The organism is Nitrosopumilaceae archaeon AB1(1) (assembly GCA_033471095.1).
Classification (GTDB): Archaea; Thermoproteota; Nitrososphaeria; order Nitrososphaerales; family Nitrosopumilaceae; genus Nitrosoabyssus; species Nitrosoabyssus spongiisocia.
This window is the reverse complement of record CP136752.1, coordinates 1,268,774-1,326,444: the sequence shown is the minus strand read 5'-3', so window position 1 is coordinate 1,326,444 and position 57,671 is coordinate 1,268,774. Positions and strand designations below refer to the sequence as shown.

Sequence of the window (57,671 nt, the reverse complement as noted above, 5' to 3'; positions counted from 1 at the left end):
ACAAGAAAAGACACATGGATTTATGGCGTTTATACCGTGGAGTTTTGAGCCAAATAATACCCCTATGCAACAAGTTGATCCTGATATTACTAGTAGCGGTGGTACAATTTTACTTAAAATGATTGCAGTGTCAAGAATAATGTTTGATGGTCTAATACCTCATATCCAATCTTCATGGCTTACAAATGGAATTGGTATGGCACAGATGGCCTTGAGGTATGGGGCAAATGATTTTGGCGGCACATTGATTGGTGAGGAAGTGGTATCTTGTACCGGCGCACGTTCAACTGAACTGTCCTCACAAAAAATAATACACTCTATAAATCAAATTGGTTATACTGTACAGGAACGAGATAATCTTTACAATGTGGTATAATTTAGACTTGTCATTTATGATATGTTATACTCTGACCATCTAGAATCCACTAGTTTTTTTGTTTTCTCATCTATTTCGACTTCTTTTTGTATCTCTCTTTGCATGCCTTCCTCAGATGTCTTTTGTGTTGCATCGATTCCAAGTTTTGAGCCGTGATTTACCCGTGGTGATGCAGGATCTAGTGTATCTGTTGGTGTATTATCAATAATTATGACATCTCTTGCAGCATCACAACGTGTTGTAATTGCCCATATGACATCATTGATATCGTGTACATTTACACTGTCATCAACTACTACAAACATTTTTGTTAATGCTAATTGTCCCATACCCCATAATCCCATCATTACTTTTTTTGCCTGTCCTGGATATCTTTTTTTTATCGATATGATGGCCATACCTTGGAACCAACCTGCCGGCGGCATTGAATAATCTACTACTTCGGGATGAAACATTTTGATTAATGGAAGAAATGATCTCTCTATTACTTTGCCAATAAATGCATCTTCTAGAATTGGTTTTCCTACAACTGTGGTATGATATATTGGTTTTTTACGTTGCATCATTCCTGTTATGGTAAATGTGGGAAATGGTTCTTTAGGTGTATAATATCCTGTATGATCTCCGAATGGACCTTCATCTTGTAAATCATTAGGATCTACATGCCCCTCAATTACAATCTCAGCATTTGCTGGAACATCTAGATTAATTGTCTTGCACTTTACTGTCTTGATTCCTGTTCTCTGAACAATTCCTGCAAACAGATACTTGTCCAATCCTTCTGGCACTGGTGCTACTCCTGAAAATATTGTCGCCGGCTCACCCCCAATAATTATGGCTGCCTCTATCTTTCCACCCTTGTCCTTTATCAAATCATGATGTAGTGCACCGCGTTTGTGTTTCTGCCAATGCATCAATGCTTGTGTGTCATTAATGATCTGAATTCTGTACACTCCAAGATTTCGAACCCCTGTCTCAGGATGTTTTGTGGCCACAAGACCAAACGTTATGAATTTTCCTGCATCCTCTGGCCATGATTTTATAATAGGCATAGAGCTGAATGTTGGATTCTTAATAATCTCTTCTGTTACTGGGCCACTATTCACTGATTTTGGAAATGATTCTGTCATTTTGGATAGCTCTGGCAGTTTTTTAATTTTGTCTAATAGATTTGTAGGCATGTCCATTCTAGTCATATCTGCTATTCTATTTCCAATCTCTGTAAAGTCACTAGTCTCAAGTCCAATCTCAAGACGTCTCATGGATCCGAATACATTACCCAAAACTGGCATATCATATCCCTTGACGTTCTCAAATAATATGGCAGGACCGTTTTGATAAACTACCCTGCGTAAAATCTCTGCAATCTCTAAATCTGTATCTACTTGAGTTGAAATTTTTTTAATTTCATTATTCTCTTCGAGTTTTTTAATGAATTGGTGTAAATCCACTATTGTCATGAGATATTAACAATTTATTTCAAGTATAAGCCTAACTATAATTCGTGAATAATTATTTAAAACTCTATAAGTAGTATTAATTGTGATTTATCGTGGCTGATGAGACATGCCCAATTTGTGATGGCAAGGGTGTAATTTTACTAATTAACACACCTTGTACTTTTTGTAATGAGACTGGTGAGTATACAAAGGCTGCCGAACAATACATGCTTAATCATACGTGTCAGTGTATTCTTTTAGACAGGAAGCGTTGTCCTTTGTGTAAAAAAACATGTCATCATGATACTACCAATAGACCATCACTTACTATAGATCCTATGTGATTTATTCAATTGGTGGCAGTTCTGTTTTACGATCAAAACCACCCGATCCAAATTTGCAGTAAAAACAAATCTCTGATTGCATATATGTTAAATGTTCAATCCGTATGGCTCCAATCTTCAAAGCAATTTTTGTAAGAATTTTATATTTTAAAGGCATACTTGGAATGACTTCTTCCATGTATACACGATAGTGATCTGGACAAAATTTTAATGTAACTCGTGCATCATTACCCTCACTTCCCATTTGTTTTGCAAAATTAATCTGCTCTCTGACGTATTCGTGTTTTGGACATGGACAGTTTTTTCCTAATGGGTGTTTGTATGCAGGTATGTTCTTCCAATCAAAATCTGGGTATTCTTTTTCAAAATCATCCATAACATTGAGTCTTATTGTCTATCTTATAACATTATCTTGTATCTACTAGTGATTATATTATTACATGGGGGGTGATTTAACAAAACTCAAAGTATGACTAGATGAGTATTATTTTTCTTGTAAATTTTTCTCACTATACCTGATTGTGATGTGTGTTTTTTACTTATTAATTATAAACATATGATCAGAATAATCTGATTTATATAATAAAATGATGATAATATGTGTATTCGATGGGTAATTTGACACGTTTTTCCTCAAATTTGTTGATAATATTGCCCTGTAAACCAAAATCTAATAAATAACTAGTTTTTAGAAAAGATATATGGCTACAAAAAAAGCGACGACAAAGAAAGATTTGGAAAAAAAACTTGCAAATCTTGAAGCCCAGTTGGCAAAATTAACTAGTGAACTTGATGAGAAAATCGGTACACAAACTACAACATCTGCGGCAAAACCTAAAGGTACATTACCAAAAGGTATGACTGCATCAAAACCTGCACCTCCACCTCCAGCAGAAACTAAAGGTACACTGCCAAAAGGCACATTACCAAAAGGTACTACTGCATCAAAACCTACACCTTCACCTCCAGCAGAAACTAAAGGTACACTGCCAAAAGGTACATTACCAAAAGGTACTACTGCATCAAAACCTGCACCTCCACCTCCAGCAGAAACTAAACCTACACTGCCTAAAGGTACATTACCAAAAGGTATGACTGCATCAAAACCTGCACCTCCACCTCCAGCAGAAACTAAAGGTACACTGCCAAAAGGTACATTACCAAAAGGTATGACTCCACCTCCAGCAGAAACCAAACCTAAACTTTCTGATGAAAATACCACATCTAATCTTGGTTCACAACAAGATGCATGGAAAAATGTTCCAATGAAAGATTGGAATGAGTATAAAAAACATACTACTGGATATGTACCAGAAAATAATCGAGCATGGGCAAACCGACATGCACTACGTGGTACATCCAAATCTGGTGATTGGAATATGCAAAAAGTCAATGTTACAGGTTTTACAGCTGCATCAAATCAATACTTTGCAACACGACAACGTATGGCGTTTCATCCAGTTGGTAAAAACTTCAATGGTTATAATATAACAATTCCAGAAGGCGATGCTCAAACACAAGTACAAGAAATGCCACCACCAAAAGCTAAACGCGGTACACTTCCAAAAGGTTTCTAGATTTTTACTATTTTTTTTATTTTCCATTCATTTAACACCTGCTCTATGTGTTCTGATACTTTTACCTTTGGGTATGCTTTGAATATTAGTCCGTCCTCGGCTATTAGAAATGTTGTTCGCATCATACCTGTGTATTCGACTCCCATGAATTTCTTTTTACCCCATACCCCAAAACTCTTTGCGAGAGTCGCATCAGGATCTGAGAGCAGTGTATATGGTATATTCTTTTTATCTGAGAATTTTTTATGCATACTGGCACTATCTTTGCTCACCCCTATGATGTCAACATTTAATTTTTCAAATTCTGGATATTTAGATGAGAATCCATCTGCCTCCTTTGTACATCCAGGGGTAAAATCTTTGGGGTAAAAATAAATGACAAGTCTTTTCCCCATGTAATCTTCTGAGGATATAATTTTATCATCTGCGTTCTTTAGTTTGAACTTTGGAATTTTATCTCCCTCTTTAAGCATGATTAGTAATATGATTGGGGTATAATTAATATAATGTTAGTTTATATTGTGACTATTTTTGAATTATATAATGGTGAATTTACGAGCGTGGCTAGCTGAATTTATAGTGACATTCGGTCTTGCATTCTTTGGAATTGCTTCCGTTGTGTTATCTGTTGGCGTATATGCTCTAGGATTAACAATTGAATCTATATTATTTATTGCACTTGCTCATGGAGGTATAGTTGCTGTTATGGTATATGCATTTGGACACATATCTGGAGCTCACATCAATCCTGCTGTTACTATTCCAATGCTTATTGCAAGAAAAATAAGTGTTAAAGATGCTATTGGATATATTGGTGCACAATTAGCAGGAGCCACATTTGGAGCTGCGGCAATTGCAGCTATACTGCCAGACTTTGCCAAAGATGTTGGATATGGAATTCATGGTGGTCCAAGTGATTTAATTAATAAAAGTGTGTTGGCAGGAATTGCTGTAGAGATTATTCTGACCTTCTTTCTAGTATTGACCATATTCATGGTGGTCGTACATAAAAAAGCCACACCTGGTTGGGCAGGTTTTGCCATTGGTGCTGCTGTATTGGCTGTTCATTTAATAGGCGTTCCTCTAACTGGGGCTTCTGTAAACCCTGCACGCTCTTTCGGACCTGCACTGATATCTGGTCTATGGGAGTATCAGTGGATGTATTGGCTTGCACCAATCACTGGAGGTGTACTTGGTGGTCTTGTTGGCTATTTCTTATTTACTCGTGAAAAATAATCTTTATAATTCCCTTGTAAACACTTTTAAAAATTTATAATCATGTCTTTTTGGACTCGTTGCACAGCATGGATAGTGCGAACGCTTGCGGAGCGTTAGGTCACCGGTTCGAATCCGGTCGGGCCCGTTTTAACTATGGGTTTGAGTCCACTCAAAGTTTAGATTAAACTTGTAAACACATTACATCTGTTTTGTTCTAACTGGATGTCGTAGTACATCTTTACCATTTACAAATATTCCTACAAATTCCCAAACTTGATTGATAAGTAGTTCATCTTGTTGGTCATCTACTACGCGTTGACTTGCATCTTACCAGTATTCTGCTCTCTGAGTGCTTTTAGCATTGTATCAGGTTCTTCTGGTGTTGCGTTTTCAATAACTTGTTGTGCTTGTTCTTTCTGCTCTAATATTGGGTCGATTTGTTCATTCTCCGAGTCTATGTGTACTTCAGAGCGTGTAAATGATTCACGCATTTCTTTTACTATATCTTCGGCAAGTATTCCTTTGTTTGTCGTGTACCTCTAGGTGACTTTATTTGTTATGTTGCTCTTGTATTTTTACTTTTTTTAAAGGTGTGATTTTGAATCATTATTACCATCCAAACATGATAAATATTTTAATTTAAACATTACCCTGTATGGATAGTATGGGAATATATCATAAAACAATAAACGGTGAAAATGATATTTACATCTTGGCAGACAAAATCAGTTTTTCATAGGTCAAAAAGATAATCTAGAAAACATCAATTTAGAAAATCTGTCCAAGGCAATAAATGAGTTTGACAAGACATATGACAAACAGACAAAACACTATGTAGAAAATATCCTGAGTTGTACAAAGTTTATGAGCACAAAGGATACTACAAAATATCTATCAAAAAGAAGAATAAAGATTAATGAGAACTTAGCCAAACTCAAGTAAATTTGTGGTGTCCTTGTTATGACTAGAAATATTTACTAACAGCAATCTATATGATAAAACTATGTCATTTGAACATTGTTGGCTCAGAATTTGTCAAAATGAGAGAGAACATTTTCAAACTAAGAGTGGTCTTGATTTTACATACTCTATCTTAAAAAACTCTTTAATAACAAACAGAACAGATCAAAATATTCCAAAATCACAAATTAAAAAAGTGTTTGAGATGGGTTTAGTTGGTGGTCCTGGAAAAATTAGTAATGAAATACGTGGTTCGTCATATATATGGGCCATATTAAATGATTCAAGAATCAAATACTTTCCTAAAAAAAGCCAAATTAAAATTGGTATGCAAGTAGAAATTGTAACCAAAGAAAATCAAGGAACGGAAAAACTCACAATTGGAACTGTGAAAAATTTTTTGACATCCTCTGAAACCCATCCACATGGAATAAAAGTTATGCTTGAAAACGGCGAAATTGGAAGAGTTAAAACATTATCAAAAACTAATAAAAATAAAAAATCAACGACAACATCAAATTATGAATTTATTGATCTAGAAACAAAAGAAATACCAAAAACCGAAGATCAGATTCATGAGTTTAAAGAATTTTATCATTATCAATTACAGATAGAGAATTATTTAACTGGATCAAACAAAGATCTCGAAATTGTAAAGAATTTGCAAAAATCTGCCATAAAGTTTGTGGCCACAGCTATATCTGCATTTGGTAACTCCAATGGGGGTTTTCTATTTCTTGGTATAAATTCTTCAGGTATAATATGTGGATTGGAAAAAGATCTTAAATTTGGAGGGTTTACTGATTATTCTGATTCCTTTGCAAATAATATGAGAGATCAATTTGCTAATTTCATTAAAGATAAAATATTTTTAGATCGAAAAATGAAGATACACTTTCGTAAAATTAACGATAAAACTATTTGTTTGATACAGATTCTCCCTTCTAACAAACCCTTGTATTTGAGCACGTCAAAAGGAAAATTATTTTATATACGAAGCTCGACTCCTAGAGCCGAAAGTCTAGATGTAGAAGAACAATATAGATACATCAAAGATTGGTTTCCAAACTTTGAATAAAGAGAAAGTTTGACTCCAACACAATCCAAGATAAATATGATAATCTAAGTAGTCTCATTCTGTGGAAGTCCTCACCATTCTGCCTAACCTTAAATTTCAACTTTGAGTAAACATCTGTAATTACAGAAGTCATATGCATAGTAAATTAATAAATTGTATTTAAAATATGGAAGTTCGTATTTGCAAACTATCTCATGCATATTACCATGAAAAATAAAGATCTGAATAAATGATTAAATGATTAAATGTATACTATGAAAATAAAATTCATATAATGTATGATTTTACCTCTATGGAGTTTACACTAAAACTAATTATGATGGTTAGTTAAGAAAAAATTATTGAAACTTAGTGATTTAGTTAACGGTGCATATGAGTGGGCTTCTGCTACTTTTAGCTATGCCGATTGGAAAAAATTTGGTTATGATATGAATTGTATTTTTGATATTGAAAATCACCCACGATTATTACGTAGTCTGTCTTGGGGTGATCCTGATTATGGTGATTGTGTGTATAGTATATTTGAAATACTTGTTAAGGACTCTGATTTGGCAAATCGTATAAAAAATCACTCTGAACTTAAAAAATGGTTGAAAGTTGATCACAAGAAAATCGAAGAATTATGAAGGGTGTGAATATGTCTGAATTATTGTTAAATATATAATGGCAACACCCTATGATGTAACAGAACCACAAATCAAAACTTCTATTAATGATGTGTTTTATAATTATATGTGGTAAAAGAAATAATTGGAAATCGTCCAGTCAACATCACAAAAGAAGGTAGCGAAGTCAAAATAGTTTTTCATCCTATGGCCAAAGGTGCATTACATCCAGAAGCTGCAGTTTTCTCAATAAAACTGAATAAAAAGGATCTAGACATTATTAAAAAAGAATTCTAAATGATATGTGTCTATACTTAATAAATATACTGCCAATGTCATATAACATACTGCAATAGATTGTTTTATAAATCTAAATAGGTAATTGATTATGATGAATGAATCGATCTCTGAAACATATGGTTTTGATGCAATACGTGGAATTCAGGCCAATCGTGAGTATTATGTAGTAATATGTCCTATGAAGATAATTCCGAAACTTTTCATATTCAACGAGCATGGAATCCCTCCAAAATTAAGGGCTCAACGAATTCTTAGATCCTCTAGAATCCCTGATCTGAAAAATTATATTTTAAGTAATCCTGATGAATATATTTTTTCATCACTCGCTGCTTCAGTTGATGGTAACATGAACTTTATCCCTGTACCCCATTTGGGTCCAAATGGAAAATTGGGAAGATTGTATATAGATATGTCATCAAAGCTTTTGATAAACGACGGACAACATAGGCGTAAAGCTATTGAACATGCGTTAATGGAGAAACCAGAATTGGGTAATGAGACTATATCTGTTGTCTTTTTTGATGATCAGGGGTTGAAACGATCTCAACAAATGTTTGCTGATCTCAACAAAAATGCTGTAAAACCATCAAAATCACTTAATATCTTGTATGATAAACGTGACAAGTACTCTCAATTTATTGTGGATCTTGCCGAGACACTTGAAATATTTCAAGATCGAGTGGAATTGGAAAAAACAACTATTGGGAAACATGCAAAAGAAGTATTTACACTTGGAGGAATCTCTGATGCAACCAAAAAAATATTTGGTAAACAATCCATACACGTCCTAAACAAAACACAAAAAGATACCATACATAAATTTTGGAACTATATTGCTAAAACTCTTCCTGAATGGCAACTTTTGATCAATGGTAACATATTGCCTGATGAACTACGTGAAAATTATGTACATGGTCATACAAATTGCTTAAACTCGCTAGGAATCACAGGCAGAGTTGCAATCAAACGACATCCAACCACTTGGAAGAAAAAGCTACTTGCCCTATCTAATTTGGATTGGTCTAGAAACAACTCTGTATGGGAAGGTAATCTTATACTAGGCAGAAAGATGGTTAGAACAACCATCGGTATTATGTTGGGATCTTGTGTGATGTTGGAACATTGTAAAATCAAGATTCCTGAAGATTTAAAGAGGTATCAAAAATGACCGAATCTGTATTTAGCAAACGTACAGTCAAGAGTATTTACAAAGAAATTCAAACTGTTTATCTAAATGACTCTCGTCCATGGATTCTTGGGTATAGTGGAGGCAAAGACTCTACATGTATGGTTCAACTTGTGTGGAATGCATTATCAAAACTACCTGTTGAAAAACTTGATAAAAAAATATACATTGTATCTTCTGATACACTAGTTGAATCTCCACAGATAGTTAAGCGTATAACTTTTTCATTAGATAAGATGGAAAAAGCATCTAAAAAATCTCATATTCCGATATCTACCAACCTTTTGAGACCTCCTATTTCAGACACTTTTTGGGTTAGAATATTAGGTCTGGGATATCCTGCACCTACTTCTATGTTTAGGTGGTGTACAGATTTATTAAAAATTGCAAATGCAGACAGATTCATAAAAGAACGAGTATCTGAATATGGCGAAGTGATTGTTTTACTAGGCACTCGTAAAAGTGAGAGTTCGACTAGACAACAATCTATGAATATGTTAGAGATAGAAAATAGTGTTTTGAGTCACCATAAAAAATTTGCTCAAACTTATGTTTATACACCACTTGTTGATTTTGAGACAGATGACGTATGGAACTATCTATTGCAGGTACCAAATCTTTGGGGTGACAACAATCGAGATCTTCTTGCATTATATCAAGATGCCAATGCAAGTGAGTGTCCATTAGTGGTAGATACCAGTACACCTTCTTGTGGTAGTGGTAGGTTTGGATGTTGGACATGTACTGTGGTTGATAAACAAAAATCTCTTGATAGTATGATTGAAAACGGACATGAATGGATGGAACCACTTGCCGAATTACGCTATGAACTAAAAAAGACCCAAGATCCAAAACTTTGGCCTAAAATCCGTCAGATTACTCGTAGAAATGGACTAGTTGAACTAAAGACTAATGGTACTGATTATACTCCTGGACCCTATACATTACAATTTAGAAAAGAATATCTTACAAAACTTCTAGAGGGTCAGGTCAAAATACAAAAACATGAACCTGATATGATACTAATATCTGAAGATGAAATACATGAGATACAAAAAATTTGGAGAATGGAAGACGGTGACTGGCAAAACACCGCATATCTAATTTATCATGATATAATTGGTGTTTCACTAGAGTCTCCAATTGACAATATGGGTGGATTTGGACTGCAAGAACAAGAGATACTAAAACTTGTTTGCGATGGTCATAATGTACCGTACAAACTTGTAAGTCGGTTATTAAATTCAGAGTTTGAATTACAAAATAATTCTAATCATGCAAAGATCTTTGAGAAAATTAAAAAAATTCTTTCCAAGGAATGGCGTGATGATATTGATGAGATAAGAAAAGATCTATTTGCACAACTAGACGAAAATAATCAGGTGAAACCTAATGCTTTTAAGTAAAATCATACTTGATAATATAGGAGTATACCGTGGTTCTAACCAAATTGATTTTACTACAACTATTGAGAAACCTATAGTTTTATACGGTGGAATTAATGGTGCAGGTAAAACCACCTTGTTTGAATCAATTCCATTATGTCTATATGGCGAAAACTTTGGACGAAACAAGATTAACAAAAAACAATATCATGAAAAAATCCACAGACTTTTTCATAGAGATGTAAACAAAAGCACTAGTTCTCCAGATGCGTCAATTACATTGGAATTTCAATATGCTCAAAACGGTATAATTACCCAGTACTTGGTTACTCGTTCTTGGCAAAATAATAAAGGAAAAGTTGATGAATTTTTGAAAATATGTAAAAAACCATTAAACGGTAAAAGATATCATTCGTTGAATCTTGAAAAATCACACCTTCAACAACTCATAAATCAAATGATTCCAAAGACCATAGCAGATTTATTCTTCTTTGACGGTGAGAAAATACAAGATCTAGCAATGTCTAGCAACGAAAACCAATACATTAAATCCTCATTTGATAGTATACTTGGGCTAAATATATCTAAACAATTGTATGATGATGTTGGTCTATATTTTTTACGGAATTCTGATAGTTCTGAGTCTGAGGTGTTATCAGAATTGGAAAAATCCAATAAAGAAAAAGTTCTGATTCAAAAAAAAATTGATGAACTACACGACAAACGCATATTTTTAAACACAGAAATAACTAGACGACACAATGATTTAGAATTGCAAGAAGTACAATTCTTCAAGTTAGGTGGAGATTTTGCAAAGAATAGACAAAAATTATTAGATGAAAAGATAGAATTTGAACAACATATATCATATCGTGAAAATATATTAAAACATTTAGTTGAGACTGATCTACCTTTTGTAATAATATCTGATCAATTGGAACAAATAAAAGATGAAATTCAGTGTGATATCACAAAGATCAAGGAGAATTTTGAAAGTGATACATTAAATGATGCCTTTGACTATATTGTAAAATCACTTAAACCATTTTTAGATTCATACAAACCTAAAACAAAAAAAGATATACTTGTTCGTCTTGAAAAAATAGTTGACAACAAACTTCAATCAATATCTGATCAACAAAAATTAGTATTTGATTTTTCTCTTGTTAACATGAAAATATTGCAAGAAAAAATACAGTCTATGCTATCTCAAAAATATGAGGTCATACTTGCACAATCCGAATCGCATAAAAACTATCTTGAACAATTAAAAGAACTGTCCGCCAAATTAGAAGTCATACCACAACAAGATGAAATTGGTCCGTTGTATTCTGCTATTAAAGAAATAACTCTAGAAATAGGAGAAATGGAATATGAGTTACAGACTATAACAAGAATAGAATCACAAAAAAAATCAATGTTGGTGTTATTAAATAGTAAAATTCGCAAATGCTTATCACAAAGAAATTTGAATCAAAGAAAACTACGAGGATTAGACATGATACCGAGTATTCAAAAAGTACTAGAAGACTATTCACAAAAACTACGTGAAAAAAAAATTAAAACACTAGAATTGAACATCTTTAAGGGAATCAAGAAGTGTTTTCACAAAGATTGGTTAGTTACTAGAATATCTATCGATCCTGAAACTTACAATATATCATTATATCAAAAAAATGATGTTGAAATACAAAAAGAAAAATTGTCAAAAGGTGAATTACAAATGTATGCAACAGCAATCATTTGGGGTCTAGCCAAAACTTCTGGACACCCATTTCCATTTATTATAGATACACCACTTGCTCGACTAGATGAACAACATCGGGAAAATTTAGTTGATAATTTCTACCCTCAAGCATCACATCAAATAATTATATTTTCAACAGACACTGAAATTGTGAACTCTTATTACGACTCATTAAAACCCTACATTTCAAAAGTTGGTTTAATTAAACATGATGCAGTAAATGCTTGTAGTGTTATCGATAGAACATATTTTGATAAAAGTGGAGGTGATTTAATTGCAGTTTGATAAAATTAAAGTTAGCTCACGAACTACACATCTATTTGGTATGTTAAAGAACAGTACTGGTATTGGCTCTGAATCTTGGGGACGACTTTCACTATGTCTATCGATAAAACAAAAGGGTATTCCGAATCCTGACGAATATAATAAATCTGGTACAGAATTTTTACCATCACAACTATTTTTTCCAAATTATAACATGTATCTTGCTCTTATGATCAATAGATTGAGACAAGATAATCTTAATCCAAAATTATATCTGACTGAAATGACAAGATCTCATCTCAATCGAGGTGCTATATCTGTAAAACAAAGAATCAATAATATGTTTGACATATACAATTTTCTGACTGAAATGCAAGTAGCTGAATCATCTTCTATGCCTAAAGGAGCAAAATAATGCTTTTCACATATTATGGAATACCTTTTGATAATATCTTTATGTGTCTTCATATAATTTTGAACGTAATATTTGTCATGCTTTTATTTGTTGATTTTGGCATTCTAGAATATAATGATTTTCCTGGATTTTTTAAGGCATATAATGGGATTGAAGAAGTGGATATATTTCTAATTATGCCGATAAGTAATTTCAGTTTTATGTTTACTGTATATTGTCCAAAACACGTTTTACAACTTTATAGTTCTGTTAAGAAAAAGAAACTAAAACTTTTTTCAATCGATGAATTTAAGTTAGATGTGGATAAAATTGTAGGAAGATTATATGACACCTTATTCTGATGGGAATTCTAACGATTCAATTTATCTTGATTCTCATTCGACCACGCCTACTGATCCTATGGTCTTGGAGGCAATGATTCCTTATTTTACCAAAGTTTTTGGAAATGCGTCTAGTCTAGATCATTCATATGGATATGATGCATCTAATGTAGTTCAAACCTCTAGAGAGAGTATCGCACATGTGATACACGCACCTATGGATGACATTATTTTTACATCAGGTGCTACTGAATCAGATAATCTTGCACTAAAAGGTGTGATGAGAAAAAACCAAGATCGTGGAAATCATATAATCACATGCAGTACTGAACACAAAGCAATATTGGATACTTCCAAATATTTGGAATCAAACGACATCAAAGTGACTTATTTACCTGTGAATAATTTTGGCAGTATTGACCTAGATTCTTTATCTGATTCTATAACGAATGAGACTGTCTTAATTTCGATAATGTTTGCAAACAATGAAATTGGAACCATTGCAGATATAGAGGAAATCGGTAAAATTGCACATGATAATGACATATTATTTCATACTGATGCTGCTCAAGCTGTAGGTCATCTAAATATAGATGTACAAAAACTTAACATCAATCTAATGTCATTTTCATCTCACAAGATTTATGGTCCAAAAGGAATTGGTGCTCTTTATGTACGTGGTGTAAAACCAAGAGTAAAATCTGAACCCTTGATACATGGTGGAGGGCAAGAACGAAGTATTCGATCTGGCACTTTGAATGTACCTGGAATAGTAGGATTTGCAAAGGCAATCGATATTGCACAAAAAAAGATGAATAGTGAAAATATTCAATATCAAAAATGGACTGATCAAATATTTGAAAAACTCTCTGATGTGGGTGCAAAACTAAATGGTCATCCTACAAAAAAACTTACACACAATCTAAATTTACGATTTGATGGAATCGATGGAAAAGCTATAATAAATTCTGTTTCAAAAAAGATTGCTATATCTGCTGGTTCTGCCTGTACAACTCAGATGGTAGAACCATCTCATGTTCTTTTAGCTCTGGGTCTAACTGAGGAACAGGCACATACATCTATTCGTATAGGGTGTGGTAGATTCAATACCGATGAAGAAATCAAAATTGCCACAGATGTGCTTTATTCATCAATTAAATATTTAAAGAAAATTTCCATGTAATAATATAGAAATTGAATTTTCAAAATAGTGTCTAAAAAAGTTTTTAAACTATATTTGTATTTAAATTTTATGACCAAACCAGTGCATGTAGGAAGGGCACTTCAATCACTTCGTGATTCTGATTTTAATACGGTATCTGCTATTGGTGAAGTTATTGACAATGCTATTCAAGCAGAGGCAAAGAATATCAAGATAAAAATCAAAAAAAATCTTGTAAGAAAGAACAAATATGATATGACAGAGATTGCCTTTGCTGACGATGGAGTTGGAATGGATATTGATACACTTGGTAAATGTATGCAGTTAGGATTTTCAGCTAGGTATAACCAACGTGATGGCATAGGTAGATTTGGTGTTGGAATGACGCTAGGGGCTATTACACAGTGTACACGTATAGAAGTTTATTCTAAACCCAAAGGTGGAGGGTGGAATTTTACATATCTAGATTTAGATGAAATGAAAGATTATGATGATGCAGAAATACCTCCGCCTACACCTGTAGAAGTTCCACGAGAGTATGCAGATCTTGTAGCCGATCATGGTACTTTAGTTATATGGAAAAATTGGGATCGTGAGGATGCGGCTATTGATGAAATGATAGTTTGGATAGGAAGAACGTATAGAAAATTTATTGGACAACAAATAATCAAAGATAGCAAAGTTATTGACAATCCAAATCAAAGATATATCTTTTTAGATGATGGTGATGAAACTAGAGAAATCTCTGCTTTAAATCCATTATATGTTACTCGTACTCAATACAACGAAGAAACCTCTAATCCTGAATCAGAGATTGTTTTGCTTGAGATACCTCATAAATTTGATCCTATCCCTACTAAATCCACAGAACAGAAAAAAATTACCATCCGTATGTCTCTTCTGCCTGAAAGTTGGAGAAAAGAACGAGGAACAGGTAACTCTACAGACAATAGGAAGCGTCATGTACCTCACAACGAAGGAATTTCTATACTAAGAAATGACAGAGAAGTATTTTATGGACATTTGCCTTATTATCAGATTACAGATAAAACTTCAAGTCATTATAAAGGATTCATTGATATGGATAGGTTTTGGGGTTGTGAAATAGCATTTGATGCAGATTTAGATCATTGGTTTTCAATTAAAAATATCAAAGTAGGTGCAAGACCAATAACAGAGCTTCGAAAAAAAATACAAGATGCAATAAACCCTACAATATATGATTTTAGAGATGAAATACGACGAGTATGGAAATCACATAAAGATGATGTCAGGAAAAAAACCGGTGGTACTATGTCTGGAACAAAACCATCAGAAGAAACATTGAAAAAAAATAGTTCAGATCATACACCTACGAGTACTGAAATTGATACTTTAATTCGAGAATCCGGAGTAAAAAAAGAAGCTGAACAAAAAATATTATTGGAAAAACTTTCACAAAATCCTGTGACTTTTTATAAATCATTTGAGATGGATCCACGTAGTAACTTTATAGATGTAGTTACACGTGGCAGTACATCACTTATTAAGATGAATATGAAACACCCTTTCTTTGAAAAGTTATTTGATCTAACTGAAAAATTATCCAAAGATGAGTCATATACGAAAGAACAATTGGAGAGTTTAGGACAAGATATTGAAAGTACTATGGAATTATTTATTGCATCATTTGTGCTTGCTCATAAACAAATGGATATGGAAAAAAGTCAAATAACTGGAGATGTGATTGACAAATTGATATATGATTGGACATATTATTTACACAAAAATATCAATAGTACGTTAGAAAAATAGTATGTGATTCTTGTGTTAAATGAGTATCTTGAAATAGAAAAACTACAATCTGATCTAAAAGAATTTATTAATGCATACCATTTTTTATTCACACAAATTGATTCGGATCGTCCTATTCCTATATTTAATGACAAAAAATTACTTGCCAAATTACATCACTCTCTAAACTTAGATAAATACAGACAATCCTCATTTCGAAAAAAACTTCTACTTGGGGCACCTAGTAATCAAATTATTGATTTTGCAAAGAGAATTAAAATAAACTATGGTTCATATGAAGAAACACAAACTGTAGAGTTTAGAAATAAACTAGCTACATTTCATTGGGGCAATAATTCTGATACACGTGACTTTATTGAAGCATTTGGATATCGAGACTATTTAATTCCATTAGAAAATGATGATGTTTTTGCAACCCGTGATATAATGTGTCATGATGATCCATTCAAACAGCTAAAAGATTATCAGGCAAATGTTGTATTTAGAGCTCTTGATATAATCAAAAATCCAAATTCAAAATTTCTAATACATATGCCTACTGGAGCTGGAAAAACAAGGGTTGCGATGGAGATAATATCTCATTTTTTAAACGACAACAAAACTCGGCAGGTAATTTGGTTGGCTGATTGTAGAGAACTTTGTGAGCAAGCTATGGATGCATTTATTCGTGTTTGGTCTCATCTTGGGAAACACTCAATCAAAACGTACAGAATTTGGGGAAAAGTTCCTATTCCTAAATGTTTGGAAAGTTCTGCATTTGCAGTTGCAATGTATCAAAAAGTTAGGACGTCACTAGATGATAACTCTAAACTCAAGGCTGATTTTTTAGTTACTGATGAAGCACATATTGCAATAACTCCAACTTATTCAGACACAATTAACAAACTCAAAGAAAGACGTACAAGACAAACTCGTATTATGGGGCTTACTGCAACACCAGGACGAGGATTTGGAATGATTGAAGAAAATGAAGTTCTTGGATCATTTTTTAATTTTAATATAATAGGAATTGATGATGAAGGAGGTACAATTGAACATCTTCAACAAAAAGGTGTGTTGGCTAGATGTCAAAGAGAGGTTTTAAACCCTGAAATAGAATATACATTGACAAAAGAAGAATGGGAAAAGATAGGTAGGAATTATGAATTAGAGTTTCCAGATGGACTTTTAGAAACAATTGCAAATGATCAAAAACGTAATCTTAAGATCATACTACGTTTACTCAAAATGACTGATGAATACAAGAGGGTAATAGTATTTTGTGGTAGTGTACATCAATCAAAATTATTAGCAAGTTTTATTGATACTTGTGGTTATCCTGCTGCTTATGTTGATGGTACTAGCCCTGAAGCATATCGAAAAGATGTTGTACACAAATTCCAAAATGGCAACATACAATTTCTTTTTAATTACAATGTATTTACTGCTGGTTTTGATGTACCTCAAATTGATGCTGTAGTAATTGCTAGACCAACAAAGTCTGTTGTATTATATGGTCAAATGATTGGACGTGGAATGAGAGGTCCACAGCTTGGGGGTACTACTGTATTTACACTAGTAGATGTAGTTGACAATATACTTACAGAGTATGGTGGGCTTGATACTGTATATGAATATTTTACAGAATATTGGAAATAGAATCTCAAGTAATTTCTATTTAATTTTGTATATTCTTTGAGAATGATGTGGTCTATCAATTTTATATTCCCCATTTCCTAATTTCTCAAACCACTCTAGTAATACCTGTACATTTCCAGTAAGTTCACGTCTACTCGGAACAGGTACATCAGTACAATTATTCTGTATCCACTCTTTTATTCTACCAAAGTATGCTTCTGGAGCAATAAATTCATTGATTTTCTGAATAAATGGGTGTGAAAAAAATTCTCTAGTTAACGTTTTAACAAATTCATTCTTTGATAAATTTAAATTAATTCCATAATTAACAATATCATGAATTATACACGCAGATGTGTTTGAATCCTCTGATGGTTCTTTACCCTGCATAATTCTTGTATATCCTAGTATGAGGTCATCTACATTATGTGTCATTGGTAGGTCTGAGATTAAAAAACAATCTTTTTTAACTTGAGGAATAACATCTTCAAGGTTTATTTCTAGAGTTTTCTTTATTGGATTGGCACCAACCCATTTTTTTAATTCGTAATAGATATAATCATTTATTAGATTTGACTCTTTTCGAATTTTTTCAAAAACTAGACAATCTTTGTAATCTAGGCATTCTATTTTAACTGCAGCTTCATGATTGCCATCTACAAACATTCCTCTGTTTGTTATATTACCTGTGGCAAGTACTGCACTCTCTAAATTCACTGAATAAATCTTTAGGTGTAAATCAGAGTTTACATATAAACTGATATTGTGTTTTTTACAGTATGGGTAAAGTTCAAGTTCTGATGAACCAAATTGGAAATCATGTATATTCCAAGTAGTAATTATGACTACTTTACTATGTATGTTATACAACAGTCTATCCAAAGTAGCAGTCTTGATATATGGTGCAAAGATGAATATTGTTTTTAGTTGAGGATCACTACACTCAAAATACTTTCTAACATATTCAAATATTGGACTATGAATAAGGTTTGACAAGTATGTGTTGATTAATCCTGTATTGGTTTTAACAGTTTTCATACATTGAATAGCGAGAAATATTCTGTATTGACACACATCAAAATTCCTTAAATCATATGGCTTGAATTAAAATTTTAGATAGATTCAATTTGTATCTATTGTATGTGATATCCCAGTTGATTCATTTCCCATCGATGAATCTATTCCTGCCATTTTACACAACATGATGAGAATGCTATGTAATTATAAATACGAATTACATTAACATGTGGGTAAATCATGGTATTCGGAGTAATTGTCTATAGTATGCAGAAATCATTTATGATGAATTTGAGACTAGTGGTCTAATCTTGAGAAAACTTTATGACAGAGCCATATTATTCATAAAACTATTGAATTTCGATATTGCATCTGATGATGAATTTGAGAGAGTCTTTTTAAACATAATAGGCATGAGCGTAAAAGACAACACCTACAAATTTGCAATGGCTAGATTTCTATTAGATTATAGCAACAGATATGATAAATTACATATAGATTATTCAACTATTGCAGCATATTTTTTAAAATATTATTGGACCCAAGTATGTAAATTAAAGATGAAACATGCATCACAACGTAATAAACAACCTGAAATAGTGACTATTATAGAACGTGAATTTACAAAACCATACTATCCACAAACATTTAACAAAATAAAGGTAAAGGAACCTAAAAAAATCTCAAGATGTGTTGCTCAAATAGAAAAAAAATGCTTTCATAACGTTGTATGGAGATTTCAAAAAGTCAAAGTTAACAAATCTGTAGAATCTAAATTATTTTTTGATTATAAAATTGCCAGAGTTGTCAATTCAAATAAGAAATACGTAGATTTAGATTATGGGATATATCTAAATCCAAATGCAATGCAATTCTTGAAAAAATTTAATGTTTTATTGATGAGATCCGTTATATTAGAATGGGCAAAATTTCTTGAAAGCCGGAACGTTGGACTTCCAAAAGTAATACTAAAAACAGATGGTGAAAAAATTCCCAGAGGAAATCTAACTAAATATCGACAGTTATTGGAACCTTTCTTCCCTGATTGTTTTTACTGTGGATGTTCTCTTTCTTCAGATAAAAGACAAACTCATGTCGAACATGTAATTCCATTTGATTATATCGCAGAGGATGATATATGGAATCTAACTCTTGTGTGTCAAAAGTGTAATTTGAAGAAATTGGGGGCACTACCACCCAAAGATTATCTCAAAAAACTAATTATACGAAATAAAGAATATAGTGTACAAATACCAGAATTAGAAAAATCACTTGTAAGATTAGATATGGATTTTGAGAAAACTATCAGAAGACACTATGATAATGCACACACTCAAGGATACATGATTGTAAAGAAATTTCTATGATTTATTGTTCACACATCTACAAGATGTAGTAAAAATATAAAAATAACAAATACGGATGCTCCTGAACGAAGAAAAGTGGTTACCAAGCGGTTAAAGACAGGCTGATGAAACGTATGGGTAAAAAAGACTGTATCCATAAAACCTGTGGGTAAATCATACAATAGACCTGTAGGTATAGTAAAAAATAGTACAAAAAGTATCATCATGCATAAAAATAAAAAACAGACTTTAATTTATTATACCTAATGTAAGTACCATTGTATTACCTAAATCCACTAAATTCTATCTATAAATCCTATGATGATCTACAATATTTTTAAATAACAACATATTAAAAAATCACATGGGTGATCGTATTGGGTGAATTGGAAGACGAGGTATTGGAAACTATGAAAAAAACGTATATTGATGTTCCCAATCCAGTTGAAGCAACTAACAGTAGATTGTTCTTAAAACCTCTTAAATTTTATTATAAAAGACTACTTGAAAGTATGTAGCCTGAAAGAGATGATATTGAAGTAAAAACAGATGTCAAGCTATATGGGGTATATGCACCAAAAATAGTAGACGTTGCGATTATTTTCAGAAAATAACGGTCCTTTGTTAGTTATTTCAATAAAAAGCCAAATGACTTCAATCAGCTAAAAATTTTCAAATTAATTATGAAGAATTAATTGGTGATGCAATAAATTTGCGTGAAAATATCCTTATCTTGTTATGGGGTGTTGTATTTGTTCCTACTGAGTGGGATCCGATCTGATGTGCCAGATGAAAATTTTGATGTTACAAAATACCGTAGGTTATTTTATAGACTCAGTCATAAGAAAAATCGGAGTATTGGAATCGATTATGATAGGAGTTTACATGATAAAAATATAAAATATGAACATATATCTATATTAGAAATTGATTTTCATAGTATCCTATTTCTACTTCAGAGTCTTATGAGAGATCTGAGGATTTGTTGTCATTTATTCCAAATATGTATAATACTCTTAAAGATAGATTACCAGATTTAGGGTTAGATGATGATAGTAGTCGTGTTTGCTTCTAGTTAAAATAGTGAAATTTTACCTAAAATATAATACAACTAGAATTACATTATATGATGAATTCTACAAAATTGGACTATTAAAAAATAAAAAAATATAGGGGTTCAAAGGTACCCCAATAGTTCACTGTGATATTTAGATGTCTTTACTAGAATCAACTTTCAAACTTTTGATTTCGCACCCACCATGTATACGAATCCGGTCGGGCCCGTTTTATTAACTATTTATCAGATAAATATAATCCTGATACTTTATCCCATTTGCCTTTTTCTTCTTTTACCCATAGGAATTTTTTTTGCAAGGCAGATGTATAGAGTTTCTCCCATTGCATATCTACCTCTGAAGACCATGATTTGAATATACGTGGATCGATATAATTTCGAAGTGACGTACCAATATTATAATCCATGGTCTTCTCTGTAAGACTAATTTGCAACTGTGCTTTCTCTAATCTCTCTGCATGTTTTTCTTTACGTTTTTTAATCATCATTTTGGCTTTATGAATTCTACTTACCTTGGCAGTCTTTTGTTTTGTTGACTTTGGTTTGGAATTTTTTGCCGCCTGTAATGATATCTCTGCTTTCCTCCATGTGTTACTGTTCTTTATCTTTTTGAGGGTGTCTTTCTTCTTTTGAAGTGATTTTGCAAATGTCTTTGGGATGGTTCTTTTATGATTGCACATAATAGCAGCTTCAAGATTTGATATCTTTGCTAAATAGAGTTTTTTAGCCGCAGACTCTGATGAGACATTTTTATTCATACTGAGTGATTTTGCTACCACTTTGGACGCAAGATATGTCCTAAACACTTTCGCAGACAATCCTTCTAATATGCTAGAATAGTATTTATTCACCTGACGTGATGTGATATTGCCAAAAATCTCTTCTTTTGGCTTTTTGTCTTTTATGATTTTTTTAAGATTTGTATATAGTTGATTATTTTTATCATTCTTCTTTATCTCTTCTTTCCATCTGATACTATCTTTGCCGAGAAAATCAAACAGTATACCATCCGGTGTTATCTTAATGTGCTCTGTGCGTAGTGTTGTGGCTCCAACGGTATCTGCTTCCTCGGGATCTTTTTCATCCCCTACTCTCATTGCTGTTGTATAAATCAAAAAGCATATGGTTGCAATTGTACGCTTAGTGTTATCCTTTGATGTCATATCTTTGATCATGTGTTTTTCTATATTTTTAATTGATTTAGACAGATTTACTGCCTTGTTGTACTTTGATTTGTCTTTATCTTGTTTAAAATCTGCAACATCAGCAAGCCAAATGTATTTGTGTGATTTTGTTAATGAATCAATCCAATACGCAAGCCATGTTGCTTCTTGATTGTGCTCTATTTTCTTCCAATCGCCCTTTGGTATTTTTGAGTTTTTACCAAGATTTAACACAACATCTTTTTTTGTAATACGTACTTTCCATTTTCCTCGCAATGGGTGCTGACCTCTTCCAATAAAAATTCCTGGTGGTTCTGCCATGTAATTTGCAATATCTGTTTCTTTACCGTCAATAATTGCTATACCATATTCACTTTTCATCTTTTCACGAATATTTTTTCTCTTTGTTGCAATTTCTTTCCTCTCTTCTTTTGTCATTAGATCTTTGGCGTCTTTTTCTTTATCCACAACTCTATATGCTCTGGAAAAATCTATATCTGAATATTTGATATTTTTCAAGTTCACAGGCAAGGTCTTAGCAAAATCATTTGTAAAATTCTTTTGAAATACTGAATCTTGAACATATGGCGTATCTTTCTTTTTAGCCCATTGGTATACCATCTCCTCTTGAAATAGGTTAATTTTAATTTCTTTTCCTTTTAATTTAATTTTAATATTTTTTGTTTCAAATTCTGGTGGGAATAATATTCCGTTATGTTGTAATGTCTTCCATTTTTTCTCTTTTTTCATTTACATTTTGTATTTTTAACTACTAGATAAAAATTGAACTGTGAATTGTTATGTTTTCTACTAATTTCATTTGGTTTTGTATATTTTTGATATATTTAGGCATGAAAAAATACAATTTTTTTTTTAGAAATTAAAAATTATGTTTATTTTTTTTATTTTTAGTAAATTTATCTACAATGTATCTAGTTATATACTAGTTGTTTTCAGACAAAATATGGCAAAAGCAAAACGCACAATGTCAAAAAGTAAAACAACACGTCGTACAAAACGTAAAGCAACAACTACCAAACGTAAAGCAACAACTACCAAACGTAAAGCAGCACCAAAACGTAAGGCAGCATCTAAACGTAAAGCAGCACCAAAACGTAAGGCAGCATCTAAACGTAAAGCAGCACCAAAACGTAAGGCAGCATCTAAACGTAAAGCAGCACCAAAACGTAAGGCAACAACTTCAAAACGTAAAACGAAGAGAACAACCAAAAAATCTACGACAACAAAAAGAACGACAAAGCGTAAAACCATGAAACGTTCTTCTACTGGAAAAACAAAATCTAGAAGAAAAGCGTCATCATCACGATCAAAATCACGATCTAGAACTCGTTCTAGATAGATTTTAATCTCCAAATACTCATGTATCTCTGATACAATTTGTTTAGACATTCTTTTTAAACAAGACACTCTCAATTTTTATTAATTCAAAAATATATCTTAAAACTCATTGAAAATTTCTTTCTTTAAATAATTTTCAAATTCTAAATCTGATTTTGTCTTTTTCGCTTCTGCAAACATTGCTGCATCATTTCCTACGGTATATCTGGGCTCTGTATCTACCTGTTGTATTTTTTTCAGCACAACGTCGGCCACACTCTGTGGTGATGTTCCCATTTCTGCCATTAGTTTTGCCCCATCTAACATTGTTTGGTTAATCTGCTTATATGGTGAATCTGATCTGCTTTTTGCAATCTTCATAGAATCAATAAAATCTGTTTTGATCACTCCTGGCTCTATTAGAATAGTTTTGATTCCAAACTTGCCCAATTCATATCTCATACATTCACTTAGACCTTCGAGTGCAAATTTTGAACTAGCATATGCAGATGATGCAGGAAAGCCGATTCTACCTGCAATTGAACTAATGTTAATTATCACACCACTTTGTTGCTTGCGCATATGAGGAATGACACATTTGACTAGTCTTACTATGCTGAAAAAATTAGTCTCAAACTGTTCCATGTATTCTTTCACTTCTACCTCCTCAATACACCCAAACATTGCATACCCTGCATTATTCACTAGTATATCAATTCGTGAATCTTGTAATAATATTTCGTCAATTACTTTTTGCACCATTTGTGGATCTGTAACATCCATGTGTAATACTTGGATTGGTAATGAATCGGATTCTGCAGTTTTTTGAAGTTCTCCTGCATGTTCCATATTGCGTACAGTAGCATATGTCTTGATTCCGTCTCTTGCCAACGCTAATGATATCTCTCGTCCGATTCCCCGAGAACTACCAGTGACCAATGCTATTTTCTGCATGATTAATACATGTTGATGTTGTATTTATCTAGTGTATATGCTCCTACCAAATATATCGTTTTTATATTTCTAAAGTAATTAAATTCTCCACATGTAAAATTGATGTTATATTCATAAACTTGTATATTTTTTAGATGACTTTGACGTTATTTTTGCAAATATTTAATTTTGAATACATTTGTTAATTATGTATGCAAGATGTAATGTTGAATATCATGAATGGTGAGTGGATAATAATTTTTTTTGTCACTATAGTTTTGCTTTTAGGAACTAATCGTCTTCCTGAAGTAGCAAAAAAATTGGGTAAGATCAAAACAAAGTATACAAAAATGAGTACTGATATTAGAGATGGATTAGATCAGGCAACTAATTTAAAAATTGATTCTACCCTGCCAGTAGATAATGAACGGAAAAAATTAGAAATTATTGCAAAATCTATAAATCTTGACTCAACAGATATGGACACTATATCACTACAAAAAGCAATAGATGAAAAAATGAATACTTTTACCTAGTCTATTTTATTTAATGCGTTTTTTGCGAATTTATAATACTCTGGCACAATTTCATACCCAATAATTTTTCTCTTTTTCATTTTTCCAATACGTGCGACTTGACCTGATCCTAAAAATGGATCCAATACAACATCTCCTTTTTTACTAGAGTAATCTAAAATTTTCTCTACAATCTCTTGTGGCAGTTTGGTCGGTGTCTTTTCACGATTACTCCAATACTCTCGTTTGATATACCAAACATCTTCCTTGTCCTTATAATGAAGACTCTTTCCTTGATCATCTTTTTGTTCTTGTCTAAATCTTACAAATGGATAAAAGATACGTTTTTTTGGATTTTTACAGACATAGATACAATGATAATGTGATGAGACAAACCTCTTTTTGGTTACCACTCCGAATTGATATTTCCATATTATATGATTAATTGTGGTAAATCCTAAATTATCGATTACAACAAGAATGTCTTTGAGATTATTCCATCCTGAAAAAACATACATGCTGCCTGAATCGGCAAGTACACGATAAGCCTCTTTCATCCAGTTATTAGTAAATTTGGGATAGTCTTTTGCCTTGATTTCATTATACCCTTCAAGCACATTTGATGATTTTCTATTATAGTTTGCTCGATTGGCCTTAAAATCTATTGCAAATGGCGGATCTGTTATTATTAGATTAATTTTACCTGTAGGAATATTTTGCATTCCTGCAATACAATCCATATTGTAAATTTTATTAAATTTGTGTATGGCCAATTACATCGCCCTCTTTTGAAATTTATTTTTTGAATAGATAGATGACATAGTTATGAAGAATATATTAAATCTAACTTTATTAATTTTTAGTTCTGTATAAAAACATGCATAATTGTAGTATTTACAACAAATTCTCACATTACTCAATTCACATATTAATTATTTAATAATTTTAGATTAACTCAACTAGATTAAATGAATTCTGACCGATGTATATTTTTAAAATCTTTTTTAACGATCTAGTTCTTTGAAATATCATGGATGGTTTTCTGATTGGTCGGTTTCAACCATTTCATCTAGGTCATATGAATGCAGTTGATTTTGCTCTGACAAAGGTAAATCAACTTTTCATTGGTATTGGAAGTTCCAATAAATCTAATCAAATTCGTAATCCATTTACTGCAAAAGAGCGAGCACAGATGATTACACTATCTCTAAATGAGTCACAGAAGACTCGTATCAAACTCTATGAGATTCCAGATGTAAATAATCATGAAAAGTGGGTATCGTGTATTGCTGAAATAGTTCCAAACTTTGATGTATTATTTACCAACGATTCTACAACTGCTAATATCTATACTACACGAAACATGTCTGTTATTACAATTGATATGGTTGCACGTCCTAAACTGTCTGGTACTAATATTCGTAATTTGATATTACAGAGGGGTAATTGGGTTAATCTAGTTCCGCTAGGAACACAAGATGTCTTGAAAAGAATTGATGCACAAGAACGTATACGATTAATTAATGATAATTTTGATATCGTATAGTTTTTCAAGTAAAATTTTTAGATGAGATGTTTATTTTTAAATTATTGACTCGTCGTAGTAATTATGATATATTGGGAGTACCGTATGACTCTACTGATGAAATAGTGCGAGAGAAATTTCGAGAACAAGTGCTACTTCATCACTCTGATCGTGGCGGTGATGATGAAAAATTTCTAATCATAAAGACTGCCTACGAAGAACTCAAACTTGGGAAAAAATATCCAAACTCTTTCTCACAAAATACACTCAATACAAAATTTTATGATCTCGATGAGGAAGAACAAAGAAGGCATAATTTGATTCTAGCAAGTAATGTTGCCAAAGATATCCAAGTTGCACAAAAATGGGTTGAAGACTTGATTTTGCACGGATGTGTTGACAAACGATTGTTCGGCTCTAGTGAACTTGGAGAGATTGAAATGGAGATTCAAGCAAATAAAACGTTATTCATTCGTGGTAAATATTGGGCAGGAAATTTTGAATATGATGGAACTATACTGATGAGAGGTAGCATAACTAGCCCATATTTTTTACCATATGCTGATTTTAAAACAAAAATCATTGTAAAGAATGGAAATTTTATACTACACAACCCACTTGCAAATAACTATACTGTCGAGTCTGGCTCTATTATAATTGCCAATAATGGAGATATCCAAGTAGGGGATGTTACAGGTAGAAAAGAATCTCTTCCGGATCCGAATGGTCGAGTTGGAGTGACTATACTGTGTGAGCATTTTACACAGTTGTATGCCCCAAACGGAAAAATTATAGCTGGAGATGTATGTGAAACTGTTATTTTAGAAGGTGATGAGATTATATTACAAAATTTATCTGATAATGTTCGAATAAGAGGGAAGAAAATTTTGATTTATGGTGCAAAGGTAACACATGATGTTGAAATTACTCTATTAGATTATGGCATGATTAGATTTTATGATAAAGGGTCAGGATTCGATATAAGTGATGATGCTATTTTAAAATTAGAGAATGGGAAAAAATTTAGGTTACGTGATCTAAAGGTTCGTAAATTTATAAGCTGATGGTGGTAATGATATCACTTTTGAATACTTGAATGAGTTAAAATGACATTACATGTAGCAAACAGGTTCTATTAACTTAAAATTTACAAATTACTAGAGTAGGATGATGGTTTATGTAATTTTCCATAAATTCTCAATTTGGCGTATTTTTTGAAATTAACGGTAATTTTATTTTCATAATGTCTACTATTCTCTTAATAACTATTCGACCACAACTTTACAGAACTTGTAAACAAATTGAATAAATAATACTAAAATATTCTAAATTCATGATGAACAAAGTTGGCAAAACATTACACATGGCTAAAAGCAGCAGAGTAATCGTTCAGTTGGAGGAGTTTATGCCAGAGGGAACTATTCTATGTGACTCTGATGGAAATCGTATGTTAAAGGTTTATGAAATAATTGGCAAAGTCGATTCTCCTTTTGCATCTTGTATTCCTATGATTGATTATACCAAAAAACACGATGATGTTGCAGTGTATGCCGTTTCGGCACAAAACAATTCAGAATCGAAGAATTCTAAACGAAAACGTAAACACTATTGATACTTGAAAACTAATTTATCTCTTCTAATTATTATCATTGCTATTATTATTGTGCCAAATATGGCGTACAACATGTATGGCGTTGATTCTGAAAATCCCATTGACAAAAACCCTGCAAAAAATGGTCCCATTGTCCAGCCTATACCAAATATTGTCTCATACGCCCCTATTGCCCCACCTGATTCATTTTTACCAATCTTGTTGAGAATTATGTCCAAACTAAGAGGGAAGAATATGCTAAATCCAAAACCAAAAAGTAACATGATACTGATAAACCACCAAAAATCACCTGGTATTGAAGACATTGCAAGGGCTATTGTAATACTACAAATTATTAAAAGTAAAGATATCTTTGTTCTCTTTTTGAAGAAATTTGCACAAATTAATGTAGCCACACGTGACATACCGAAGATAAAAAACATAACCTCAATCTCAACTAGCGAAAATGCATTGTCGTGTAGGTATGCAGGATATACTGCAAGTATGGTTCCAAATGATATGGTGCAGAAAAATAACATTGAGATGATTTCCGGGAATTTAAGCAATTTACGAATGGCATTAAATGAAAAATATATGCGTCTGTGCCTCATATACGTAATTTTCTTGTTTGGTTTTATGCCAAATAATATCGTAGATGCTAGAATAAACATGGATACTTGAAATAATGTTGTATACGTTGCATCAAATCTATCAAATAGTATCCCTCCCAAAAATGGCCCGATCATAAATCCTGTAATGAATAATCCTGAAAATTTAGCTAAATTACTGACCCGTGAACTTGGTGTACTAGAATTAGATATGATGGCCTCAGACGATGGCCAAAAAAAGGCATGTGCCACACCTGCGATTATTCGTGATATTATAACATCTGGAATGGATTGTGCTAATGTTAAAATGTACACAGATAGAGTGTTGAGAATAATCCCAATTGATAATAATCTTGAATTATTAAATCTGTCAAGTAGAATACCGACAAGAATTGGAATAAACATGTAAGGTGCAAAATTTGCAAAACCTACAAACCCAATATCTACATACGATGCTCCCAATACATCTTTTGCAAATATTGGGATAATGGGACCTTGCAGTCCGTATGAAATCCCTATGATTAATCCTGTGAGATTAACGATGAATAGCGTTTTCATTTATATGCTGCAACCATTATTGCTGCGCCAAGTACATTTGTGTTGTATTCAACACGTGAAAATTTTTCTAATAATAGTGATTTTAATATTTTATTTTGTGGCCAATGTTTGTATGTCTCGTATAACGCACCAAATTTTAAACCCAATTTGCCACCAATTATACATGCTACCAGTGGCAAAATTGCACGAAGATATACTGCAACACCACATCTAATGATTTGATTATCTGGTTTGCCCAAATCTACAATTACCCAACACCCATTATTCTTCAGCACCCTGTGCATCTCTGAAATTGCTACTTTGAGACTCTGTGCATCACGAATAGAGTATCCACACATGACAACATCAAACTGCTCATTTTGAAATGGTAAATATTCAAATATCCCACATGATAAATCAGGTGATGTATCAAAATGAGATTCAGCACCCTTGAGCATCTGTAATATTGGATCATACATTATGATACGTGTCTTTTCACCCAGTATTTTTTTAACAGTTTTTGACATATTTCCAAATCCAGAACCTGCATCTAATATGGTATTGTTCTCTCTTACCACTTTGGATATTCCTTTGTATCTTAAATCCTCATCCTTGCCAAATGAAATAAAAGAGTTTACTCTGTCATAAACCGGTATGATATCCTCTAGTACTTTTATAATATCATTCCATTTATTTCCAAGTCCCGGCTCCATAATTAATTCATCATCATTGTGAATATATTTGAATGATGTATTGTTTCATTTTTTATCTATGTTCTAGTCTTGAAATTCATAATTTTCTTATTATTTCTTGATATGATTTTACAAAAGTTTATTATATGAATACTTAAAATTCCACTATCTTGGTACTTGCAAAACAAATATTTGATGATTCCATCAAGACTAGTCATAAAATAATTACTGAAGAACAATCAAAATCTATATTAAAACAATATGGAATTAACGTACCTAAATTCCAACTAGTCAAGACTGAAAAACAGGCACGCACTGCTGCTAAACAAATCGGATTCCCACTAGTGATGAAAGTTGTCTCACCACAAATTTTACACAAAACAGATGTTGGTGGTGTAGTGGTAGGTCTTGATAATCTTGATTCTGTGATTAAAGAATTTAGAAAGATGAATAAAAAGTTTTCAGCCAAGAAAAAGATTGAGTTTAAAGGAATACTGCTTGAGAGAATGACACCTAAAGGAGTAGAGATGATTGTGGGTTTACAAAATGATCCACAGTTCGGTCCTGTGATCATGGTGGGTCTTGGCGGTGTACTGACTGAAATTTTCAAAGATGTGTCATTTCGAATGCTACCAATAACAACAAGTGATGCAAAATCCATGATATCTGAATTAAAGGGAAAACAACTATTTCGTGGATTTCGAGGTAGTACACCAATTGATCTAAACATGCTTGCACGTGCTTTGGTAAAGATTGGCAAATTAGGTATTAATCATGCCTCTCACTTTAACAGCATTGATTTTAACCCAATCATGGTGTATCCGAAATCATACGCTGTTGTAGATGCAAAGATTATTCTTCATAAAAATATACAAAAAAACTCTATATCCAAAGCTCTTCCAAACTCTAAATTTATAGAGACATTTTTTACTCCAAAATCTGTTGCTTTGGTGGGGGCATCAAATACCATTGGGAAAATTGGCAACTCTGTCTTGGATAGTCTTGCAAAACATGATTACAAGGGTAAGGTGTATCCTGTTAACCCAAAACAGAAAAAGATCATGGGGCTAAAATGTTATCCCTCTATTGCCGCAATTCCAGGCAAGGTTGATCTTGTAGTAATATCTGTAGATCTATCTATTACAAAACCGGTATTACTTGACTGTGCTAAAAAAAATATTCATAATGTGGTTATCGTCTCTGGCGGTGGTAAAGAACTTGGTGGACAGCGAGCAAAATATGAAGAAGAAATTAAACAACTATCTGCCAAATATAAAATTCGTATTATAGGGCCTAATTGCATTGGTATGTTTAATGCAGCTAATCGTCTTGACTGTGCATTTCAAGGTCAAAAGAGAATGGTCAGAGCTAAACTGGGTAATGTTGCAATTTTGTCACAAAGCGGTACCATGGGGATTAGCTTTTTAGAATCTGCCAATTCGTTTGGATTATCAAAGATGGTAAGCTATGGTAATAGATTTGATGTGGATGAGGCAGATTTGATATGGTACTTGGCCGGTGATCCACAAACCAAAGTAATCGCATTATATGTTGAGGGATTCGGCGATGGTCGTAAATTTATAAACACTGCAAAGAAAATCATCTCGCAGACAAAGAAACCTATTGTGATTTGGAAGAGTGGTCGATCTTTGGTTGGGGCAAAACAAGCTGCATCTCATACTGGCTCTCTTGGAGGCTCTAACTCTATTATTATGGGGGCTCTGAAACAGGCAGGTGTGATATCTGTTGATGGGTATCATGAACTTGTGGCAGTTACAAAAGCTCTTGCTTGGCAACCTAAATCCAAAGGTAACCGTGTTGCCTTGTGTAGTAATGGTGCAGGACCTATGATTGGAGCAATTGATCATTTTGAGCGATTAAATTTAACTTTGGCCAAAGTTACAAATAGTACACGTAAAAAAATGATCAAGCACTTTCCATCAACTTATGTGATTGGTACAGGAAACCCAGTCGACGTGACTGGTGGGGCTAACGCAGATGACTATAGATTTACAATTAAAGCGTTCATGGACGATCCTAATGTCGATATTATTATGCCTTGGTTTGTATTCCAAGATGATCCTCTTGAAGAGATTATAGTAAAATATTAGTCTGAATTTGGTAAAATACGTAAAAAACCCATATTGATTGGTGGTACAGGTGGTCCATACACACAAAAAATATCTGCACAGATTGAATCTTTTAATCTACCTGTATACGATGACATACTTTCTTGGGTAGCTGCAGCATCTGCCCTGTCTTCTCATAAACACTAATCTTGAATTCTCTAATGTTCTTTTCTTAATCTGCTCAAACTGTAATACCTTACAAAACTAGAGCGTTTTGTCCCTAGAATTACACACGTGATATAATTACTAATCAATATCATATCCCCTGTGATGAATGTCTAAATTCTAAATACTATACCACTCAATATGTTCATTGTGTGATGATATTGATAATGTTTTTTTATTAAATTTGTAACTCTAGTCTAGTACTTTGATTGCACTTGGATGGTATAGTCACTTTTTTTGATTTACTCTAGTAAATTGTTGGGGATTTCAGTTAACACTAATCACAATTATTTATATATGATTTCTATTGTTTTTGAAATTATAGTAGTAACTATAACATTAAAAAAACTAAATAATAAAAATATTGTGTGGAAAATCTATTTTGTAGAGAAAGAACTGCCACAAGAACAAGATTTTGTAACATTTGGATTATTTATTTTAAAACCAAATCCCATGAGACTCTCGATATAATCAACGTTGGCCCCTTTCAGGTGATCAACACTGGTACTATCTACCAAAACCTTGATGCCGCTCTCTTTAATTATCTGATCGTCCTCTTCTACTGCTTTTTCAAATCCCATACCATAGCTCATTCCAGAGCATCCTCCACCCTGAATGTATATTCGTAGATATTCTGGATGTGTATCGTCTTCTTTCATAAATTCTTGAATTTTCTCTGCTGCTTTTGGTGTAATTGATATGAGTTTTTGTGTTTGTTCGGTAGTCATTCTAATTATTAATGGTATAATGATTATATAAAAATGTACTTGTTATTCATTAAAATATGGACATATTTCATAATTTTATTCCTAAATTAATACAAATGTGTCACGTTTGAGTAGTGTAAAGACCACACTAATTCATTCAATGCAGAGAATTTCATTTTTATATAATTATTATACCATATGATTACTATATACATTTGAATTAGGTTCTGTTGCAACATCAGGTGTTACTCATAAATCAATGAATTATAATTGTTATTATAAAAACAGTGAATTATGCCACAAATGTGTTCACAAATTGTAACGAATCAATAATGTATTTCCTTGTTCTGATGGCGGTCCTGATACAATCTTGGAATTATATTTTTTGCTTTTCATAACACTGCAACAGTTAGACATACTAGGGGACTCGCTCAGATGCCCATCTGCGATTTTATACGTCTCTTGCGTATATCTCTATTTGTGACATTCCGTTCTGCCTTGCTATTTTCAATACAAAATCTAATTTTCTTTGATAATCTTTAGCATTAGGTGTCAATGATTGAACGTGTTGAATCATTGTTTAAAACATTTGGTCATATGTTCTGTTGCATCTTTAGGATTTAATCGTAAACAATATTTAATAGAAATGCCTCCATCTATGGGCATCACAACAAATGATTGGAGTTTGAGTATGAGATATAATTCTCATTCTGAAGAATATTGTTGGAAAATGAAGAATTATGAAGAAGCGTTGATGAGATTATTCATAAATTTATTTAATGATACTAGTGGATATGGATGTGATCTCGCTGAAATTGAAAAATATATTGCTGATCATTTTGAAAAAAGTTTTAAACCTGTTACATCTGAAAATCATCCTTTCATATTAACTGCACTAGAATTACTATTAAAAGATAATAAATTAGAATGTAATTCTGTTGATCCTAAAAAGAAGTATTATGGAATTCCAATCATATCTAAGTTCAAGTATGAGTGTGATGTATGTAAGATTCGATTCTATATTTGAACCTGACATGCTTGATCCTAGTTCCTTTGCAAATCTAAACTGTAAAAATTGTGGTAAAGATATAGAGAATATTACATAGTTTCATAATCATGCAAACTTGCACTCTGTATCAAAGTATTCCACTTGTTATGACCCTTGACAATTATCTTTGCTCTCTTAGATGGTCTCTTATTGTCAATACCACTATACTTTTTGGCATAATTGTAATACACTGTCACACCATTAATAATCAGACTATCTTCTCTTCAATCCTCTAAACACTTTCCTACGATCACGAATCTCACCATTTAGACGCTCCATCATATTTAATCATATTGTGTTTCTCTGCCAAATACTCTTCTTGACGATTTACCCTATGATGGTAATCCATCTGTGATAAAATACTTGGGTGTTTTATTCCCAGTAATCAATTTAGTCAGTTTCAACAAATAATCTGCGTTGTGCTGAAATTTAGTATCGACCATGTCTTTAGCTAACCCAAAACGAGTGTCATTATTCATAGATGCAAATAGATATTTTGGCGTACCTGACACCTTTATTCATACTTTATCAGCACGAACTCAATTGCCAACACGTGGTATGATTTCATCTAGATATCTAGTTAACATTACAGGGTATTTGGCAATCCAGCGATTCATAGTAGAATGATTCACATCAGTATCAAACTCATAATGTGTTGAAATATCTCCAACTGACATACCTGAATAGTACATTTGTAATGCACCTGTAATTATTTTTGAATCAGATTGTTTACCCTCAAATTCAAAATTTGATGTAAAGCGTTTATTACAATCTAAACATTTGAATCATTGTATTTTTCCTTGTTTGTTGTTCCTCATACCATCTTTTTTGATATTACCTGAATTACAGTATTTACGCAGATTCAGTCTAGTCTATTCCATTATTCTAAAATTATTATTCGTATATCCTCTATTTGTAATCATTATACATTTGACTAATTGTATATACTTGCAATCTGCTCTTCGAATTGTGTGATTTTTACACACACATACACAAGTCCTTTACCTGTATAAGATTCAAAAACTTGCAAATGATTAATCACAGTACCGCTTACAATATCAGTATGATTAATTATTACACATCTTCCATCATTATTCATATTTGAAATATATCCTCCCTGGAATAATTTAATATTTACACTTTCGATTATTTGCATAATGTTTAGGTGAATTACTAGATATAATCAAAAACGCTTTCATCATAAATCAAAACAGGCTTTGAGGGTAAATCGAATGGAACATAATAGAGAAGAGAGGAGATGGAATTGGTCCACTTACATATGAAAATTACAGTGAAACTAGACCTAATACAAAAAGTAAACAGGAAAATGATGATTCATGAATTCTATTCTTTGATGTATGGGGCTGTGAATTCTAACTTGGAGACAGTATTGAAATTCAGATACAAAGGAGTAGTAGTGTATGCAGAACGACTATTTCTTTCTACAAAAAAAGGGTGTGATATATTCAAGAGATTATTTTTCAACTACTACAAACAATTTAATATATATTCGAATAATTCCATCAAAGAATAATGTCGCCTCTTTTGTGTATGGTGGTACAAAAATCATAGGTGATAATTTCAAGAATGGTTATACCGCTTTGGTTAGAATTAGATATCCTGAATCGACAGTGAATAGTTTTTTAATTAAAATTCTGAATGAGAATAATTTTGGATGTTTGCCTAGTCAGAGTATATGATGTCAAATGGAGGCTGAATTTCCTACTAAAGCCAAAGTAGAAAAAATTTTAAAAAACTGATGAATAGTCTATATGTGGATGATTCTAAACAAGGAGAAATAAAACGAATACGTAAATCTGAGAAAATAGAGAAGATGCGTAAACGAGATGAATTGCGTAAACCAGCACTTGGTAAAAGTGCAGTTAATTTTTAAAAATTATAAATATTTTATTAAAGTTCAAAAAAGAAGTTATGTGTATAACACCCAAAGTTGCAACAGAGCCCTGTCTATTGACCACTAGACAAACAATTATAAGTTATTATTTATTTTTAATAAATATTGCATAATTCCTATCATTCATCTGTGATGATTCTCTCTTTAACTGCTATTATCGTTCTCTCTGCCACTTTGCTCTTTCCACTAGATTCTGCTTTTGGACAAGCGATATCTACTAACAATGATGGTACTAGGTTAATTTATACTTCAGGTAGTATTGGTCTTGATCCTCAATTTACCTCTTTCAGTTACTTTGTCTAATGTGATGTCATCTTTTAGTTTTACTAATATTTCTCTAAACATAACTGCTTTCGGTAATGATGGATCCACCACTGCATACCTAGATGTATCTCCGCCCATATCTTACAGCACCGCTAATTTTTCAGTAACTTATAATCGTCCTGGCAGTCTAAGTATATTTGAATTTGGTAGTGTTAATTTTCAACGTAGTGGTCCTACTCCTGTACAAAACAATGTCATAGGTCCACCTAGTTTTAGTAGCGCATATACTGATACAACTGGTAGCAATATCACTGTTGTATTTTCTGAAAATATTGCAGTAGGTAGTACTACATTCCTTAGCGACTTTGCTATAATTAATTCATCCACTTCTATAGTTAGTATAACTAGTAATAATGCAACTTCTATAATTCTTTCACTAAACTCTACCCTATCCCTTGACGACTCTCCACTTTTATCATACAACGATACAGGCACAAATATCACTACTAGTCTACACCCTACTTTATCACTTGCAAACTTTACAAATCAACCAATCACTAATAATGTTCTACCGCCTCCAATCTTTGTTAACGCCTATACAAACCAGCGAGGTGACAGCATAATTGTCAACTTTGATAAAGTAGTCACTCTTATCAGTACCGCTTCTCCAACTGACTTTGCAGTAAATATTTCAGGTATTACTACAACTAGTATAACTAAACATAATGACACTGCAATCAATCTAACACTAGACTCTAGTATTTCATCCACATCATCATTAACACTATCATATAATCAAACAACCAGTAATATTACAAACGTAAATGATTTATCACTTGCAAACTTTATAAATCAACCAATCACTAATAATGTTCTGCCACCCCCAATCTTTGTTAACGCCTATACAAACCAGCGAGGTGACAACATTACTGTCAACTTTGATAGAGAAATCACTCTTACCAATACCACTTCTCCAACTGACTTTGCAGTAAATATTTCAGGTATTACTACAACTAGTATAACTAGACATAATGACACTGCCATCAATCTAACACTAGACTCTAGTATTTCATCCACATCATCATTAACACTATCATATAATCAAACAACTAGTGATATTACAAACGTAAATGATTTATCACTTGCAAACTTTATAAATCAACCAATCACTAATAATGTTCTGCCACCCCCAATCTTTGTTAACGCCTATACAAACCAGCGAGGTGACAACATTACTGTCAACTTTGATAGAGAAATCACTCTTACCAATACCACTTCTCCAACTGACTTTGCAGTGAGTATTTCAGGTATTGCCACAACTAGTATAACTAAACATAATGACACTGCCATCAATCTAACACTAGACTCTAACATTCCACCTGCATTATCATTAACACTATCATATAGTCAAACAACTAGTAATATTACAAACGTAAATAATTTATCACTTGCAAACTTTATAAATCAACCAATCACTAATAATGTTCTGCCACCCCCAATCTTTGTTAACGCCTATACAAACCAGCGAGGTGACAACATTACTGTCAACTTTGATAGAGAAATCACTCTTACCAATACCACTTCTCCAACTGACTTTGCAGTAAATATTTCAGGTATTACTACAACTAGTATAACTAAACATAATGACACTGCCATCAATCTAACACTAGACTCTAGTATTTCATCCACATCATCATTAACACTATCATATAATCAAACAACTAGTGATATTACAAACGTAAATGATTTATCACTTGCAAACTTTATAAATCAACCAATCACTAATAATGTTCTGCCACCCCCAATCTTTGTTAACGCCTATACAAACCAGCGAGGTGACAACATTACTGTCAACTTTGATAGAGAAATCACTCTTACCAATACCACTTCTCCAACTGACTTTGCAGTAAATATTTCAGGTATTACTACAACTAGTATAACTAGACATAATGACACTGCCATCAATCTAACACTAGACTCTAGTATTTCATCCACATCATCATTAACACTATCATATAATCAAACAACTAGTGATATTACAAACGTAAATGATTTATCACTTGCAAACTTTATAAATCAACCAATCACTAATAATGTTCTGCCACCCCCAATCTTTGTTAACGCCTATACAAACCAGCGAGGTGACAACATTACTGTCAACTTTGATAGAGAAATCACTCTTACCAATACCACTTCTCCAACTGACTTTGCAGTGAGTATTTCAGGTATTGCCACAACTAGTATAACTAGACATAATGACACTGCCATCAATCTAACACTAGACTCTAACATTCCACCTGCATTATCATTAACACTATCATATAGTCAAACAACTAGTAATATTACAAACGTAAATAATTTATCACTTGCAAACTTTATAAATCAACCAATCACTAATAATGTTCCATTTTTTGATTTACCTTCCTTGTGGGATACTAGACAGAAAATTACTATTAACAGTAACCAAATAACTACAATTCTTCAAAACTTTACCCTTCTAGTAAGTATCTCTGATTCTGCTTTGAGCAATTCATCTGTTCTACCTAACGGAGCTGATATTATTTTCACTAGCAGTGATGGATTTACTATATTACCGCATGAAATTGAGTCATTTACTAATAATGCTACTATCGGTACTCTAGTAGCTTGGGTTCGTCTACCTACTTTGAGCAGTACCAGTGATACCATACTCTACATGTATTATAATGTCTCATTAGCGACAACTATTATACATGATAATGTTTGGGACTCAGACTATGAAATAATTTATCACATGGATCAATCCACTTTTGGTGCACAATCTACACTAGACTCATCAGGGAATAATCGTCATGCAACACCACTATTTGAAGGCTCTACTCCCTTTGACTCTAATGATTTAGTATCTGCACAAATTGGTAATGGAATAAACTTTGATGGAGTAGACCACGCCAACGGTGTTTATCTTGAACTTCCAGACTTGACAGCTAGTCTATTCTACAATACAAACTTTACCATCTCGGTATGGGCAAATATTGATGTCCTTAAAAATTGGGCTAGAATCGTTGATTTTGGCAAGGGTCAGGATGATAACAATATTCTAATTGCTGCCCATCGCACTAACCCGCATTTGAGATATGATATGCGACAGGGTACCAGCTCTGATGGTGTCACAGCTAGTGATATTTTGCAGACAGGTCAATGGGCATACTTTACAGTTGTACATGAATCATCAGGTACAGCAACTATCTACAAAAATGGCGCCTCAATTACTAGTGGTGCTGTGCATACATCTCTTGATGAGAATAGAGCATCAAACTATATCGGAAGATCCAATTGGGGAACTGATTCCTACTTTGATGGCAAATTCGATGAATTCCGACTATCCTCTACTGCTCGCTCTGCAGACTGGATTGCAACAGAGTATGCAAATCAAAACTCTCCTTCTACTTTCTTAACTTTCTCTGCACCTGAAGATAGAAGTGTAGCGATAACTTCTGCTATTACCAACACACAAGGTTATAACATTATAATTACTTTTAATGAAAACATTATCTATTCGGTTATTCCTACTACAGACTTTGCTCTTAATGGAACATCTGCTACAATAGATAGTATAACATCAGACTCCTCTTCAATTACTCTGAATTTAAGCAGAAATCTCTTGGCAAATGAAACCATCACTATCTCATATACTAAAACTAGTGGTGGAATAAACTCTACTCAAAGTACAGACATAACACTAGAAAACTTTGTGAATCAACCTGTGAATAATAACGTTCTAGATACTACTCCCCCAGTAATCACACTGAATGGTAATGCTACTGTTTATGTAGAACTTGGCTCATCCTACTCTGAGCAAAACGCCACTACTGATGATGGCTCTCTAGTAATAATTGGTGGTGACACTGTAAATTCATCTCTCGTGGGAAATTACACCATCACATACCACTCTGCTGATTCATCAGGAAATAATGCCACCCAAGTGAATAGAATTATAGTTGTTCGTGACACTACTCCCCCAGCAATCACACTAATTGGTAATGCTACTGTTTATGTAGAACTTGGCTAATCCTACTCTGAGCAAAACGCCACTACTGATGACAACTCTCCAGTAATAATTGGTGGTGACACTGTAAATATAGATACTGAAGGCAATTACACCATCACATACAACTCTGTTGATTCATCAGGCAATAATGCCACCCAAGTTGTTAGAACTGTAATAATTTTTAATGCACCAGATGATACTCCCCCAGTAATCACACTGAATGGTAATAATGTCGTTTATGTAGAAATTTACTCATCCTACTCTGAGCAAAACGCCACTACTGATGATGGCTCTCCTATCGTTATTCGTGGTGATACTGTAGATACAAATACTGCAGGCAATTACACCATCACATACCACTCTGCTGATTCATCAGGAAATAATGCCACCCAAGTTAATAGAACTGTAGTTGTTCAACAAATACTAGGTGCCTCTTGGAACACAAGACTACAGATTACTATGGATTCATCCCAAGTAATTGGAAATCATGAAAATTTCACAGCTTTAATATCTATAAATGATACAAATCTTAATTCTATACATGTTCAATCTGCTGGACAAGATATAAGATTCACTACTACTGATGGCACTACCCTCTTAGAGTATGAAATTGTATCATTTACTAATGATGCTTTTGGTGGTACCCTAGTAGCTTGGGTTCGTCTACCTACTTTGAGCAATACCAGTGATACCACACTCTACATGTATTATAATGTCTCAACAGCGTCATCTATTGCATATCCTGATGTTTGGGATTCAGACTATGAAATAATTTATCACATGGATCAATCCACTTTTCGTGCACACTCTATACTAGACTCATCAGGGAATGATTGTCATGCAACACCAGATTATATAGGCCCTACTGCCTTTGACTTTAATGATTTAGTAGCTGCACAAATTGGTAATGGAATAAACTTTGATGGAGTGGACAGAAACAACGGTGTTTATCTTGAACTTCCAGACTTGGCAGGTAGTCTATTCAACAATACAGACTTTACCATCTCAATATGGGCAAATATTGATATCATTAAAAGTGGGGCTAGAATCATTGATTTTGGCAATGGTGAGGCACAAGACAATATTCTAATTGCTACCCCTGGCAATACCGAGAGTTTAAGATATGAAGTGCTACAGACTGACGAATCTCGGGGTGTCACAGCTAGTGATATTCTACAGGAAGGTCAATGGGCATACTTTACAGTTGTACATGAATCATCAGGTACAGCAACTATCTACAAAAATGGTACCTCAATTACTAGTGGTGCTGTGCATACATCTAATAATGTGACTAGAACATCAAACTATATCGGACAATCCAATTGGAGAGCTGATTCCTACTTTGATGGCAAATTCGATGAATTCCGACTATCATCTACTGCTCGCTCTGCAGACTGGATTGCAACAGAGTATGCAAATCAAAACTCACCTTCTACTTTCTTTAATGTATCTGGAGCGCAGGATAGATCTGGCGCTACTGTTGTACCTAGAACCGCTCCGATCATCACACTAAATGGTAGTGCTATTATTTACGTAGAGCAAGGCAGTGCATATACTGAACAAGGCGCCACCGCTCATGATGGCTCTGCAATAGTCATTGGTGGTGATACTGTAGACACTGATACCTCGGGCAACTATACCATCACGTATGACTCTGCTGATTCGGCAGGAAATAATGCCCTTCAAGTAAAAAGAATTATAGTTGTTCGTGACACTACTAACCCAACAGTCGTTGGTACTCCGATATATGATACTTTAGCACATACTCTAACTGTTACCTTTAGTGAAAATGTAATCATACCTAATTCACCACGATTGGGTATAATTGCAGGAGCATTCACTACTACTAATGTTGATTCTACAAACAATCCTATTTTGGTTTTTACTTTTAATAACAGTATATCTGAAAATGTGATTGATACAAATCTACAACCAAGTTCTGGAGCTAATGTACATTTCCCTACAGCTTCTGTTTTAGATACTGCAAATAATGCTTTAGCTGAATGTAGGAAAAAACTTAAACGTCCAAAGTAACGTTACATCAAGCAATCAGGTAGTGTCCCCTACACTTCTTCATATAAACGCACCATTAATTCTCACACCTGAACATCAAAATGTTACTATCAATTATACTGCTGCTTCTTTTGGCAATACTACTAATATCACTGCAGGATTAAGTGCCAAACTTGTATCTACTAATGACATTACAGTCACGATACCTACTAGTACTAATATTACTCATGATGGTACTTGGGATTCGCAATTCCTTGCACCACGTAATGCTACTATTACTGTACCATCTACAACTGTAGGTCAAATTGCTACTAGTCATGTAACGATTACAGTTATAACTTTGGGAGATACAACCACTGATCTTAACCTAAACAAAGTTGCATCTCTTTTATTTGAAAATCAAGGCGGAAATAATTATAGTGCATATTATGCAAATTCTACAAACTCTGCACCAACCTCGATTTTCTCTTGTGGTACTAGCAATATCACTGAAATTAATACGAATTTAACTACTAGTTCCACAAACGAATGTTTTGTAGATGACAATACTCATGTAACAATTTACACCACTCACCTATCCACCTATGCTCTAATATCTTCCACCAATACCTCTATTGGACCACTAATCACACTAATTGGTAATGCTACTGTTTATGTAGAGCAAGGCAATGCATATACTGATCAAGGCGCCATTACTAATGATGGCTCTGCATTAGTCATTGGCGGTGACACTGTAGACACTGATACCTTGGGCAACTATACCATCACTTTTGACTCTACGAATTCGGCAGGAGATGCTATCCAAGTGAATCGAACCATAGTTGTTCGTGATACTATACGACCCACAGTTGTTGGTACTCCAGTATATGACACTATAGCACATACTCTAACTGTTACATTTAGTGAAAATATAAATACAATTAATCCATCACAAGTGAGTATAATAGGAGCACGTTTCAACGCTTCTAATATTACTTATACAAATAATCCCACTTTGGTTTTTACTTTTAATATCACAGAATCTGAATTAATAGCTAAATCTTTTAGTATGTATGCTCAAAATGTGGATCTTAGAGCAATTGTGGATGTTGCAAATAATAGTTTAATATCTCTTGTTAATACTGTACATCTTGATAATCTGTCTTTCAACATCCAAAGTAATGTTACATCAAGCGATCAGGTGGTGTCTCCTACCATTCTTCGTATAGACACACCATTAATTCTCACACCTGAACATCAAAATGTTATTATCAATTATACCGCTGCTTCTTTTGGCAATACTATTACTATCACTGCAGGATTAAGTGCCAAACTTGTATCTACTTATGACATTACAGTCATGATACCTACTAGTACTAATATCACTCACGATGGTACTTGGGATTCGCAATTCCTTGCACCACGTACTGCTACTATTACTATACCCTCTACAACTGTAGGTCAGACTACTACTAGTCATGTAACGATTACAGCTATAACTTTGGGAGATGTAACAATTGATCTCAACCTAGGTGATACAGTTGCGTCTATTGTATTTGAAAATCAAGGTGGAAATAATTATAATGCATATTATGTAAATACTATTGGCTCTACACCAACCCAGATATCATCCTGTGGTACTAGTAATATCACAGAAATTAATACTCTTTTAACCACTACTACCACAAACGAATGTTTTGTAGATGACAACACTCATGTAACAATTTACACCACACACCTATCCACCTATGCTCTAACATCTTCAACCAGTACCACTAGTACCACTAGTATTCAAGTACCTGCATCTATTCCATTTACTAGTAGTGGTGGTGGCAGTAGCTCAGGAGGAGGCGGCGGCGCAGGTCGTATATTCACTGGTGGTCAAACCCCAATAATTGCAGAGGCTATTATTCACAAAATATCTTGGGAAGTAACTGATGATAAAAAACTAGTTGAAATTATTGCTAGCCCATCATCTGATGATGCTTTTGTTACTGTTAGTAGTTCCAAACTAGGAGTAATTACAACTCAACTCTCCCTAACACAGCCCTACTCTGATAGAGTTGTCTATTTGGGTCTAGTGTCTTCTGATGAACGCTTTGTATCTGTAAAGGCTAGTGTATACTCTAATACTTTCTTTACAAGTGAACAAAAATTAGTAGATGTTTCTCAACCCACAGGGTCCATCACTTTTGATTCTACATTACCTGTTACATCTACCGGTACCATAAAGGATGATAAAACCATAAAGGATGATAAAACCATAAAGGATGATAAAACCATAAAGGATGATAAAACCATAAAGGATGATAAAACCATAAAGGATGATAAAACCATAAAGGATGATAAAACCATAAAGGATGATAAAACCATAATGGACAATAAAACCATAAAGGATGATAAAACCATGAATAATGATAACTCTACTACCACTACTGGTGAAGGTGGTTGTCTAATCGCAACAGCAGTATATGGAACTGAGCTTTCACAACAAGTACAAATGCTCAGAGAGATACGTGATACAACTTTAATGACTAGTCTACCTGGAATATCCTTCATAACATCATTCAACCAAATCTATTACACCTTTTCACCTGTAATTGCAGATGCTGAGCGTGAAAACCCTCTACTGCGTGAAATAATTCAGACTATTCTGTATCCTCTACTCTCTAGTGTCTCTATAATGACGATGGCAGATGACTCGGAGAATAGTGTGTTGGCTTTGGGATTACTTGTAATTGCTATCAACTTGCTAATTTATGTTGGTCTACCAACATTGGCATTTGTTTATCTACATAAAAAAATTAAATCTGTCAAACTCGTATCTTAAATTCCTTACATAAAATCATTTCACTCAAACCTAATTTTGACCACAATGATGTGATGGAAAAAAATCAAATATTTGATATATGCAATATGACGAATCTGATACTATTAATTTAAAAACTCAATCTGAGATATTTGCCGACTATTTATGTGACATATCTGTAAAATCCACACCAAATAAACTTGGTACTAGTGGCAATGAGTTAATTGTTAATAATCATAGTGAAAAATACTTAAATACAATATCATTCCATTAAAATTCTTGATAATAAACGATCCATTCAAGAATGCCACAAAGCAATTGTATGATGCCTGTGATATTTTAAAAATTAAAGACAAAGGGTTGAGAGACTATCTGGCAATTCCAAACAAAGTACTGCGAGTAAAGATTCCTGTTCGTATGGATGATGGAAAGATTCGTGTATTTACTGGATTTCGTAGTCAACATAATAACGATCGTGGTCCATACAAAGGTGGAATTCGATTCTTTGATCCACAAGGTGGAATTGAGTATATGGAACGTGAAGTAATGGCCCTATCTGCATGGATGACTTGGAAATGTGCCGTTGTAGATGTACCATTAGGCGGCGGTAAAGGAGGCGTGTTTGTGAATCCTAAAAAAGAAAAACTAAGTGCTGCTGAAATGGAACGTCTTACTCGTCGTTTTGCATTTCAAATATCTGAAATTATTGGCCCACAAAAAGATATTCCTGCACCTGATGTATACACGACTGGTAAAGAGATGACACAAATAATGGATACGTTTGGAAAACTAAATGGTATTACTAATCAACTAGGCGTAATTACTGGCAAACCAATACTATTGGGAGGCTCACTTGCTAGAAATGTTGCAACTGGTCTTGGCGTTGCCTATTGTGTACGTGAAGCTGCAAAGACTAAAAAATTAAAACTCAAGGGTGCAACTATTGTATTGCAAGGTTTTGGAAATGCTGCCACATATGCAGGTGTGTATCTAGAAAAAATGGGAGCAAAGGTTATAGCAGCTAGTGATTCAAAGGGTTCAATTTTAGTAAAAAAAGGATTCAAGGTAAATACCTTGATGAAATACAAGGAGAAAAAGGGGACGGTTGTTGGATTTCCTGGAAGTGTCAAAATCTCCACTGACACACTATTAACTACAAAATGTGATATATTGATTCCAGCTGCACTTGAGAATCAAATCACACCAAAGATTGCATCACAATTAAAGTGTAAAATTATTGGTGAGGCGGCAAACGGTCCAACTCTTCCTCAGGCAGATCCAATCATTTACAAAAAGGGTATAATTGTTGTCCCTGATATCTTGGCAAATTCTGGTGGTGTTTGTATATCTTATTTAGAGTGGGTTCAAAATAATATGGGGTATTATTGGGAATTTGATGAGGTTGCAAAAAAAATGCAGAAAAACATTACTCGTGGATTTAATGATACTTTGAAATTATCAAAAAAATATAAAATTGATATGCGTAAAGCTGCCATGGTATTGGCAGTTGAACGTGTAGTTGAAGCCTTTAATCTTCGAAATATTTGGCCCTGACGGGTTTGTCAAGTGTACTTGTTTTACAGAATAGCCCAAATGAGACTTTGGGTACACTAGAAACACTTTTGAGAAATGATAGTTATTCAATCACCACACTTTGTGCATGGTGTGATGAGATTTGTGATGATAATTATGACATGTTGATAATTCTGGGATCTCCACAAAATGCAAATGATACACTTTCCTATCTGAGAGAAGAAATTGATTTAATACGTATCTATGCAAAATTGAAAAAACCTGTACTGGGAATATGTCTTGGATCTCAACTAGCAGCTAGAGCATTTGACTCCAAAGTGTATCGTGGCAAGTCTTTAGAGTTTGGTTACTATGATAATCTATGTCCGACACCTTTGGGGAAAAACACTCTATTTTCTAGATTTGACGATCCTTTTGTTGCGTTTCACTGGCATCATGACACATTTAATCTACCTATTGGTGCCAAACTCTTGGTCTCATCTCAAACATATCCTAATCAGGCCTTTCAATTGGGGAGTGTGGTGGGACTGCAATTTCACCTAGAAGCTGATATTCCCCTTGTGCAAAAATGGCTAGATTGTAATCTAGAGCCTGATGAGAAAATTTTTGCAGAAAAATTAAAGTCAAACATGAATAGTTTTTATGAGAATTTCAAATCACTACTAGTAAAATAGTTTACTAGTTGTGTATCCTATTTTGTAGATATGGTTAAAAATCATCTATGTGTTGATTCAGTATGGGATTCCAAGTTGGAATAATAATGGGTTCTAGCTCTGATGCTAGAATAATGAAAGAGGCAGCTGTAATATTAGATGAATTTGATGTTAAACACGATGATCAGATAATATCTGCACACAGAACACCTACTAGGATTCCACAATATGTTGAATTTGCTCAAAAAAACAATATCAAAGTAATAATTGCCGGAGCCGGTGGTGCTGCACACTTGCCAGGAATGATATCCTCTCATACTGTAATTCCAGTTATTGGTGTGCCAATACTAATTTACAATGACAAACATTCTGAAAAGACCACATCTGCATTCGGTGGGCTAGACTCACTTTTATCAATATCTGAAATGCCAACCGGTTCACCTGTTGCAACAGTTGGAATAAATAAATCTGCAAATGCTGGTCTGTTTGCATTACGAATACTTGGAATAGAATCTGCATCCTTGGCTGAAAAATTAAATAAATATGTGACTTCTAGGTTTGACTCTGTAGTTGAAGAGTCCACTAGACTACAAAGTTCTGGGCTATCTGATTTCAATAAATAAAAGTCATGTCATCATCTTAAATTTAATATTTTTATTTTTTAGATGCTGAATTAATTTTCCAGATTGCTCCTTTCCTTCCATCTCAAGACTAAGTGTAACCCCTACGGAACCGGCATAAACATCAAAACTTAATCTATCGTGTACTACCTCTACAATATTTGCATTGAGACTAGTGATTTCGTCCACCAATTTCTTCAATCCGCCTGCTTCGTCTGGTAGCAGTACTGAAATTTTCATTAATCGTCCCATAGTGGCAAGCCCCTTGTCTACTATCTGACCTAAAAGATACATGTCTATATTGCCACCAGATAATATTACTACGATTTTCTTTTTAGATCTTGGCCTATTCTTTAGTAGATATGCCACCCCTACCACTCCGGCAGGCTCAACAATGATTTTTGATCTCTCCATTAATAGAAACATGGCCTTTATCATATCCTCTTCTCCTACTAGTACTATCTTGTCTACCAATTTTTTGATAATGTTAAATGTCTGAATGCCTGGATTACTTACAGCTATACCATCGGCGATTGTACGTTTACCTGGGATTTTTTTATGTGATTTTACGTCTAGTGATTTTTTCATTGATGGATGAGATTTAGACTGTACACCGATAATCTTGATATCAGGTCTCTTTGTTTTAATCGCAACTAGTACACCTGCTAGTAGCCCTCCNCCNCCAACTGGTACATAAATCTCATCTATGTCATCGAGTTGCTCTAATATCTCTAATCCTACTACGCCCTGTCCGGCAATTATACTGGAATCATCATACGCATGAATTATAGTAGCTTGGGTTTTACCTGCCAACTTTTTTGCATACATCCAAGACTCTTCATAATTTGATCCTTCTAGTATTACAGTGGCCCCATACTCTCTTGTTGCAGATATCTTTGCCGGAGATGCAGATTTTGGCATGATTACGGTACATCTGATCTTCTCTAATGATGCGGCAAGGGCAACCCCCTGTCCGTGATTTCCAGCTGATGCTGTAATTACCCCCTTGTTTTTTTTCTTTACACTAAGGGATTGTATCTTAAAGTATGCTCCTCTTATTTTAAACGAACCAGTTCTTTGCAGAAACTCTGATTTGAAATAAATTTCTGCATCTAAAATTCTACTGAATGCAGATGAACGCACAAGTGGTGTTTTTCTAATTATGTGATTTTGTTGTGCTTGTGCATCTAGTACGTCCTGATAATTGACTGTATTTTCTTTCAACTAATTTAAACCTCTAATGCATTGTATATCTCTTTTATCCTATCTGACAGAGCATTGTAATTCTTTTCTGAAATGTCTTTTGACTCTATCATTCCGTGCCACTGCTCATTCTTCATTATATCCTGATCAAGCGTATATAAAATGCCCTCCTCTCCGGCTACTAGTCTATTCTCATCGATGAGTACACTGGTGGTCTGATATGTCTCTACAAGTAGTCTGTCCAAACCATCTAGTACTTCTTTTCTTTCCCTGATTAAATTATTCAACTTGTCTCCTGCCAATTTTTTAATATCATTCTCCAAACTCTCTTGCAACTCTGTGTCTTTAAATAACATCTCAAAGAGCTGATCTTCTTTAATCTCATCCATACCTTGCTTGTTTAATTTATCTTTCACTAAAGCATCACTAATTTGGGCATATTTCTCTTCAGAATCACCAATATCTTTTGTTATTTTCTCTAGCCTCTTTTGATACTCTGCAACTGACTTGTCTACTTTGTAATATAATAAAACGTGAAACTGAATCGATAGATGACACGATAACCTATAATCGTCTTCCCTAATTTGAAATTTAGTGAATATTCTACGCAAGTCTTTATCTCGTGTCTGTGTTGTTTCTTGTATGTCCCAATCTGGCAATTTTGCTGTTACATTATTAAAATACTCTACCACTTCATCTGGTCTAAACGTATCTTGTTTTGTTAATGTGTTATCCCCTAGCATAACTGTCATTGGAGTCATTACTGTTAATTTCTCTAATTTACTCTTGTATCTTTGAATTACTGATTCATTTTGTGCACTCAAATTTGAATTTTGGTTTTTATCATTTGTGTCTATTCGCATAATATCTGCTATATCGTTAAATTAAAAAAACTTTTGTATCTATTATATAGTAAATTTTTTCATCATACTGTCATATTCCTTTCACTACTGCCCACCTTGAATTTGTCTAGATTTTTTTAAAATCTAAATATCATTTATTGGAAAATTACCTGTTCTTGTATAATTGGCAGTATTCTATACATCGTGCCGTGTAAAGAGTCTAAATCTAGAATATATGTGGTGAATCTGAGTCAATTTACGAAATATCTTGTAGAGTAATTTCCAACCAGACATGATTCTCTATATACACAAATGTCAAATACTAAATGATTCATTTAATATACGTGTGTTGAGTGGTTGATAATTGTCACAAAATGATATAATGGATATACTGTTGAATAGTTCATCAGATAAAAAAATTGATCTGACCGATATGGCACTTCAGACTCAAAAACGTATCTGGTCTGCGTTGAAGAAAGGATATGAATATTCACGTGTTGCTGACAAGTCTGATCAATATCTGCGTGAACATGTATTCAGTAAAACAAAGATGGCAGTCTTGTATGTTGACTTGGTAGATTCTACTAATATGGCATTAGAACTGCCAGAAGATAAACTTGCAATAATTATAAGTTCATTTGCACAAGAAATGGCATATGTAATTAATCATCATGGGGGATATGTTTTGAAATTTGTTGGTGACGCTGTTATTGGATATTTTGTTGATAATGATTCATCTGAATCATTTACTGCCCGCTCTATTGGATGTGCTCTTTCTATGAGTCACACAATGAAAGAGGGTATTAATCCAATTTTGAGTCAGTATGATTATCCTGAATTACGAATAAAAATTGGAATAGATTATGGACAAAATATTATCGTAAGATATGGGGCGGATCATCAAAATTCATTTGTGGATATAATTGGCCCTACTATGAACATATCTGCAAAAATCCAAGGAATTGCAAAATCTGGAGAAATATTAATTGGCGGTGATGCGTATAATCAGACAATCTCCTCTACTAAAAAATTATTTCACAAGGTGGAAATTGAGAGCAATACTTGGAGATACCACTCTAAGAGCAGTAGAGAACTATATCCTGTCTACAGATATGTTGCTAGTCGATGATTCATGACTAGATGTGATAAATCAGTCCTGTCCAATGTTCACCATACACCGCTGTTTGACGATGGTTAAAATCATGAGGTTCTGTCAAGTTTTAAGTTGATATTCATAAGAGTTAATGATCAGGTAAAATTTTATCATTTTAGCATACCTTTTGTTTCTATATTTTTATTTCTAGTGATATCCTACTATATCTTTGACTATTGTTCATAAACTGAGATTCATTTTTTGAGTTTTGAACTTTAATGTATAATACTAGTATCACAGACATACACTAGATTAAATTAAGATACATGATTTATCATCAAATCTACTAATACTGTCTAGTAGAGTATCATTAATAAATTTCATAATATCGTCAACCTCATTTTTGTATTCTGGATAAATATCCAATGCCAACCAATATGATATTTTATTTTCTATATATTTCTTAAATCCAATTTTATATGAAAACCCATAAATTTTATATGGTATGACAATATAAATGAAAATTCATGCTCTCATTTGATCCTGAGTTTTCGCAGAATGATTTTGCAACCATGTGGATATCTCTTTAATCATATTATGTGTACTTGTCAATTTTTTCATTTTTTGTAATTGTTATAGTATATCGTACTGCATTTAATGCTAGTGCAAAACCATGCCCATTTTGATTAAGATAAAATATTGTTGCTACAAGAGATGTCTTTTATTACCATCTGCAAATGGGTGCCAACGTATTATACCTTCAAGAATACAGGATGCTTTTAAAAATATATTATCATACATAAATTCATTATCAATTTTAAGATTTGGTCGTTTAACAATGGAATCTAATAGTCCTTTTTGATTATCCCACTGGAAATATTGAATCGTTTTATAATCGAATTATGTATATCTAAAATATTTTGTTTTGTTATATCAGTAGTCAAATTTTATCTAATCTTTCAAATACTATTTTGTTCTTTTTTAAGAGTTTTTCCATAAACTCTTCTATTGTTTTCGTACGTTCGTCTACGGTCATGAATATATACAAAAGCATACATAATTTAAGATTATGGTGAATTTTTGTTTAATCATATATTTTACTATATGCCAACCTCTTAACTTGATGGGGAATTAATAATGACAAAGTTAATAAAGTATAATACTGTACAGTACGGTATGAGATCAAGACTGACTTATCTGCCTTTAGACATGGTAGAGCAATTCGATGACTTTATAATATCTAAAGATAAAATGGTCCTAGACGCACTACGTGCACGTACTCGTGATTTTAGCATGCTTACCGTATTGAAATTGCTCTATTATTTACAGAATGGTCCTACAACATTCACCCAACTCTACGCTGGCTCAAAAATTCGTATGAAACATTCTTTTCTAAACTATCTTCACATGTGTCTATCTTACAACTTTATACAACATGATAAAATAAAATCACAACCTCTCTATTCTATAACTGAAAAAGGCTTAAACATGATCTCTTTATTTACACAAAAATCTAATTAATATTTTACATTAATTGAATCAAATATTATGTACAACCCGGCTGACACAATAACTAAAAATCCAAATATTCTCAAATTTTTATCTTGAATTCTAACTGCTAATCTGGCACCGAACATTCCGCCTGCAAACGCACCTAACGCAAGTAAAATACCGTAAATCAACTCTGGAGTACCAAGTAAACTGTGTACAATTATTCCAGAGATTGAAATTATTACAAGAGCAAATTGTGATACTGCAGTTGCTTTATTCATGTTGAAACTGAATGCTACTAGCAAAAATGGCATAAATATAATTCCTCCTCCTATTCCAAAGAAACTTGATATTATTCCTGCAAATATGCTAATTACAACACTTAGTAATAGTACAACTCTATCATCTAATTTTTTAGCAGAGGTTAGTTTTTTACCAATTAAAATATATCCACTAGATATGAATAATAGTATTAAAAGTAAAATTCTATACTCTTCACTTTGTATGTATGTAGATGCATATGCTCCAAGTATGGTGCCAACTATTGCCAACAATGCAAAACGTAATCCTAATTTATAATCTATTGAAAATACTCGCGAGTAAGATATTGTTGATGCTATGGCATTACTGCACGTTGCAAATAGACTACTACTTGCAGCAAGAGCAGGATTGAATCCTGATATGATTAATACTGGAACAATAATGATTCCTCCTCCCAATCCTATGATTGATCCTATGAATCCACCTATGAATCCTAGTGGAATGAGCCAAAGATGTATCTCGATCATTAGATTAGACTAATTATTTTCAAACTAAAAGGTTGTGATTATTAGATAGATATGATATCTACTATTTCCCCTATACTTATAGCAAATTTCTCTACAAACCCTGCTGTGACCTCTAGGACATACTTTGAGTCAAGGCTGTCATCCCCGTACTCTGGACACGTGAGGGTCTCAAGTGCAGTTTTGCACGCTGGAACATCTTTTTCTATATCTATTATTCGACCATCATCATCCAACCACATTATGTCTATTGGAAATTGCATATTTGGCATCCAGATGTTATGATTTTCCAATTTGTCAAAGACAAAAAACATTCCCTCATCATACTCTAACTGTTCTTGAAACATCAAACCACGTGCCTGTCTTGGTTTATTGTCAGCGATTTGTACACTAATAATTTTATCATTAATGGAGATCATTCCAATCGGAAACTCTGTTCACTCTAGTTTACTGTCACTTGGTATTGTGAGTATGCCAATTATGCCAACAATTACTGCTGCAATAAATATTGGAATTAACGTCTGAGCACGTGTGGCCATACTCAATACTGCTTTTTCTCTAGTATTAAAGTAGTGTATATTTTTCTATTTCAATACAGTTATAGAAACGAATCTGCTGATACAGATAGTGGACAAATTTATCTTTATTCCAGGTGCGTTAATTGGTATTGCCAGTCTGATAATAATTCTCGTAATCCCGTTTTCCAATGTGTTGCCTCTGCAAAGTGATGTTGTGTATACTGAGGATTCCCTTACACCATCTAAAATATTTGAAATCTCTGAACACGGAGTTGTACAAATTGTTACATCACGTATTGTAAATTTCACACAAAATGGAACCATTGGCTCAGGATTTATTTATGATGTCAGGGGGCATATAGTTACCAATTATCATGTAATTGAGGGTGCAGATTCAGTAGTGGTTGTATTTGTTGATGGTGTGTCCCTTGAGGCTAAAGTTGTTGGATTTGACAAACACACAGACCTTGCTATATTAAAAATTCCCTCCAATGTATCTCCATTATATAATTTACCTATTGGTGATTCAGACAAACTCCTAGTTGGAGAGTCTATTGTAACAATTGGTAATCCATATGGGCTGTCCGGTTCACTGTCTTCAGGAATAGTAAGTCAGATTGGACGATTATTGTTACAGGAGCGTACTGGATTCTCTACCCCTGATGTAATTCAAATTGATGCTGCAATAAACCGTGGCAACTCTGGCGGACCAATGTTTAATACCAAAGGCGAGGTAGTTGGAATCACAACTGCGATTCATTCTGCAACCGGTGATTTTTCTGGTGTAGGATTTGCAATTCCATCCAACACACTTGAAAAAATTGCTCCTTTTTTGATAAATCATGGAACATATGAGCATCCTTGGGTTGGAATCTCTGGTGTAGATATTGACTTTACTTTATCACAAATACTACAATTAGATGGCACTCGAGGTTTTCTAGTGCAACAAGTAATTAAAGATGGACCAGCTGANCAGAGTGGGATTCGTGGTTTTAGTACAACAATAGAGCATGACTATACTGAATATAAAATTGGTGGCGATATAATTTTAAGTATAGATGATGCCCCTGTGCGTAAGATCTCTGATATTTTGGTATATCTGCAACGTGAAAAATCGGTGGGCGATGAAATGACTTTGAGTATATTGCGAGATGGTATGATACATACAGTTACTCTCTTGTTAGAATCACGCCCTAGATGATAATCTAGTCTTTTACTTGTTTGAGATTTATTTTTGAATGAATCACATCTGCGTATTTTATCAACTCTTCGATATTTGTTTTATCACCTGTAACTGTAAAATGACCTAATTTCCGTAATGGTTTAGACTCGACCTTGTTGTACATTTTTAAAAATACATCTTTTTCATTAATTACTACTGATTCATACTTGCCTGTGAATCTATCTGTTCCAAGTATATTTGACATTACTGCTCCTTTTTTCAATTCGCTACCATTCATATCTAGTCCCATGATTGCCCTTAGATGCTGTTCGAACTGTGATACCTTACAAGACTGAAGTGTATGGTGCCCCGAGTTGTGCACGCGTGGTGCAATCTCATTAATGAGTATTTTATCTCCTTTGACAAACATTTCAATTCCAAACACTCCTGCACCTTTTAACACATTCATGGTGTGCTGTGCTATGGATTCTGCTTTTTCCTTTATTGTATCTGCCACTCTGGCAGGAGCGATGGTTGTACGTAGTATGTTATCTTTGTGTATGTTTTCTACTAGTGGGTATGTACAAATTTGCCCTTTGGTATTTCGTGCAGCAATTATTGATACCTCTAAATCAAATTCTACATACTCTTCAAGCATGGTTGGTGTATTTGCAAATTTTTCAAAAGCCATATGCAGTTGTGATTCATCTGAAATTTTTTGATTACCACGCCCATCATATCCATATCTACAAGTCTTTAATAATGCAGGATAATTAAACTGCTTTATTTTTTCCTTTAGATCATTTAATGACTCTATTTTTGTAAAATTGGGTACTGGTAAATTTGATTTTTTCAAAAACTGTTTTTGTAATAATTTGTCTTGAATAATTGCTAATGTACCGGGTGGTGGCTGTACTTGGGTTCTATCCTTTAATGATTCTAGAATTTGTGCGTCTCCTGATTCGATCTCAAAAGTGATAATATCTGATTCATCTGCAAGCCTTGTTAGTGCCTCTTTATCAGAGTATTGTGCTTGAATCTGTCTTGCCCCAGTCTGTGTTGCAGGACAATTTTTTGTTGGGTCTAGTACAATTATTTTTTTGATATACTCTGGTAAATTGTTGGCCGCCTCGGCTAACATTAATCCCAACTGTCCACCTCCTATGATTCCTAATGTTTTTGGAATTATAATATCACTCATGATGTGATTGAAAAACTAGTCAATAAAAAATATTGCCTCTAACACCTTTCTAAACCTGTCAATCTTATGATCTCAACATCTCTTCATGTCTCATACATTTTAGATTGTACCGACATTACACATTACAGAGCAACACATCGTACACAAAATATCCTCAAGACTAGATCTCTGCTAGTGGCTCATAGACTTGTCTTATTGTTTACAGAATATCTTAGAGTACTATAAACTCTGAAAAATTAATAGAGATTATTACCAGTCCTCCATCTGGAAATATTTGTCATAATTAATGGTAAACTAACAGATGTGAATTCTACACCTTCTCCCGTACAACCTTTTAAAAATAGAATGGTTATGTCGGTTCAATTGATTTATCTGAAACTTTCATATCTGTAAGAATTGGCACGGATATGAATAATTTGTTTTCAACTGTACACAAAATCATAAATGTTTCACAACCTGAATGCTCTATTACATATAACCTCCCTCTGATTTCAAACCCTATCATTCCATCTGTTCCTACTGTTGAATCTACTACTAAAGAAGATTTAGTAGATGAAATGCTCAAAATAGAGGAAGAATTGGAAGAAATCAAACTGGTAGTAGAACAAATAATAGAATCTATTTCACTCGATGATATGCCTGATACTGATGATCCTATGACAACCGGTGGGTGTCTTGTAGTGACGGCAGTATATGGAACTGAACTTTCACAACAAGTTCAACTACTAAGAGAGATACGAGATGTAACCTTGATGAACACAGTTCCAGGTTCCACATTTATGATATCTTTTAACCAAATCTATTATACATTTTTACCAATAGTTGCAAATGCTGAACGTGAAAATCCCCTATTACGTAATACGTTACAAATTTTCCTCAGTCCATTATTGTCTAGTATTTCACTATTGAACTTGAGTGATGATTCAACTGAAAATATATTTACAATAGGTTTGGCCATCATTGTTCTAAATTTGTTGATGTATCTAGTATTGCCAATTTTCATCACATTTAGATTCGAAAAAATTATGAATGTGATTACCAACTTGTAATTTTAAAATACTAAACTATTTTGCTACACATTATTCTATATCATAATCCTTTGATATTTTTTTAATATAATATTTTACAAACCATTGAAGAAAATATACCTCATTTTTTGTCATTTGTGCCTTTTCATTGGCTTTAAGACACACTGATTTATCTCTGATATCAATATCTAACATAGGATAATAATTATTATTATTATTCAATATTACATTCATAACCAATCTTGCTATTACCTCATTCCCATATCCAAAGGGAGATATTGTGGTAAATTTTTGATATGCAAGTCCAGCAAATAATACTGGATGCAAATCTTTTTTTTGTGAATACCAATCAAAAT

Annotated in this window: 57 protein-coding genes and 1 tRNA gene (2 of these 58 running past the window's edge); 36 read left to right on the top strand and 22 right to left on the bottom strand. The window is 33.4% G+C overall.

Annotation, left to right across the window (positions count from 1 at the left end):
* Window positions 1-376, top strand: the final stretch of a protein-coding gene (gene mqnC, locus R1F52_07515; GenBank protein ID WOV92939.1) for a cyclic dehypoxanthinyl futalosine synthase. The gene continues 731 nt to the left of window position 1, outside the view; 376 of the gene's 1,107 nt are visible here — the last part of the coding sequence; its start codon lies off the left edge, out of view; its stop codon occupies window positions 374-376.
* Window positions 377-390: 14 nt separating this feature from the next.
* Here the strand turns inward: mqnC and R1F52_07510 are convergent, their stop codons facing one another.
* A complete protein-coding gene (locus tag R1F52_07510; protein ID WOV92938.1) occupies window positions 391-1,836 on the bottom strand; it encodes a menaquinone biosynthesis decarboxylase in 1,446 nt (481 codons plus the stop codon).
* Window positions 1,837-1,928: 92 nt separating this feature from the next.
* On the opposite strand from R1F52_07510, the gene R1F52_07505 reads away from it, so the two are divergent.
* A complete protein-coding gene (locus R1F52_07505) occupies window positions 1,929-2,159 on the top strand; it encodes a hypothetical protein (protein WOV92937.1) in 231 nt (76 codons plus the stop codon).
* Between the two features lies 1 nt (window position 2,160).
* Here R1F52_07505 and R1F52_07500 read toward each other — a convergent pair whose 3' ends face one another.
* Complete coding sequence (locus tag R1F52_07500) at window positions 2,161-2,535, bottom strand: hypothetical protein (protein ID WOV92936.1); 375 nt, start codon at window positions 2,533-2,535, stop codon at window positions 2,161-2,163.
* Between the two features lie 325 nt (window positions 2,536-2,860).
* Between R1F52_07500 and R1F52_07495 the strand changes: the two genes are divergently transcribed.
* On the top strand, window positions 2,861-3,736 hold the full coding sequence (locus tag R1F52_07495) for a hypothetical protein (GenBank protein WOV92935.1): 876 nt from the start codon (window positions 2,861-2,863) through the stop codon (window positions 3,734-3,736).
* Here R1F52_07495 and bcp read toward each other — a convergent pair.
* On the bottom strand, window positions 3,733-4,209 hold the full coding sequence (gene bcp, locus R1F52_07490) for a thioredoxin-dependent thiol peroxidase (protein WOV92934.1): 477 nt from the start codon (window positions 4,207-4,209) through the stop codon (window positions 3,733-3,735). The genes R1F52_07495 and bcp overlap by 4 nt on opposite strands.
* 70 nt (window positions 4,210-4,279) lie before the next feature.
* Here bcp and R1F52_07485 point away from each other — a divergent pair, with 70 nt between their 5' ends.
* Together R1F52_07485 and R1F52_07480 are read left to right on the top strand one after the other, a co-directional pair.
* Window positions 4,280-4,972 (top strand): aquaporin, encoded by a 693-nt coding sequence (locus tag R1F52_07485; protein ID WOV92933.1) that lies wholly within the window; start codon window positions 4,280-4,282, stop codon window positions 4,970-4,972.
* A gap of 52 nt (window positions 4,973-5,024) precedes the next feature.
* Window positions 5,025-5,099, top strand: a tRNA-Arg gene (locus R1F52_07480).
* A gap of 163 nt (window positions 5,100-5,262) precedes the next feature.
* Here R1F52_07480 and R1F52_07475 read toward each other — a convergent pair.
* Window positions 5,263-5,445, bottom strand: coding sequence for a hypothetical protein (locus tag R1F52_07475; protein ID WOV92932.1), 183 nt, complete (start codon window positions 5,443-5,445; stop codon window positions 5,263-5,265).
* Between the two features lie 512 nt (window positions 5,446-5,957).
* Here R1F52_07475 and R1F52_07470 point away from each other — a divergent pair.
* The 10 genes from R1F52_07470 to R1F52_07425 all read left to right on the top strand — a co-directional run bounded on the left by R1F52_07470 (window position 5,958) and on the right by R1F52_07425 (window position 17,808).
* On the top strand, window positions 5,958-6,992 hold the full coding sequence (locus R1F52_07470) for a YwbE family protein (GenBank protein WOV92931.1): 1,035 nt from the start codon (window positions 5,958-5,960) through the stop codon (window positions 6,990-6,992).
* A 341-nt stretch (window positions 6,993-7,333) separates the two neighbouring features.
* The gene (locus R1F52_07465) at window positions 7,334-7,618 is read left to right on the top strand and encodes a hypothetical protein (GenBank protein ID WOV92930.1); all 285 of its coding nucleotides are present in this window, start codon (window positions 7,334-7,336) and stop codon (window positions 7,616-7,618) included.
* A gap of 108 nt (window positions 7,619-7,726) precedes the next feature.
* Window positions 7,727-7,894 carry a hypothetical protein gene (locus R1F52_07460; GenBank protein WOV92929.1) on the top strand — a complete coding sequence of 56 codons (168 nt, stop codon included), beginning with the start codon at window positions 7,727-7,729 and terminating at the stop codon, window positions 7,892-7,894.
* Window positions 7,895-7,985: 91 nt separating this feature from the next.
* Window positions 7,986-9,065 carry a DNA sulfur modification protein DndB gene (gene dndB / locus R1F52_07455; GenBank protein ID WOV92928.1) on the top strand — a complete coding sequence of 360 codons (1,080 nt, stop codon included), beginning with the start codon at window positions 7,986-7,988 and terminating at the stop codon, window positions 9,063-9,065.
* Entirely contained in the window at window positions 9,062-10,489 is a 1,428-nt protein-coding gene (gene dndC, locus R1F52_07450) for a DNA phosphorothioation system sulfurtransferase DndC (GenBank protein WOV92927.1), read from the top strand. Before dndB ends, dndC begins: the two co-directional genes overlap by 4 nt.
* Window positions 10,476-12,500: a DNA sulfur modification protein DndD gene (gene dndD / locus R1F52_07445; protein WOV92926.1), complete on the top strand. Its 2,025-nt coding sequence runs from the start codon at window positions 10,476-10,478 to the stop codon at window positions 12,498-12,500. Before dndC ends, dndD begins: the two co-directional genes overlap by 14 nt.
* A complete protein-coding gene (locus R1F52_07440; protein ID WOV92925.1) occupies window positions 12,490-12,894 on the top strand; it encodes a DndE family protein in 405 nt (134 codons plus the stop codon). The genes dndD and R1F52_07440 overlap by 11 nt, the downstream gene beginning before the upstream one ends.
* Before the next feature lie 324 nt (window positions 12,895-13,218).
* A complete protein-coding gene (locus tag R1F52_07435; protein WOV92924.1) occupies window positions 13,219-14,397 on the top strand; it encodes a cysteine desulfurase family protein in 1,179 nt (392 codons plus the stop codon).
* Between the two features lie 69 nt (window positions 14,398-14,466).
* Window positions 14,467-16,170 carry an ATP-binding protein gene (locus R1F52_07430; GenBank protein ID WOV92923.1) on the top strand — a complete coding sequence of 568 codons (1,704 nt, stop codon included), beginning with the start codon at window positions 14,467-14,469 and terminating at the stop codon, window positions 16,168-16,170.
* A 12-nt stretch (window positions 16,171-16,182) separates the two neighbouring features.
* A complete protein-coding gene (locus tag R1F52_07425; GenBank protein ID WOV92922.1) occupies window positions 16,183-17,808 on the top strand; it encodes a DEAD/DEAH box helicase family protein in 1,626 nt (541 codons plus the stop codon).
* A 15-nt stretch (window positions 17,809-17,823) separates the two neighbouring features.
* Here R1F52_07425 and R1F52_07420 read toward each other — a convergent pair whose 3' ends face one another.
* Complete coding sequence (locus R1F52_07420; GenBank protein ID WOV92921.1) at window positions 17,824-18,825, bottom strand: hypothetical protein; 1,002 nt, start codon at window positions 18,823-18,825, stop codon at window positions 17,824-17,826.
* A 290-nt stretch (window positions 18,826-19,115) separates the two neighbouring features.
* On the opposite strand from R1F52_07420, the gene R1F52_07415 reads away from it, so the two are divergent.
* The gene (locus R1F52_07415; protein WOV92920.1) at window positions 19,116-20,171 is read left to right on the top strand and encodes an HNH endonuclease signature motif containing protein; all 1,056 of its coding nucleotides are present in this window, start codon (window positions 19,116-19,118) and stop codon (window positions 20,169-20,171) included.
* Window positions 20,172-21,443: 1,272 nt separating this feature from the next.
* On the opposite strand, the gene R1F52_07410 is transcribed toward R1F52_07415, so the two are convergent.
* The 3 genes from R1F52_07410 to R1F52_07400 form a co-directional block, all read right to left on the bottom strand.
* Window positions 21,444-23,138: a DNA topoisomerase I gene (locus R1F52_07410; protein ID WOV92919.1), complete on the bottom strand. Its 1,695-nt coding sequence runs from the start codon at window positions 23,136-23,138 to the stop codon at window positions 21,444-21,446.
* Window positions 23,139-23,324: 186 nt separating this feature from the next.
* Window positions 23,325-23,798, bottom strand: a complete 474-nt coding sequence (locus R1F52_07405) for a hypothetical protein (GenBank protein WOV92918.1) — start codon at window positions 23,796-23,798, stop codon at window positions 23,325-23,327.
* 48 nt (window positions 23,799-23,846) lie between these two features.
* Entirely contained in the window at window positions 23,847-24,665 is an 819-nt protein-coding gene (locus R1F52_07400; GenBank protein ID WOV92917.1) for an SDR family oxidoreductase, read from the bottom strand.
* Between the two features lie 206 nt (window positions 24,666-24,871).
* Between R1F52_07400 and R1F52_07395 the strand changes: the two genes are divergently transcribed.
* A complete protein-coding gene (locus R1F52_07395; protein WOV92916.1) occupies window positions 24,872-25,195 on the top strand; it encodes a twin-arginine translocase TatA/TatE family subunit in 324 nt (107 codons plus the stop codon).
* Here R1F52_07395 and R1F52_07390 read toward each other — a convergent pair.
* Window positions 25,192-25,947 (bottom strand): site-specific DNA-methyltransferase, encoded by a 756-nt coding sequence (locus R1F52_07390; protein WOV92915.1) that lies wholly within the window; start codon window positions 25,945-25,947, stop codon window positions 25,192-25,194. The two genes, R1F52_07395 and R1F52_07390, sit on opposite strands and share 4 nt — an antisense overlap.
* 257 nt (window positions 25,948-26,204) lie before the next feature.
* Here R1F52_07390 and R1F52_07385 point away from each other — a divergent pair, with 257 nt between their 5' ends.
* The 3 genes from R1F52_07385 to R1F52_07375 all read left to right on the top strand — a co-directional run bounded on the left by R1F52_07385 (window position 26,205) and on the right by R1F52_07375 (window position 28,311).
* Window positions 26,205-26,720, top strand: coding sequence for a nicotinamide-nucleotide adenylyltransferase (locus R1F52_07385; protein ID WOV92914.1), 516 nt, complete (start codon window positions 26,205-26,207; stop codon window positions 26,718-26,720).
* Between the two features lie 44 nt (window positions 26,721-26,764).
* A complete protein-coding gene (locus tag R1F52_07380; GenBank protein ID WOV92913.1) occupies window positions 26,765-27,763 on the top strand; it encodes a DnaJ domain-containing protein in 999 nt (332 codons plus the stop codon).
* A gap of 269 nt (window positions 27,764-28,032) precedes the next feature.
* On the top strand, window positions 28,033-28,311 hold the full coding sequence (locus tag R1F52_07375; protein WOV92912.1) for a hypothetical protein: 279 nt from the start codon (window positions 28,033-28,035) through the stop codon (window positions 28,309-28,311).
* Here R1F52_07375 and R1F52_07370 read toward each other — a convergent pair.
* Both R1F52_07370 and R1F52_07365 read right to left on the bottom strand, forming a co-directional pair.
* Window positions 28,305-29,456 carry an MFS transporter gene (locus R1F52_07370; protein ID WOV92911.1) on the bottom strand — a complete coding sequence of 384 codons (1,152 nt, stop codon included), beginning with the start codon at window positions 29,454-29,456 and terminating at the stop codon, window positions 28,305-28,307. The two genes, R1F52_07375 and R1F52_07370, sit on opposite strands and share 7 nt — an antisense overlap.
* On the bottom strand, window positions 29,453-30,148 hold the full coding sequence (locus R1F52_07365; protein WOV92910.1) for a class I SAM-dependent methyltransferase: 696 nt from the start codon (window positions 30,146-30,148) through the stop codon (window positions 29,453-29,455). The genes R1F52_07370 and R1F52_07365 overlap by 4 nt, the downstream gene beginning before the upstream one ends.
* A gap of 149 nt (window positions 30,149-30,297) precedes the next feature.
* Here R1F52_07365 and R1F52_07360 point away from each other — a divergent pair, with 149 nt between their 5' ends.
* On the top strand, window positions 30,298-32,238 hold the full coding sequence (locus R1F52_07360) for an acetate--CoA ligase family protein (protein ID WOV92909.1): 1,941 nt from the start codon (window positions 30,298-30,300) through the stop codon (window positions 32,236-32,238).
* A 33-nt stretch (window positions 32,239-32,271) separates the two neighbouring features.
* Window positions 32,272-32,403 (top strand): hypothetical protein, encoded by a 132-nt coding sequence (locus R1F52_07355; GenBank protein WOV92908.1) that lies wholly within the window; start codon window positions 32,272-32,274, stop codon window positions 32,401-32,403.
* 395 nt (window positions 32,404-32,798) lie between these two features.
* Here R1F52_07355 and erpA read toward each other — a convergent pair whose 3' ends face one another.
* Window positions 32,799-33,149, bottom strand: coding sequence for an iron-sulfur cluster insertion protein ErpA (erpA, locus tag R1F52_07350; protein ID WOV92907.1), 351 nt, complete (start codon window positions 33,147-33,149; stop codon window positions 32,799-32,801).
* Window positions 33,150-33,819: 670 nt separating this feature from the next.
* Here erpA and R1F52_07345 point away from each other — a divergent pair.
* The gene (locus tag R1F52_07345) at window positions 33,820-34,155 is read left to right on the top strand and encodes a hypothetical protein (protein ID WOV92906.1); all 336 of its coding nucleotides are present in this window, start codon (window positions 33,820-33,822) and stop codon (window positions 34,153-34,155) included.
* Between the two features lie 353 nt (window positions 34,156-34,508).
* Here R1F52_07345 and R1F52_07340 read toward each other — a convergent pair whose 3' ends face one another.
* From R1F52_07340 to R1F52_07330, 3 genes are all read right to left on the bottom strand, one after another.
* On the bottom strand, window positions 34,509-34,688 hold the full coding sequence (locus R1F52_07340) for a hypothetical protein (GenBank protein ID WOV92905.1): 180 nt from the start codon (window positions 34,686-34,688) through the stop codon (window positions 34,509-34,511).
* Between the two features lie 27 nt (window positions 34,689-34,715).
* Entirely contained in the window at window positions 34,716-34,853 is a 138-nt protein-coding gene (locus R1F52_07335; protein WOV92904.1) for a hypothetical protein, read from the bottom strand.
* Between the two features lie 257 nt (window positions 34,854-35,110).
* Window positions 35,111-35,332 (bottom strand): hypothetical protein, encoded by a 222-nt coding sequence (locus R1F52_07330; protein WOV92903.1) that lies wholly within the window; start codon window positions 35,330-35,332, stop codon window positions 35,111-35,113.
* Window positions 35,333-35,597: 265 nt separating this feature from the next.
* On the opposite strand from R1F52_07330, the gene R1F52_07325 reads away from it, so the two are divergent.
* From R1F52_07325 to purE, 9 genes are all read left to right on the top strand, one after another.
* Entirely contained in the window at window positions 35,598-35,876 is a 279-nt protein-coding gene (locus R1F52_07325) for a hypothetical protein (protein ID WOV92902.1), read from the top strand.
* A gap of 320 nt (window positions 35,877-36,196) precedes the next feature.
* A complete protein-coding gene (locus R1F52_07320; protein ID WOV92901.1) occupies window positions 36,197-36,394 on the top strand; it encodes a hypothetical protein in 198 nt (65 codons plus the stop codon).
* 1 nt (window position 36,395) lies between these two features.
* Window positions 36,396-40,406 carry a DUF2341 domain-containing protein gene (locus R1F52_07315; protein WOV93891.1) on the top strand — a complete coding sequence of 1,337 codons (4,011 nt, stop codon included), beginning with the start codon at window positions 36,396-36,398 and terminating at the stop codon, window positions 40,404-40,406.
* Window positions 40,407-40,844: 438 nt separating this feature from the next.
* Window positions 40,845-42,419, top strand: coding sequence for a DUF2341 domain-containing protein (locus R1F52_07310; GenBank protein WOV92900.1), 1,575 nt, complete (start codon window positions 40,845-40,847; stop codon window positions 42,417-42,419).
* 22 nt (window positions 42,420-42,441) lie between these two features.
* On the top strand, window positions 42,442-45,207 hold the full coding sequence (locus R1F52_07305; GenBank protein WOV92899.1) for a CFI-box-CTERM domain-containing protein: 2,766 nt from the start codon (window positions 42,442-42,444) through the stop codon (window positions 45,205-45,207).
* Between the two features lie 79 nt (window positions 45,208-45,286).
* On the top strand, window positions 45,287-45,460 hold the full coding sequence (locus tag R1F52_07300) for a hypothetical protein (GenBank protein ID WOV92898.1): 174 nt from the start codon (window positions 45,287-45,289) through the stop codon (window positions 45,458-45,460).
* A gap of 5 nt (window positions 45,461-45,465) precedes the next feature.
* Window positions 45,466-46,740: a Glu/Leu/Phe/Val dehydrogenase gene (locus tag R1F52_07295; GenBank protein ID WOV92897.1), complete on the top strand. Its 1,275-nt coding sequence runs from the start codon at window positions 45,466-45,468 to the stop codon at window positions 46,738-46,740.
* 5 nt (window positions 46,741-46,745) lie between these two features.
* Window positions 46,746-47,393: a type 1 glutamine amidotransferase gene (locus R1F52_07290; protein WOV92896.1), complete on the top strand. Its 648-nt coding sequence runs from the start codon at window positions 46,746-46,748 to the stop codon at window positions 47,391-47,393.
* Between the two features lie 62 nt (window positions 47,394-47,455).
* Window positions 47,456-47,995, top strand: a complete 540-nt coding sequence (gene purE / locus R1F52_07285; GenBank protein ID WOV92895.1) for a 5-(carboxyamino)imidazole ribonucleotide mutase — start codon at window positions 47,456-47,458, stop codon at window positions 47,993-47,995.
* Between the two features lie 3 nt (window positions 47,996-47,998).
* On the opposite strand, the gene ilvA is transcribed toward purE, so the two are convergent.
* Both ilvA and R1F52_07275 read right to left on the bottom strand, forming a co-directional pair.
* Window positions 47,999-49,216: a threonine ammonia-lyase gene (ilvA, locus tag R1F52_07280; GenBank protein WOV92894.1), complete on the bottom strand. Its 1,218-nt coding sequence runs from the start codon at window positions 49,214-49,216 to the stop codon at window positions 47,999-48,001.
* Window positions 49,217-49,221: 5 nt separating this feature from the next.
* Window positions 49,222-50,058, bottom strand: a complete 837-nt coding sequence (locus R1F52_07275) for a hypothetical protein (protein ID WOV92893.1) — start codon at window positions 50,056-50,058, stop codon at window positions 49,222-49,224.
* Between the two features lie 343 nt (window positions 50,059-50,401).
* On the opposite strand from R1F52_07275, the gene R1F52_07270 reads away from it, so the two are divergent.
* A complete protein-coding gene (locus tag R1F52_07270) occupies window positions 50,402-51,166 on the top strand; it encodes an adenylate/guanylate cyclase domain-containing protein (GenBank protein WOV92892.1) in 765 nt (254 codons plus the stop codon).
* 669 nt (window positions 51,167-51,835) lie between these two features.
* Here R1F52_07270 and R1F52_07265 read toward each other — a convergent pair.
* Window positions 51,836-52,015 (bottom strand): Fic family protein, encoded by a 180-nt coding sequence (locus tag R1F52_07265; protein WOV93890.1) that lies wholly within the window; start codon window positions 52,013-52,015, stop codon window positions 51,836-51,838.
* A 252-nt stretch (window positions 52,016-52,267) separates the two neighbouring features.
* On the opposite strand from R1F52_07265, the gene R1F52_07260 reads away from it, so the two are divergent.
* On the top strand, window positions 52,268-52,651 hold the full coding sequence (locus R1F52_07260; protein ID WOV92891.1) for a hypothetical protein: 384 nt from the start codon (window positions 52,268-52,270) through the stop codon (window positions 52,649-52,651).
* Here the strand turns inward: R1F52_07260 and R1F52_07255 are convergent.
* Both R1F52_07255 and R1F52_07250 read right to left on the bottom strand, forming a co-directional pair.
* Window positions 52,648-53,409 (bottom strand): sulfite exporter TauE/SafE family protein, encoded by a 762-nt coding sequence (locus R1F52_07255; GenBank protein ID WOV92890.1) that lies wholly within the window; start codon window positions 53,407-53,409, stop codon window positions 52,648-52,650. The two genes, R1F52_07260 and R1F52_07255, sit on opposite strands and share 4 nt — an antisense overlap.
* Before the next feature lie 41 nt (window positions 53,410-53,450).
* The gene (locus R1F52_07250; protein ID WOV92889.1) at window positions 53,451-53,825 is read right to left on the bottom strand and encodes a DUF192 domain-containing protein; all 375 of its coding nucleotides are present in this window, start codon (window positions 53,823-53,825) and stop codon (window positions 53,451-53,453) included.
* 208 nt (window positions 53,826-54,033) lie between these two features.
* On the opposite strand from R1F52_07250, the gene R1F52_07245 reads away from it, so the two are divergent.
* Window positions 54,034-55,125 carry a trypsin-like peptidase domain-containing protein gene (locus R1F52_07245; protein WOV92888.1) on the top strand — a complete coding sequence of 364 codons (1,092 nt, stop codon included), beginning with the start codon at window positions 54,034-54,036 and terminating at the stop codon, window positions 55,123-55,125.
* 4 nt (window positions 55,126-55,129) lie between these two features.
* Here R1F52_07245 and R1F52_07240 read toward each other — a convergent pair whose 3' ends face one another.
* Window positions 55,130-56,287: a 5-(carboxyamino)imidazole ribonucleotide synthase gene (locus R1F52_07240; protein WOV92887.1), complete on the bottom strand. Its 1,158-nt coding sequence runs from the start codon at window positions 56,285-56,287 to the stop codon at window positions 55,130-55,132.
* A gap of 407 nt (window positions 56,288-56,694) precedes the next feature.
* Here R1F52_07240 and R1F52_07235 point away from each other — a divergent pair, with 407 nt between their 5' ends.
* Window positions 56,695-57,336: a CFI-box-CTERM domain-containing protein gene (locus R1F52_07235; protein WOV92886.1), complete on the top strand. Its 642-nt coding sequence runs from the start codon at window positions 56,695-56,697 to the stop codon at window positions 57,334-57,336.
* A 30-nt stretch (window positions 57,337-57,366) separates the two neighbouring features.
* On the opposite strand, the gene R1F52_07230 is transcribed toward R1F52_07235, so the two are convergent.
* A protein-coding gene (locus tag R1F52_07230) for a Fic family protein (protein ID WOV92885.1) crosses the window boundary here: on the bottom strand, window positions 57,367-57,671 show its 3' portion. 97 nt of this gene lie beyond the right edge of the window; only the last 305 of its 402 coding nucleotides appear in the window; the start codon falls outside the window, past its right edge; the stop codon is at window positions 57,367-57,369.

What these genes read in the sequence shown, in the direction of transcription:
- R1F52_07385 (WOV92914.1), top strand. Translation starts at nt 26,205, where the DNA reads ATGGATGGTTTTCTGATTGGTCGGTTTCAACCATTTCATCTAGGTCAT.
- dndB (WOV92928.1), top strand. Translation starts at nt 7,986, where the DNA reads ATGATGAATGAATCGATCTCTGAAACATATGGTTTTGATGCAATACGT.
- R1F52_07250 (WOV92889.1), bottom strand. Translation starts at nt 53,825, where the DNA reads ATGATCTCCATTAATGATAAAATTATTAGTGTACAAATCGCTGACAAT.
- R1F52_07410 (WOV92919.1), bottom strand. Translation starts at nt 23,138, where the DNA reads ATGAAAAAAGAGAAAAAATGGAAGACATTACAACATAACGGAATATTA.
- R1F52_07470 (WOV92931.1), top strand. Translation starts at nt 5,958, where the DNA reads ATGTCATTTGAACATTGTTGGCTCAGAATTTGTCAAAATGAGAGAGAA.
- R1F52_07300 (WOV92898.1), top strand. Translation starts at nt 45,287, where the DNA reads ATGCAATATGACGAATCTGATACTATTAATTTAAAAACTCAATCTGAG.
- R1F52_07345 (WOV92906.1), top strand. Translation starts at nt 33,820, where the DNA reads ATGAGATATAATTCTCATTCTGAAGAATATTGTTGGAAAATGAAGAAT.
- R1F52_07475 (WOV92932.1), bottom strand. Translation starts at nt 5,445, where the DNA reads ATGCGTGAATCATTTACACGCTCTGAAGTACACATAGACTCGGAGAAT.
- R1F52_07325 (WOV92902.1), top strand. Translation starts at nt 35,598, where the DNA reads ATGCAGAACGACTATTTCTTTCTACAAAAAAAGGGTGTGATATATTCA.
- R1F52_07395 (WOV92916.1), top strand. Translation starts at nt 24,872, where the DNA reads ATGCAAGATGTAATGTTGAATATCATGAATGGTGAGTGGATAATAATT.
- R1F52_07485 (WOV92933.1), top strand. Translation starts at nt 4,280, where the DNA reads ATGGTGAATTTACGAGCGTGGCTAGCTGAATTTATAGTGACATTCGGT.
- R1F52_07255 (WOV92890.1), bottom strand. Translation starts at nt 53,409, where the DNA reads ATGATCGAGATACATCTTTGGCTCATTCCACTAGGATTCATAGGTGGA.
- R1F52_07330 (WOV92903.1), bottom strand. Translation starts at nt 35,332, where the DNA reads ATGCAAATAATCGAAAGTGTAAATATTAAATTATTCCAGGGAGGATAT.
- R1F52_07275 (WOV92893.1), bottom strand. Translation starts at nt 50,058, where the DNA reads ATGCGAATAGACACAAATGATAAAAACCAAAATTCAAATTTGAGTGCA.
- R1F52_07375 (WOV92912.1), top strand. Translation starts at nt 28,033, where the DNA reads ATGATGAACAAAGTTGGCAAAACATTACACATGGCTAAAAGCAGCAGA.
- dndD (WOV92926.1), top strand. Translation starts at nt 10,476, where the DNA reads ATGCTTTTAAGTAAAATCATACTTGATAATATAGGAGTATACCGTGGT.
- R1F52_07405 (WOV92918.1), bottom strand. Translation starts at nt 23,798, where the DNA reads ATGTCTAAACAAATTGTATCAGAGATACATGAGTATTTGGAGATTAAA.
- R1F52_07420 (WOV92921.1), bottom strand. Translation starts at nt 18,825, where the DNA reads ATGAAAACTGTTAAAACCAATACAGGATTAATCAACACATACTTGTCA.
- R1F52_07310 (WOV92900.1), top strand. Translation starts at nt 40,845, where the DNA reads ATGGATTCATCCCAAGTAATTGGAAATCATGAAAATTTCACAGCTTTA.
- R1F52_07500 (WOV92936.1), bottom strand. Translation starts at nt 2,535, where the DNA reads ATGGATGATTTTGAAAAAGAATACCCAGATTTTGATTGGAAGAACATA.
- R1F52_07435 (WOV92924.1), top strand. Translation starts at nt 13,219, where the DNA reads ATGACACCTTATTCTGATGGGAATTCTAACGATTCAATTTATCTTGAT.
- R1F52_07235 (WOV92886.1), top strand. Translation starts at nt 56,695, where the DNA reads ATGAATAATTTGTTTTCAACTGTACACAAAATCATAAATGTTTCACAA.
- dndC (WOV92927.1), top strand. Translation starts at nt 9,062, where the DNA reads ATGACCGAATCTGTATTTAGCAAACGTACAGTCAAGAGTATTTACAAA.
- R1F52_07370 (WOV92911.1), bottom strand. Translation starts at nt 29,456, where the DNA reads ATGAAAACGCTATTCATCGTTAATCTCACAGGATTAATCATAGGGATT.
- R1F52_07335 (WOV92904.1), bottom strand. Translation starts at nt 34,853, where the DNA reads ATGTCAGTTGGAGATATTTCAACACATTATGAGTTTGATACTGATGTG.
- R1F52_07430 (WOV92923.1), top strand. Translation starts at nt 14,467, where the DNA reads ATGACCAAACCAGTGCATGTAGGAAGGGCACTTCAATCACTTCGTGAT.
- R1F52_07495 (WOV92935.1), top strand. Translation starts at nt 2,861, where the DNA reads ATGGCTACAAAAAAAGCGACGACAAAGAAAGATTTGGAAAAAAAACTT.
- bcp (WOV92934.1), bottom strand. Translation starts at nt 4,209, where the DNA reads ATGCTTAAAGAGGGAGATAAAATTCCAAAGTTCAAACTAAAGAACGCA.
- R1F52_07260 (WOV92891.1), top strand. Translation starts at nt 52,268, where the DNA reads ATGACAAAGTTAATAAAGTATAATACTGTACAGTACGGTATGAGATCA.
- R1F52_07510 (WOV92938.1), bottom strand. Translation starts at nt 1,836, where the DNA reads ATGACAATAGTGGATTTACACCAATTCATTAAAAAACTCGAAGAGAAT.
- erpA (WOV92907.1), bottom strand. Translation starts at nt 33,149, where the DNA reads ATGACTACCGAACAAACACAAAAACTCATATCAATTACACCAAAAGCA.
- R1F52_07240 (WOV92887.1), bottom strand. Translation starts at nt 56,287, where the DNA reads ATGAGTGATATTATAATTCCAAAAACATTAGGAATCATAGGAGGTGGA.
- R1F52_07365 (WOV92910.1), bottom strand. Translation starts at nt 30,148, where the DNA reads ATGGAGCCGGGACTTGGAAATAAATGGAATGATATTATAAAAGTACTA.
- purE (WOV92895.1), top strand. Translation starts at nt 47,456, where the DNA reads ATGGGATTCCAAGTTGGAATAATAATGGGTTCTAGCTCTGATGCTAGA.